The 55,947-nt window shown below is 66.1% G+C and carries 53 protein-coding genes (1 of these 53 cut by a window edge); 29 read left to right on the plus strand and 24 right to left on the minus strand.

The annotated features are described in order from the left end of the window. The 4 genes from B3Z70_RS15320 to B3Z70_RS15335 all read left to right on the plus strand — a co-directional run. The coding region (locus B3Z70_RS15320) for a hypothetical protein (protein ID WP_292045857.1) at positions 1-262 on the plus strand (262 nt) is incomplete at its 5' end. 6 nt (positions 263-268) lie between these two features. Next, on the plus strand, positions 269-613 hold the full coding sequence (locus B3Z70_RS15325) for a head-tail joining protein (protein ID WP_292045858.1): 345 nt from the start codon (positions 269-271) through the stop codon (positions 611-613). Next, the gene (locus B3Z70_RS15330; RefSeq protein ID WP_292045859.1) at positions 613-1,458 is read left to right on the plus strand and encodes a DUF6441 family protein; all 846 of its coding nucleotides are present in this window, start codon (positions 613-615) and stop codon (positions 1,456-1,458) included. The genes B3Z70_RS15325 and B3Z70_RS15330 overlap by 1 nt, the downstream gene beginning before the upstream one ends. Then, positions 1,458-1,967: a hypothetical protein gene (locus B3Z70_RS15335; RefSeq protein ID WP_292045860.1), complete on the plus strand. Its 510-nt coding sequence runs from the start codon at positions 1,458-1,460 to the stop codon at positions 1,965-1,967. The genes B3Z70_RS15330 and B3Z70_RS15335 overlap by 1 nt, the downstream gene beginning before the upstream one ends. 65 nt (positions 1,968-2,032) lie before the next feature. Here the strand turns inward: B3Z70_RS15335 and B3Z70_RS15340 are convergent, their stop codons facing one another. Then, positions 2,033-2,269, minus strand: a complete 237-nt coding sequence (locus B3Z70_RS15340; protein ID WP_292045861.1) for a hypothetical protein — start codon at positions 2,267-2,269, stop codon at positions 2,033-2,035. A 39-nt stretch (positions 2,270-2,308) separates the two neighbouring features. Here B3Z70_RS15340 and B3Z70_RS15345 point away from each other — a divergent pair, with 39 nt between their 5' ends. From B3Z70_RS15345 to B3Z70_RS15390, 10 genes are all read left to right on the plus strand, one after another. Beyond that, complete coding sequence (locus B3Z70_RS15345) at positions 2,309-3,298, plus strand: phage tail tube protein (RefSeq protein ID WP_292045862.1); 990 nt, start codon at positions 2,309-2,311, stop codon at positions 3,296-3,298. A 101-nt stretch (positions 3,299-3,399) separates the two neighbouring features. Continuing rightward, positions 3,400-4,137 (plus strand): hypothetical protein, encoded by a 738-nt coding sequence (locus tag B3Z70_RS15350; protein ID WP_292045863.1) that lies wholly within the window; start codon positions 3,400-3,402, stop codon positions 4,135-4,137. Between the two features lie 4 nt (positions 4,138-4,141). After that, positions 4,142-6,622: a hypothetical protein gene (locus tag B3Z70_RS15355; protein ID WP_292045864.1), complete on the plus strand. Its 2,481-nt coding sequence runs from the start codon at positions 4,142-4,144 to the stop codon at positions 6,620-6,622. Beyond that, complete coding sequence (locus tag B3Z70_RS15360; protein WP_292045865.1) at positions 6,622-7,539, plus strand: hypothetical protein; 918 nt, start codon at positions 6,622-6,624, stop codon at positions 7,537-7,539. The genes B3Z70_RS15355 and B3Z70_RS15360 overlap by 1 nt, the downstream gene beginning before the upstream one ends. Then, complete coding sequence (locus B3Z70_RS15365) at positions 7,536-8,006, plus strand: hypothetical protein (protein WP_292045866.1); 471 nt, start codon at positions 7,536-7,538, stop codon at positions 8,004-8,006. Before B3Z70_RS15360 ends, B3Z70_RS15365 begins: the two co-directional genes overlap by 4 nt. Before the next feature lie 2 nt (positions 8,007-8,008). After that, entirely contained in the window at positions 8,009-8,461 is a 453-nt protein-coding gene (locus B3Z70_RS15370; protein WP_292045867.1) for a hypothetical protein, read from the plus strand. Positions 8,462-8,489: 28 nt separating this feature from the next. Continuing rightward, positions 8,490-14,963, plus strand: a complete 6,474-nt coding sequence (gene gpJ / locus B3Z70_RS15375; RefSeq protein WP_292045868.1) for a TipJ family phage tail tip protein — start codon at positions 8,490-8,492, stop codon at positions 14,961-14,963. 215 nt (positions 14,964-15,178) lie between these two features. Further along, on the plus strand, positions 15,179-15,496 hold the full coding sequence (locus B3Z70_RS15380; protein WP_292045869.1) for a hypothetical protein: 318 nt from the start codon (positions 15,179-15,181) through the stop codon (positions 15,494-15,496). 57 nt (positions 15,497-15,553) lie between these two features. Further along, positions 15,554-15,895: a hypothetical protein gene (locus B3Z70_RS15385; RefSeq protein ID WP_292045870.1), complete on the plus strand. Its 342-nt coding sequence runs from the start codon at positions 15,554-15,556 to the stop codon at positions 15,893-15,895. Continuing rightward, positions 15,892-16,407: a hypothetical protein gene (locus B3Z70_RS15390; RefSeq protein ID WP_292045871.1), complete on the plus strand. Its 516-nt coding sequence runs from the start codon at positions 15,892-15,894 to the stop codon at positions 16,405-16,407. The genes B3Z70_RS15385 and B3Z70_RS15390 overlap by 4 nt, the downstream gene beginning before the upstream one ends. 16 nt (positions 16,408-16,423) lie before the next feature. On the opposite strand, the gene B3Z70_RS15395 is transcribed toward B3Z70_RS15390, so the two are convergent. After that, positions 16,424-16,582 (minus strand): hypothetical protein, encoded by a 159-nt coding sequence (locus B3Z70_RS15395; protein WP_292045872.1) that lies wholly within the window; start codon positions 16,580-16,582, stop codon positions 16,424-16,426. Positions 16,583-16,648: 66 nt separating this feature from the next. On the opposite strand from B3Z70_RS15395, the gene B3Z70_RS15400 reads away from it, so the two are divergent. Then, positions 16,649-17,182, plus strand: a complete 534-nt coding sequence (locus B3Z70_RS15400; protein WP_292045873.1) for a glycoside hydrolase family 108 protein — start codon at positions 16,649-16,651, stop codon at positions 17,180-17,182. A gap of 249 nt (positions 17,183-17,431) precedes the next feature. After that, positions 17,432-17,734, plus strand: coding sequence for a hypothetical protein (locus B3Z70_RS15405; RefSeq protein WP_292045874.1), 303 nt, complete (start codon positions 17,432-17,434; stop codon positions 17,732-17,734). Between the two features lie 141 nt (positions 17,735-17,875). Here B3Z70_RS15405 and B3Z70_RS15410 read toward each other — a convergent pair whose 3' ends face one another. The 6 genes from B3Z70_RS15410 to B3Z70_RS15435 all read right to left on the minus strand — a co-directional run bounded on the left by B3Z70_RS15410 (position 17,876) and on the right by B3Z70_RS15435 (position 20,707). Then, entirely contained in the window at positions 17,876-19,123 is a 1,248-nt protein-coding gene (locus B3Z70_RS15410; protein WP_292045875.1) for a Fic family protein, read from the minus strand. Between the two features lie 205 nt (positions 19,124-19,328). After that, complete coding sequence (locus B3Z70_RS15415) at positions 19,329-19,565, minus strand: hypothetical protein (protein ID WP_292045876.1); 237 nt, start codon at positions 19,563-19,565, stop codon at positions 19,329-19,331. Between the two features lie 129 nt (positions 19,566-19,694). After that, a complete protein-coding gene (locus tag B3Z70_RS15420; protein ID WP_292045877.1) occupies positions 19,695-19,967 on the minus strand; it encodes a hypothetical protein in 273 nt (90 codons plus the stop codon). Between the two features lie 25 nt (positions 19,968-19,992). Next, positions 19,993-20,229 (minus strand): hypothetical protein, encoded by a 237-nt coding sequence (locus tag B3Z70_RS15425; protein WP_292045878.1) that lies wholly within the window; start codon positions 20,227-20,229, stop codon positions 19,993-19,995. After that, on the minus strand, positions 20,205-20,471 hold the full coding sequence (locus B3Z70_RS15430) for a hypothetical protein (protein ID WP_292045879.1): 267 nt from the start codon (positions 20,469-20,471) through the stop codon (positions 20,205-20,207). The genes B3Z70_RS15425 and B3Z70_RS15430 overlap by 25 nt, the downstream gene beginning before the upstream one ends. Further along, complete coding sequence (locus B3Z70_RS15435) at positions 20,468-20,707, minus strand: hypothetical protein (protein WP_292045880.1); 240 nt, start codon at positions 20,705-20,707, stop codon at positions 20,468-20,470. Before B3Z70_RS15435 ends, B3Z70_RS15430 begins: the two co-directional genes overlap by 4 nt. 171 nt (positions 20,708-20,878) lie before the next feature. Between B3Z70_RS15435 and B3Z70_RS15440 the strand changes: the two genes are divergently transcribed. After that, a complete protein-coding gene (locus B3Z70_RS15440; RefSeq protein ID WP_292045881.1) occupies positions 20,879-21,739 on the plus strand; it encodes a DNA adenine methylase in 861 nt (286 codons plus the stop codon). 480 nt (positions 21,740-22,219) lie between these two features. Here B3Z70_RS15440 and B3Z70_RS15445 read toward each other — a convergent pair whose 3' ends face one another. Next, the gene (locus B3Z70_RS15445) at positions 22,220-23,782 is read right to left on the minus strand and encodes a hypothetical protein (RefSeq protein WP_292022196.1); all 1,563 of its coding nucleotides are present in this window, start codon (positions 23,780-23,782) and stop codon (positions 22,220-22,222) included. A gap of 23 nt (positions 23,783-23,805) precedes the next feature. Here B3Z70_RS15445 and B3Z70_RS15450 point away from each other — a divergent pair, with 23 nt between their 5' ends. Next, positions 23,806-24,552, plus strand: coding sequence for a helix-turn-helix domain-containing protein (locus B3Z70_RS15450; RefSeq protein WP_292045882.1), 747 nt, complete (start codon positions 23,806-23,808; stop codon positions 24,550-24,552). Between the two features lie 107 nt (positions 24,553-24,659). Here the strand turns inward: B3Z70_RS15450 and B3Z70_RS15455 are convergent, their stop codons facing one another. Further along, positions 24,660-24,962, minus strand: coding sequence for a nucleotidyltransferase family protein (locus tag B3Z70_RS15455; protein ID WP_292022193.1), 303 nt, complete (start codon positions 24,960-24,962; stop codon positions 24,660-24,662). A 262-nt stretch (positions 24,963-25,224) separates the two neighbouring features. On the opposite strand from B3Z70_RS15455, the gene B3Z70_RS15460 reads away from it, so the two are divergent. Further along, on the plus strand, positions 25,225-29,055 hold the full coding sequence (locus tag B3Z70_RS15460; protein ID WP_292022192.1) for a hypothetical protein: 3,831 nt from the start codon (positions 25,225-25,227) through the stop codon (positions 29,053-29,055). Between the two features lie 300 nt (positions 29,056-29,355). Here B3Z70_RS15460 and B3Z70_RS15465 read toward each other — a convergent pair whose 3' ends face one another. After that, entirely contained in the window at positions 29,356-29,529 is a 174-nt protein-coding gene (locus B3Z70_RS15465) for a DUF1328 domain-containing protein (RefSeq protein ID WP_248120315.1), read from the minus strand. A gap of 174 nt (positions 29,530-29,703) precedes the next feature. Between B3Z70_RS15465 and B3Z70_RS15470 the strand changes: the two genes are divergently transcribed. The 5 genes from B3Z70_RS15470 to B3Z70_RS15490 all read left to right on the plus strand — a co-directional run bounded on the left by B3Z70_RS15470 (position 29,704) and on the right by B3Z70_RS15490 (position 35,322). Next, the gene (locus B3Z70_RS15470) at positions 29,704-30,201 is read left to right on the plus strand and encodes a GAF domain-containing protein (protein WP_292022218.1); all 498 of its coding nucleotides are present in this window, start codon (positions 29,704-29,706) and stop codon (positions 30,199-30,201) included. A 46-nt stretch (positions 30,202-30,247) separates the two neighbouring features. Next, the gene (locus tag B3Z70_RS15475; RefSeq protein ID WP_292022189.1) at positions 30,248-30,925 is read left to right on the plus strand and encodes an SDR family NAD(P)-dependent oxidoreductase; all 678 of its coding nucleotides are present in this window, start codon (positions 30,248-30,250) and stop codon (positions 30,923-30,925) included. Next, positions 30,925-31,758 (plus strand): HpcH/HpaI aldolase/citrate lyase family protein, encoded by an 834-nt coding sequence (locus B3Z70_RS15480; RefSeq protein WP_292045883.1) that lies wholly within the window; start codon positions 30,925-30,927, stop codon positions 31,756-31,758. Before B3Z70_RS15475 ends, B3Z70_RS15480 begins: the two co-directional genes overlap by 1 nt. A 240-nt stretch (positions 31,759-31,998) precedes the next feature. Continuing rightward, a complete protein-coding gene (locus tag B3Z70_RS15485; RefSeq protein WP_292021781.1) occupies positions 31,999-34,053 on the plus strand; it encodes a capsular polysaccharide biosynthesis protein in 2,055 nt (684 codons plus the stop codon). Between the two features lie 117 nt (positions 34,054-34,170). Continuing rightward, positions 34,171-35,322: a beta-ketoacyl-ACP synthase III gene (locus B3Z70_RS15490; RefSeq protein WP_292021783.1), complete on the plus strand. Its 1,152-nt coding sequence runs from the start codon at positions 34,171-34,173 to the stop codon at positions 35,320-35,322. A 197-nt stretch (positions 35,323-35,519) separates the two neighbouring features. Here the strand turns inward: B3Z70_RS15490 and B3Z70_RS15495 are convergent, their stop codons facing one another. Together B3Z70_RS15495 and B3Z70_RS15500 are read right to left on the minus strand one after the other, a co-directional pair. Next, positions 35,520-35,981 carry a DoxX family protein gene (locus tag B3Z70_RS15495; RefSeq protein WP_292021785.1) on the minus strand — a complete coding sequence of 154 codons (462 nt, stop codon included), beginning with the start codon at positions 35,979-35,981 and terminating at the stop codon, positions 35,520-35,522. A 40-nt stretch (positions 35,982-36,021) separates the two neighbouring features. Then, positions 36,022-37,215 carry a M48 family metallopeptidase gene (locus B3Z70_RS15500; protein ID WP_292021787.1) on the minus strand — a complete coding sequence of 398 codons (1,194 nt, stop codon included), beginning with the start codon at positions 37,213-37,215 and terminating at the stop codon, positions 36,022-36,024. Positions 37,216-37,360: 145 nt separating this feature from the next. On the opposite strand from B3Z70_RS15500, the gene B3Z70_RS15505 reads away from it, so the two are divergent. After that, complete coding sequence (locus tag B3Z70_RS15505) at positions 37,361-37,621, plus strand: hypothetical protein (RefSeq protein WP_292045884.1); 261 nt, start codon at positions 37,361-37,363, stop codon at positions 37,619-37,621. 72 nt (positions 37,622-37,693) lie between these two features. Here B3Z70_RS15505 and B3Z70_RS15510 read toward each other — a convergent pair whose 3' ends face one another. Together B3Z70_RS15510 and ppdK are read right to left on the minus strand one after the other, a co-directional pair. Beyond that, positions 37,694-38,221, minus strand: a complete 528-nt coding sequence (locus B3Z70_RS15510; protein WP_292021792.1) for a porin family protein — start codon at positions 38,219-38,221, stop codon at positions 37,694-37,696. A gap of 264 nt (positions 38,222-38,485) precedes the next feature. Beyond that, the gene (gene ppdK / locus B3Z70_RS15515; RefSeq protein WP_292021793.1) at positions 38,486-41,164 is read right to left on the minus strand and encodes a pyruvate, phosphate dikinase; all 2,679 of its coding nucleotides are present in this window, start codon (positions 41,162-41,164) and stop codon (positions 38,486-38,488) included. 226 nt (positions 41,165-41,390) lie between these two features. Between ppdK and B3Z70_RS15520 the strand changes: the two genes are divergently transcribed. Then, positions 41,391-41,744, plus strand: a complete 354-nt coding sequence (locus tag B3Z70_RS15520; protein ID WP_292021795.1) for an endonuclease domain-containing protein — start codon at positions 41,391-41,393, stop codon at positions 41,742-41,744. 129 nt (positions 41,745-41,873) lie between these two features. On the opposite strand, the gene glyS is transcribed toward B3Z70_RS15520, so the two are convergent. The 6 genes from glyS to B3Z70_RS15550 form a co-directional block, all read right to left on the minus strand. Further along, positions 41,874-44,201 (minus strand): glycine--tRNA ligase subunit beta, encoded by a 2,328-nt coding sequence (glyS, locus tag B3Z70_RS15525; protein WP_292021797.1) that lies wholly within the window; start codon positions 44,199-44,201, stop codon positions 41,874-41,876. Beyond that, positions 44,201-45,094, minus strand: a complete 894-nt coding sequence (locus B3Z70_RS15530) for a glycine--tRNA ligase subunit alpha (RefSeq protein WP_292021799.1) — start codon at positions 45,092-45,094, stop codon at positions 44,201-44,203. The genes glyS and B3Z70_RS15530 overlap by 1 nt, the downstream gene beginning before the upstream one ends. Positions 45,095-45,203: 109 nt before the next feature. Further along, the gene (locus B3Z70_RS15535) at positions 45,204-46,046 is read right to left on the minus strand and encodes a fasciclin domain-containing protein (protein ID WP_292045885.1); all 843 of its coding nucleotides are present in this window, start codon (positions 46,044-46,046) and stop codon (positions 45,204-45,206) included. A gap of 209 nt (positions 46,047-46,255) precedes the next feature. Next, positions 46,256-47,128 (minus strand): 4-(cytidine 5'-diphospho)-2-C-methyl-D-erythritol kinase, encoded by an 873-nt coding sequence (locus tag B3Z70_RS15540; RefSeq protein WP_292022636.1) that lies wholly within the window; start codon positions 47,126-47,128, stop codon positions 46,256-46,258. A gap of 62 nt (positions 47,129-47,190) precedes the next feature. Next, positions 47,191-49,071 carry a tetratricopeptide repeat protein gene (locus tag B3Z70_RS15545; RefSeq protein ID WP_292045887.1) on the minus strand — a complete coding sequence of 627 codons (1,881 nt, stop codon included), beginning with the start codon at positions 49,069-49,071 and terminating at the stop codon, positions 47,191-47,193. 102 nt (positions 49,072-49,173) lie between these two features. Continuing rightward, positions 49,174-50,829: an electron transfer flavoprotein-ubiquinone oxidoreductase gene (locus B3Z70_RS15550; protein WP_292019980.1), complete on the minus strand. Its 1,656-nt coding sequence runs from the start codon at positions 50,827-50,829 to the stop codon at positions 49,174-49,176. A 195-nt stretch (positions 50,830-51,024) separates the two neighbouring features. Between B3Z70_RS15550 and B3Z70_RS15555 the strand changes: the two genes are divergently transcribed. Both B3Z70_RS15555 and B3Z70_RS15560 read left to right on the plus strand, forming a co-directional pair. Continuing rightward, on the plus strand, positions 51,025-51,837 hold the full coding sequence (locus B3Z70_RS15555; protein ID WP_292045888.1) for a uracil-DNA glycosylase: 813 nt from the start codon (positions 51,025-51,027) through the stop codon (positions 51,835-51,837). Positions 51,838-51,931: 94 nt separating this feature from the next. Beyond that, the gene (locus B3Z70_RS15560; RefSeq protein ID WP_292023151.1) at positions 51,932-53,623 is read left to right on the plus strand and encodes a lytic transglycosylase domain-containing protein; all 1,692 of its coding nucleotides are present in this window, start codon (positions 51,932-51,934) and stop codon (positions 53,621-53,623) included. A gap of 4 nt (positions 53,624-53,627) precedes the next feature. Here B3Z70_RS15560 and B3Z70_RS15565 read toward each other — a convergent pair whose 3' ends face one another. The 3 genes from B3Z70_RS15565 to B3Z70_RS15575 form a co-directional block, all read right to left on the minus strand. Further along, positions 53,628-53,768 (minus strand): hypothetical protein, encoded by a 141-nt coding sequence (locus B3Z70_RS15565; RefSeq protein WP_292023149.1) that lies wholly within the window; start codon positions 53,766-53,768, stop codon positions 53,628-53,630. 103 nt (positions 53,769-53,871) lie between these two features. Next, positions 53,872-54,510: a glutathione S-transferase gene (locus tag B3Z70_RS15570; protein WP_292023147.1), complete on the minus strand. Its 639-nt coding sequence runs from the start codon at positions 54,508-54,510 to the stop codon at positions 53,872-53,874. Between the two features lie 10 nt (positions 54,511-54,520). Beyond that, on the minus strand, positions 54,521-54,841 hold the full coding sequence (locus B3Z70_RS15575) for a DMT family transporter (RefSeq protein WP_292023145.1): 321 nt from the start codon (positions 54,839-54,841) through the stop codon (positions 54,521-54,523). A gap of 168 nt (positions 54,842-55,009) precedes the next feature. Here B3Z70_RS15575 and purB point away from each other — a divergent pair, with 168 nt between their 5' ends. Then, on the plus strand, positions 55,010-55,947 hold the 5' portion of the coding sequence (gene purB, locus B3Z70_RS15580; protein WP_292023143.1) for an adenylosuccinate lyase. The gene runs 364 nt beyond the window's last position; 938 of the gene's 1,302 nt are visible here — the first part of the coding sequence; its start codon is at positions 55,010-55,012; the stop codon falls past the right edge of the window.

Raw genomic sequence — 55,947 nt, forward strand, 5'->3', positions numbered from 1 at the left:
GGCGGCGGCCGATAAGGCGGCAAAGCCTCCTCGCGCACGTCGTGGCCCGCCTGCGGATGGCGGCGAGGAAGAACGCGTTGACGCGATCCTGTCGACCTCGAAGCTGCTGGGCGCCGGCGGAGAACGTCTGCGCAGGGGGATGGCCGTTTCCGTGCCCAAGCGGCGCGCCTTTGCCCTGGAGCGGTCCGGAAAAATCCGCTTCGGTTCGACCGAAGAAGTCGAGCGCGCAGCGACGCGGCTTGGCTCGGCTCGCATTGGTTGATCAGCCATGGCGGGTTTCGGCGATTTGATGGCCGATCTCGACGCTACTGTCTTTGCTGAACTGTCCGATGACGCGGCGGCGATCTGGTCTCGCCCAAGCGTGTTTGCGACGACGGTGGCGGCGATGTTCGATCGCGTCGAGCAGGCGGGTTCGATCGGCGGGATGTCCATGATCGACTTAGCCGATGTCGTGCGGATCTCGGTCGCCGAAGCTGAAATCCGCCGGCCTGGCCAGCCGCCACGGTCGGGCGATGTTTTCGTTGTAGGCGGCGTTCAGGCGGTCGTGCATGGAGAGCCGTGGCGCGACGCTCAGCAGAACGGCCGCGACTGGCTCTGTCCAGTTAGTCGCTGATGGCCAGTCTTTCGGGCCGTTCGGCCTGGGGCCTGGCGACGGCCGACAGCGGGGCGTCGCGTCCGTCGCGGATCGGTCGCTACAGCGAGGGCGGCGCGGCGGTTAAGCTGACGGTCGAGGACGCCTCGGCCGGCGATCTGGGCCTTGCTCTACAAGGCAAGCTTCAGGCCTCCATCGATGACCAGCTGAAGGCGCTGCACGGCGCCTACTGGCGAGCGATGAACCGGGTGGTCGAGGCCGGCAAGGGTCGGCTGAGGGCGGACATCATCGCCGGTGGCTTCCACAACGCCCGCTCTCTGGCGAACACATGGCGCGGCAACGCCTATCCCCGGGACAAGAACAGCCTCGATGTCGCCGGCTGGATCTACACCCGCGCGGGGATGCTGATCTCGGTGTTCGAAGAGGCGACCGTCATCAAGGTCGCCGGCAACGCCCAGTTCCTGGCCATCCCCCTGGGACCGGCGAAGGCGATCGTCCGTCGCCTTCAGAAACAGAAGAAGAAGGGCCTGATCGGCCGCAACGCCTGGGGTCGGTTTGAGAAGGACGATTCCTACGTCGAGCAGGTGGCGCGGGCCATGGGCGTGGATCTGGTCCCAATCATCGCGCCGGATCGCCAGACGGGTGTGCTGGTGGCGGCGGACAAGCGGGCGCTGACCCCGACGGGACGCAAGGCCAAGGGTCTGTCCAAGCCGCCGACCCCGCTGTTCGCCCTCGCCAAGACCGCGACCTTACGCAAGCGGATCAAAGGGCAGGCGCTGCTCGACGAGATCATGAAGAACTTCGCCAGCGACTTCGTCCACGCCTTGATGGGCGAGCTGGCGGTGGATCAAAGAGAGGGCGGCTGATGACCAATCGCGAGGCTCTCCTTCAAGCCCTCGTGGCGTTGACGGCTGGTGAACCCTCATTGCCGCCGGCGGCTCTTGATGAGCCGGAGCCGTCGCATTGGCTAACCCGCATGGGCGCTGCGCCGATCGCGGGGGAACTGCTGCACGCCTTGGCCGTCCAGGACGCCACGCCAGAAACGCTGGCCTTCGTCAGGGGCGCTGAGATCGATGAGGCTGGCGAAGAACTCGAGTTCACTCCGATCATCGCCTACGCCGTCCAGGCCAAGCCGGGCGTTGGCGACACATTGGAAGCCCTGCGCGCCGCCCGCCGTCAGGCTCGCGACGAAGGCGTCCGGCTGATCGCCGATCTGATTGCTCAGAACCGCACGCTTGGCGTCGAGGCTGAAGTCTATGCCGAGGTGATGCCGCCCGCTCGCGATGACGACGTGGCGTTCGTCAACGCCTTGCCGTCAGCCACCGCCCTGATCCCGATCCGCATCCTCTACACCGGCCGCGACGCGGCTTCCTGAAGGAGACTTCGATGCCAAAAGACATCGACAACGTCGCCGCCGACAAACCCGGTTCGTCAGCGGCGTCAGCGCCCCCATCCCCGCGCGACCCTCTCGACCACGATGGTGATGGTCGCAAAGGCGGCGTCGCGCCCGTCCCGGCTGTCCAGCACTTGGCCGTAATCAAGGATGATGCCGAACGACGCCTCGTCCACGGTCAGGTGATCGCGGTTTCTGACGCCGACGCCAAGGTGTTGCTGGCGACCGACCATGTCCGGGTCGCCACCGACGTCGAGGTCGAGCTGGCCCAGCCCTTCGTCCATTCCTGGACGGCCTGACCTTCCTCTAACGGAGCCTCCGTCATGACGACTTCGAACGATCCGCGCGGCCGTCTGGCCGAACTTTACAGCGCCTCTCAGACGGCCCTGACCACGCCGGCCGCCGCGCCGGGGCAGACCTTCTTCCGTCGTCACTTTTACGACTGGACGCCCTCGCCTCAGGAAGAGCCCCAGGACGACGAACTGATGGGCGGCGGATTCGCCAACTCGATCGACGCCCGGCCTGCTGCCCCGGACATCCATCGCGCCTCGCTTCGCGTGGCCTGGCCGCTGGATCTGGCGCAGATCGGCTTTGTCCTGACCGAGCTGCTTGGCCTGCCGGCGACGACGGGCGCTGGCCCCTATGTTCACACCTTCGACAGCGCGACGACGGTCGTGCCCAGTCGGACATTCGAGCGGAAGTTGGCGGCCGGTCAGTTCGACGGCGCGACCGGCGCTGTCGCCCGCTCGCTGCAGTTCCCCATCGGATCGGATCGGGGCTACACCCGCGTCACCGCCGACTATTTCGCGCGGGAGGCGCTTGAACAGTACGGGGCCTCGATCGCGGGCGCACCGGAGACCCCGACCATCAACAGCCGCGTTCCGCGCGCGGTCGGCACGATTAAGCGCGGCGGCACCCAGCTTGCCGCCGTCATCTCGGGCGACGCCACCATTGCGAACGTCCTGGGCGAAGACAGCTACGCCGGGTCCAAGTTCGTCGATGACGTCGCATTGGAAGGTCGGACGGCGGCCATCAACATCACCGGCCGCTTCAAGGGCGCCGCCATGCGCGATCTCGGCAGGGTTCCGGTTGGCGGTGTTGTCCAGGACGCCTCCGATTTCGATCTGGAATGGGTGTTGTCGCCGTCACTGAAACTGGCCCTGACGATCCGCAATGTCCGCTTCGCCCGCGTCGGCATCGGCGCCAGCGGCCCCGGTCGTCTGGACGTGCCCCTGCGCGGTCGCGCCGAGATCGGAGCCAACGCCTCAATGGTTACGGCAGTGCTGACCAACACAACGCCGAGCTACACCTGATGCGGCCGAAACACGACGCCTGGTCGCCGGCTGAGCCTGAATGGACGCCGCTGGCGCCCGGTGTCAGATGGCTCCTGCGACGGCCTGACGGCGCGGACAGGATGATCGTCACGGCGGATGTCTCCCAGGCCATGTCTCGCATCTATCAGGGCCGCGCCGAGTTGGAGGCGCTGGGACTGGACGGCGCGATGGCTGGCGGCGATCACGTGCTCAGCCTGGACCAGCTTGTCGGCTACAGCTCCTTGCTGACGGCGAGCCGCTACGCCCGTCTTTGCCTGATCGACTGGGAGGGGATCGACCATCCTCAGACGGCTGAAAAGCTGGATCCGACCGACCCCTCGGCCATTCACGACGCCCTGGTGTTCGGCGCGCCGGGCGGTGGGGCGCCTTTGCTCGCCCCGTTCCTGGCTTGGATTGACCAGCCGCGCCGCCCCATGGGCGCGGAGACCGTCCGGCTGCGCGCCCTGGCCAAGGATCACTGGAGCGGCGGGGCTGAGCGCTGCCGGGCCTGCGCCGACGAATCCGACCTCTGCGCCAAGGGTGGATCGATCGAGGGCGGACTCTGTCCCCGTCTGAAGAATGCCCCCCTGACGCCGGAGGGCGTGGCGGCTTGGGATATCGCCAGCGGCGCCGCCGGCTTGTGGGAGCGGGCGGGCATGGCCGGCGCCGTCGCCGGTCTGCGCTATCGCGACGCCCTGCTCGTGTTCGAAGGTCAAGGCGGCGGCGATCAGCTGGACTTCGGCGCCGCCTTCACGGCGTTCCGCGCGATCGAGGCCGGCCGCCTCGAGGCCGAGGCCGAGGCCGAACAGGCCAAGGCTGACGCCGAAGTGAAAGACTGAACCGATGGCGGACGGCGGCGGCATCAATCTGCGGCTTTCGCTGAAGGGCGCCGAAGAGGTCCGCTCTGAGCTGGCCAGCATCGGTCCGGCCGGCAGTCGCATGGCGCGTGAGCTTGACCGCGCGATGCGTCAGCCGACGGGCGGGATCAAGGCCCTGGACACCGGCGTCCGCGAGGCCCGCTCCGGTTTGGAAGGATTCGCGTCTCGCGCCGGTCCGGTGGGTTCCGTGCTGCAATCCATGGGCGGCTGGGGCATGGCGGCGGCGGCGGCCTTCGCGGCGGTCGCCGTCGGGGCGGCCTCGGCGGTCCGCGTCGCCAATGAGGCGACCCAGGCCGCCGCCGCCTTGACGGATTCGGCGGAGCGCATCGGGGTCGGCACCGAGGCCTTGCAGCAATGGCGCTATGTCGCCGACGAGGCCGGGGTGCCCGTCCAAGCCTTGGAGGGCGACCTCGAGCGACTGAACGGCGTCCTGGGCAAGTTCAAGGCCGGCATCGGCGACGCCAAGCTGAAGCCCTGGTTCGAAAAGCTTCAGATCAGCAAGGGCGATCTGGACAGCATCCAGACGGCCGATCAGCTGATGCTGATGATTGCAGGTCGCCTCGAGCTGATCACCGACCGTTCTGAACAGGTTGCGGCGATGAGGGCTTTCGGCATCGAGGCATCCTTGCCGGCTCTGCGTCTTGGCGAGCAGGGCCTTCGGGATCTGCTTAGCGCCTCGAAGGATTTAGGTGTCGTCTTGGATTCTGAGACTGTCGCCAAGTTGGACGCGGCAGATCGAAAGGCGGAACTTGCTGGTCAGCAGCTGAAGGTTCTCGCGTACTCTGCGGTCGAGCCGTTAGCGACGGCGCTGGCCAACGCGGGCGCTTGGCTTGGAAATTTCTCGGTCGAGATGGATCGCGTCCAAAACAAGGGGCCGGGGTGGGCGGCTTCGTTCCAAAGCTGGATGCGGTTTCTGCCGTTCAACAACAACGCCATGTTCTCCGACGCATGGGCCGCCGGTATGACGCGGGGTGCGCAACGCCAATCAGGGATCGATGCCGGCACGACTGGCGTCGATGTCGATGACCCGGCGGCACAGCGACAGGCGCATGCCGTGCGTCAATGGTTAGCAGGCGGGCGCGACAGACCAAAACCTCCGCCCACACCAAAAGGTGGGGCTAAGGTTGATGGGGCAGCACAAGAAGCAGAACGCCGCCAGAAGGAAATCGAACGCCTCTATGAGCAGCTCGACCGCGAGGTGTCATCGTCTCGGCGGGATGTGACGCGGGAACGTTGGGCGGGCGATGCGCCGGAAGATCGTGCTCAGCTCGCCAAGAGTCTGGCAGCGTTGGATCGCAAGGAACGCGACGCGAAGATCGAGGCGTTACGTAAGGAGCTGGAGATCAAGGGCGCGCTTGATGAGCGGCGGCGTCTTCTGCTGAAGAATATCGAGGACATGAACGCGGAGGCGGATGCGGCGGAGGACCGTCGCATCATCCGCGACATGACTTTGGCGCAGCAGCAGTCTGCGCTTGAAGCCGAACGAGCCTACTCGGAGATCCAAAGCGAAATTCTATCACTCGCCTCTTCCAGCGCCCGGACGTCGGATGAGCGCCGGGCCATCGAGTTGGACTTGTTGGACATCGCCCAGCGCCGCCAGAAGGCGGAACTTGAAGTGGCGATCGCTGCCGAAGAGGACGCCGTGAAACGGGCTGGTCTGGTCGCTGCGCTTGATCGTCTTCCTGCGCTCCATGCCGCCCAGCGTGATCGGGTCATTCGTGACAACGCCGGCCCCTATGCGGCTTGGCGCGAGCATCAAATGACAGGGCCTCAGACCCAGGAGTGGCTTCAGGGGGAGGCCCTGGACGCCTTGGACGGCATGAACAAGGGTCTGATGGACGCCTGGAAGAATGCAGATGGCGCGGGTGACGCATTGATGCGGATGGGGCGCGCCGGGATCGATGCCCTGGGGCGCATCAAGGACGCGCTGTTGGAGGTCGCGATCCAGCAGATGTTCATCCAGCCCCTGACGAACGCCCTGTTCGGGGGCGGCAAGGCCAGCGGCGGCGGCTTCATCGGAAACCTGATGAACAACATCATGGGATCGGCTGGACTTGGCGGTTCGGGCAAGACGCCGATCAAGGCGGGCAAGGCGCGCGGCGGTCTGAACCCATCACGCGGTCTGGTCCCGGTCGGGGAATACGGCCTGGAGCTGATGGACATGCCGGCCGGCGCGCGGATTTACGACACCGAGCGGACGGAGCGGATGCTGCGCGACGCGACGTCGGCGGGCGGTCGGGGCGGCGCCGTGCTGCAGCCGACCTTCAACATGCCCGTGACGGTCGTGAACAACGGCTCGGAGAAACTGCAGGCGACGACGCGGCTGTCGCCGGAGGGCATCGACGTTATCCTTGAGCCGCTCGTTCGCAAGGCCGTCGGCAAGATGGGCGCAGACGGTTCTCTGGCGAAGTCATACAGCCAGACCCCTAGAGGCAAGGATCGCTGATGGCCAACGGTCTGTGGAACGCCGGTTTCCTCCAGGGCGCAGCGCACTGGGTCTCGGCCGGCGCGCTGTCCGTCGACGAACAAGCGCGGGGCGCACCCGGCCGGGCCGTCCTGAGGGCGTCCAAGGTCGTGCCGACGTCAGGGGCGCCGGTCGAAATCCAGCCTGCGGCGTCGGATCGCGTGCCGGTGGAGGCAGGGCAGACGGTGGAACTGTCGGCGGCGGCCTTGGGTCTGCTGGGGACGGTGGAGACGCCGGCCGCGCCGAAAGCCTTCGTCATCTTCTACAATGGCGCGGGCGGCGTGATCGAGAAACGGCCCCTGACCGTCCGCGCGCCTGAGATCGCTGGTCATGCCCCCGGCCGCGCAGGCGTTCGCGGCAGCTTCTACACGGTTCAGCAGCGCGAGGTCGCCCCGGCGGCGACAGCGCGGGCCAGCTTCTGGATCGAGGCGCAGTCCTCGGCTGCGAACCAGACCGTCGTGATCCTGGCGCTGAAGCCGATGCTGGCGGTCGTCGAACCCAGCCGGACGGCGCCCCTGCTTTGGACGCCAGGCCGCCACGACGACCCGGACCTCGCCTTTCTGGCCTGGCCCGACATCCTCAAGCCTTTCCGCAACGGCGCCGGCGGCGAACCCCAGCCCGGCAGGGTCGAGTATCAGGCCGGCGCGGGCCGGCCGAAATCCCGCCGCACCGCCCTTGATCCGGTGCGGAAGTTCGTCGGGCAAATCCGCTGCGACGGCGTCGAGCGGTCAGAGCTGGAAAAGTTCTGGCGCGAAGGGCCGGGCGACTTCTGGATGGTCGAACCCGACACCGACCGACTGTGCGTCGCCAGCTGGGCTGCCGACGGCGCGCCTGTGATGACCGAGCAGCGCGGGCCCACCTGTATCATGCAGGTCGGTCTTTGGATGGAGACGGCATGACCGACGTCACCGAGGACATGATCGAAGCCGCCTGGCGGCGCGAGGAAGACCCGGTCGCGCAGCTGATCGTCATCCGTTCCGACGCGGACCCCACGCCGATTTCCGTCACGGACTGGCCCGAGGGGATAACGTCCAACGGGGTCGACTATCCCCACTTCCCGTTCGAACTGGTCTGGCACGGCGCCAGCAAGGAAGATCCTTTCGGCAAGGGCAAACTGACCATCGGCAATGTGGACCGGCGCGTCGAGGAGGCGTGCGACGCCGCCTTGACGCCGCCCGAGATCGACCTCTCGCTTGTCTGCGTCGAGGCGCCCGATGTCGTGGAACAGGCGGTGCTGGGTGCCAAGGTGCCGAATGTCGAGGGCGACGCGATGCAGGTCAGCGCCGTGATCCGGCCTCGGGACTTCAGCGAAGAGCCGGCGTGCGCGGTGAAATACGTCCCATCCACTGTGCCGGGCATGTTCTGACCATGCAGATGGTCGTCCCGTCCGACCTCGAAGAGAGGGCGGCGGGCCTGATCGGCCGCCCCTTCCTGCCGAAGGGCGACACGCCGGACGGTTGGGACTGCCGGGGGCTGGCGCGCTGGTGCCTGAGGGAATGGTGTGACGTCGCCGTTCCCGACTATCTCGACCTCTACGCCGCCGGCATCGTTTCGCCAGGCGGTCGCCGCGAGCGCGCGCGGCTGCTTGCTGAAGGATTGGGCGCAACGTGGCGTCCTGTCGAAGCCCAGGCCGGTGCGGTCGCCCTGCTCTCCTGGCTGGGTCAATCGGGACACGTCGGCTTCATGCTGTCCCAGACCCGCATCCTCCACGCCGACATCCGGGTCGGCACGGCGACGTTCGATCTGACTGATCCGGCCGCCGCCTACAGGCTGAAGGGCGCCTTCGTCCCGGCCTTCGTCACAGACATTCGCCACGCCTGACGGCGCGGCCAGACTTTCGTGAGGTCTCATGGCTGACGGCAGCGTTCCTATCGTGCTGTCACCGGAGCCGTTCGCGCGCACGACGACCTACGTCGAGGCGCCGGCCGGCTGCACGGTGCGGACCATGCTGGCCTCGGCCGTCAGCCGGGGACACCTGAAGCTCGACGACCTCGCGCGGACCAATGTCTATGTCGACGGCGTCCGGCTGGACCGCGAGGACGCCCTGACGATGGTCCTGCACGAGGGCCAGGTGATCAACGTCGTGGTCGAACCGCTGGGCGGCGGCAGCGGCGGCAAGAAGGAAATCGGTCAGATCCTGCTGACCATCGCGGTGATCGCGGTGAGCATGTGGGTCGGCGGCCCGGCGGGGCCGTTGCAGGCCTGGCCCATGCTGGCGCGGCAGGTCGCGGCCGCCGCCATCCTGACGGCCGGGCAGATGGCGGTCGCCGCGATCTTCAAGCCCGAGACCAACGTCACCAAGACGAACGACCGCTACGCCCTGTCCTCGGCGTCCAACCAGTATCGGCAATGGGGCGCCATGCCCCTGGCGCTGGGCGAGGTGGTCGTGGCGCCCGACCTCGCGGTCAAGACCTTCACCCAGGCGCATGGCGAGGATCAGTGGATCTACGGCATCCTCGGACTCCACTATGGCCCCTGCACGGCGACAGACCTAAAGATCGGCGACACGCTGGTCAGTTCGATGGGCGCCAACGATGTGCGGGTCGCCTACCACCTGACCCCTGGCCCCCGCACCTTCAGCATCGTAGCCAACGATACCGACCAGCTGGACCTGCAGGAGGAGCTTGCCGCGACCGTATCGGGCGCGACGCCTGTGGTGCGCGCCGGCTCGGCCGAAGGCGAACGGTTCGAGTTCGACTTCTTCATGCCGCAGGGCCTGTATTTCGCGAAGGACGACGGGCGGAAGATCGCCGCGTCCGTGACCGTGACGATCCGCTATCGACCGATCGATCAGAACGGCGTCCCGACGGGCGGCGGCGCTTGGCAGAGCGGCCTGACAGTTCCTTTGACCTCGGCGTCCAGCGACCCCTGGCGCTTCACCCAATCGATCAGCCTGCCGCTGGGCCGTTACGAGTTCGAAGTCGTTCGCTCCAGGCTGGAAGACACGAACGCCAAGCGCAAGACTGACATCGGTTGGACGGCGATCCGGGCCATCGCCTTCCGCAAACCCGTGGCGGACGAAACCCTCTCGCTGATCGAGTTCGCCGTCAGGGCTTCGGCTCTCAATCAGGGCAGCCTCGCGCCCCTGACCTGCTGCATCATCCCGATCTGCGAGACCTGGACCGGCAACGCCTGGGGCGCGCCGGTGCCGACCTCCAACCCGGCCGCCGTGACGCGCTGGCTGATGACGGGTCCGGCCCCCGCCTTGCCCCTGTCCTCGGCGCAGGCGGACGTGGGTCTGCGGACCTGGGCCGCCCTGTGCGACCAGTATGACTGGAAGGCCCATCTCTATCTGACCGAGGACCGGAAGCAGGACGCCGTCTTGCAACTGCTCGGGATGAACGGCCGCGCCAGTCTGTTCTGGGACGGAACCCAGCTGGTGGCGTCCCCCTGGACGGAAAAGCCCGCGCCACGTCAGTTGTTCGCCGGGTCGAACCTGAAGGATCACCGCTGGGAGATCGTCTTCCCCGATCCGGTCCACGCCCTGCGCGTCGAGTTCCAGAACATCGAACAGGGTGGCGAGGCGGACGAGGTCTATGTCTATGCCGATGGATATGGCGAGACGGCCGACGCTGCGAACGGCATCGAGGCGGCGACGCTGGTCGAAGCCTTGCGCCTGGAAGGCCAGCAGACTCTTGAGCGCGCCTATCGCGACGGTCGTTGGAACCTCGCGGCCCGCATCCACCAGCGCCGCGTCGACAGCTGGTCGACAGACATCGAGCATATCGTCTGCCGCTTCGGCGACCGGGTTCGCCTGGCGTGGGATCGTGTCGGCACGGCGAACGCCACGGTGCGGAACCGCATCTGGTCCGGCGGCCTGGTCTCTGGCCTGCGCCTGAGCCAGCCGGTCCGCATGGAGCCGGGCCGGACCTATGCGCTGGATATTCGGCTGCCGGGCCAGGTGCTGACCGGCGTTCCGGTGGTGAATCCTGCGACGTCCATGCCGGTCGTGACGCGAACGATCAGCTTCGTCGATCTGCGGAACGCCAACGTCAGCCCGCGCGGCGGCGACCTGATCGCCTTCGGGGAGCCTGAGCGCATCAGCGAGGACGTCGAGGTCATAGGCATCACGCCCGGCCCTGATCTGACCGCCACCCTGGTCGGCATCCGCTATGTCGCGCCGCTGCTGATGGCGGCCGAGACAGGACCAATCCCGCCGCTGAAGAGCCGCCTGACGCGCGAGCGCGCCATGGACCCGCCTATGCCGACCCTGCTGGGTTGGCAGGCGGATGCAGAGGGCGTGCGCATCGGGTTCTCGATGCCTCCATGGCGCGGATCGCCTGTCACAGGCTTCACCCTGCGCTGGCGCCAGACACCGGGGGCTGGCCAGTCGGCCGCCTGGGTGTCGTTGCCGGACCTTCCCGCCAATGCGATGACGGCGGTCCTGCCGCCCCTCCGAGAGCTTCCTGCCGAGGCGACCAACGCGACCAGCGCTCAGGTGCAGATCGTCGTCATGACGGCCGATGGTCGCGCGTCCGCCCCATTGCAGGTGACGGTTTCGGAACAGGCGATCCAGCAGCCGCCGGCTGGAGACTGGACCGTTGCCGAACTGACGGAAGGGCCTGACGGATCGCGGCAGTCCGGCTTCCTGGTCATCGGCCTGGTCGGTTCGATCAACCCACACCGGGTTACGGTCGAGTATGGCGCCTCGGCGACTGGCCCCTGGGACGCTGCCTTCGACGGGCCTCCGGTCAATGGCGTCGTCCGTGCGCCAATCTTGGGAATGCAGCCGGGCGGCCATTGCTGGATCGGCATCACCTATTGGACGCCGCAGGGTGTGGCGCCCAGCGGTCGCCGCATCCTGGGGCCATATACCGCACCTGGTCTGATCGCTGGCGACCTGTCGCCGGAGAGCCCGGTGCGGATCGCGGTGACGGAGATCACAGATAGGCTGGTCGGCGTCGAGGGGATTTCTGCGGCGAACGCGGCGGCGGTGGCGGACCTTCAGGAGGTCTATGGCGATACGGCCAGTTCGGCCCAGAATGCCGCCGTCGCCGCCGAAAAGGCGAGCCAGGCGATCCTGGCCCAGGCCGGAGCGGTCACGGCCGAACAGGGCGCTCTGTCCGCGAAGTCCGACTCCGTTGCGGCGGCCGGGGCGAGCGCGTCCTCGGCCTCTCAGGCGGGCGGGTTCAAGACGGCCGCCGAGGCCGCATCCGCCGCTGCGACGGAACAGAAGCTGCAGGCCCAGGCCGCGCGCGATGAAGCGGGAGCGAATGCCGCCGCGTCGGCGCAGTCGGCCGCGAACGCCAGCGCGTCGGAGACCCAAGCGGGCTTACAGGCAGCAGCGTCACAATCCGCGAAGAATGCGGCCGAGGCTGCGCGTGGGCAGGCCGAGACCTACAGAAACGAGACCGCGACGGCGCGTGATACGGCGCAGGGTGCAGCGGCGATGGCGACAGCCCAGGCGGGCCTTTCCGCCTCGTCGGCCGGCGCATCGCAGGCGGCCGCCAACTCGCCTCTGGCCACTTCGCCCGCGCTGTCGCCGGACGCCTTCCTGGTCAACTCATGGGCGACGCTGAACGGGCAGCCCAACCTGCGCCAGGTCTTCGCGGACAATCCGGGCAAGATTTACCCGATCAACTCGACCGTCGAGGTCAACAACTTCGGCGTCGGCGTGCATCTCAACACGGCGAAGGCGGTTGCACGGCCCGAAGGCCATCGTTTCCGGTATTCGGCCCGCATCCGGCGCATGGCCGAAGGCGGCGATGCGTCGCAGAACCGCGTGACGCTTTATGCGTGGTTCTGGAACGCCGATGGCGTCGAGATCGGCGGCGCGGAACTGATGGACGTCAACCCTGGAACAGCCCAGGGCACACGATTGCTATCGGCCGAGTATCTGCCTCCGTCCGGCACAGCCTGGACCCGGACGATGCTGCGAATCTGGTCGATGGTCGGCGTCACGGCGGCTCTCTCGATAGAGACCGAGGATGTCGAAGCGGAAAAGACGGCGACAGCCGCCGCCGCCGCATCGGTCGCGTCTGCCGGAATGGCGAGCACAAAGGCCGACGAAGCGGGCGTCAGCGCTGCGGCCGCCAATGCGGCGAAGGTCGCGGCCGAGGTGGCGCGTGACGGGTCGAGCGGCTCGGCTGCAGCCTCAGCGACCAGCGCTTCTCAGGCTCTGGCCTACCGTAATCAGGCGGGTGAGTTCGCCTCGTCGTCGAGCGGGTCTGCAAACGCGGCGGGAACGGCGGCCGGCCAGGCCCAGGCCTATCGCGACCAATCGGCGAGTTCGGCCGCGACTGCGAATGCGGCGTCCGTCAGTTCTGGGGTCAGCGCCACGACTGCGCAGCGTGCGGCGGAGAGCACCTTGCCCTCGACGTTCGAAGAGAACGGCCGCTATTTCGGCACCGTCACCGGGCCTGGGTTGGCCCTCGGCGACATAAACTATCAGGTCTTTTTCCCGACCATCGCCGGCATTGGGAAGGTGGTTAACCGTGACGGGTTTGCGGAATATGGCACGAAGGGCGTCATCGCCCTGAAGCCTGGACGGAAACACCGGGTCCGCTCGCGCGGTCGGATCGTCCAGAACGGCCCGAACGACACGCATCAGTGGGTGCTTGGCTTCCAGATCTATGACGCCAACGGCACGATTCTGAACCAATGGTGGACCGAGTTCAGCAACATCAAACGTCATGCTGATGGATGGTATGACATCGGTGGATCGGAGCCGACGACCGAACAGTTGCAGGCGCATGCGCCGGGCGCCACCTATATTCGGCCCTACGTCCTTCAAGGTTGGGGCGCCTCGGTCTATCCGGGTTCCATCTCCGAGGTTGCCTTCCTCCGCTATGAGGATGTGACCGAAAGCGCCGCCGCCGCCAACTCGGCCGCCGCCGCTCTCTCTTCCCAGGCCGGCGCCGACGCCGCCGCATCTCGTGCTTCGATCAGCGCCAATCTGGCGGCCTCGGTCGGGGCCAACGCCAGCGTCGTGAACAACAGTCGGTTCCTGAACTGGCCTGCCGGTCAGCCGCGCCCGGCAGGGTGGGATGACTGGGCGAACGCCAACGGCACGCCGAACCTCGGCCCGGTGGATGGATGGAACGGCCGACGTCCTGTCCGGATGCAGTATGTGTCCAGCATGCAGGACCTGGGCATGAAGCAGGTCATCAGCGGCTTCAGGGGCGCGGGTGCCTACAATCTGGAAGTGGAGATCGCCATCCCGTGGGGCGGCCCGACCGGGACCGGCTTCCAGGGCGCGGGCGTCCTGATCCAGTGCATGGACGCCAACTTCAACTATCTCGGCGACGGCGGCGTGCTCCGTTTCTTCCAAGACCCCGACACCGGCGGGTATGTCGCGGGCAGCGGGTCGGGCGACGGCAAAATCTATCGCTTCAGCAAGCGGGTCGATTTGCTGCCGAACACGGCGAGCGTGCAGCTTTACCTGATGAGCCGTTGGAAAGACGGCTTCCTGCCTCAGGGCGCAAACGAGAACAAGACGCTGGACTGGTACAGCTGCGACCTCTCGCCCGTGACGGAGGGAGATCGCGCGGTTCCGGCGCTGGCGGCTCAACTCAACGTCACTGCCGCCGTTGCGGCCGATGCACAAAGCCGACTGGCCAGCGTGATATTCGAAATCATCGGTGCATCGGGAGGCGACCCCTTCCAGCTCCTGTTCAGGACGATAGGGTCCAGCTCCTACGGTCGCCTGGTCGCGTCTGCTCTCGAATTCTGCAACGTCGTCGGCGGACAGGTCGTCACCGCCATGAAGCTGATCGGCGGGGAAGTCTTCTTCATGCGCCCGATCTATGTCGATGTGGGTCAAGCCCGACTGATCGTTGGACCAGGAAATGGTTGGGTCCTTTGGTTCGGGCCGTCCAGCAACTCCGCAGCCCAGGCGACCCGCACGAACGGCGTGTTCTGCATGGGGACGGACGGCAAGGTCTACTACGGCACGGCTGAACTGGGGGGCGCCAGCAAAGCCAACGGGGTGAAAAGGTTTGCGTCGAGCGCTGGCGGCTCTGCCGCTATCTCCACGCCCTTCGAGAACACTCAGGCCGGCAGCTTGATCACCTGCACCGGGAGCATCGACGGCGGCTCGCTAACGACCGCCAACGCCACGGTCTACGGGAGTGTCTCGATCTACGAGCAGACATCAGGTGCGGAGCGTCTGTTGTTCTCTCGGCCCATCGAAATGTCTTCGGGCGAGTTGCAGCTTCCCAATGGCAGCTACGCCATCGAAACGGGCGGCAGTTGGTCAGGCCAGCAGTTCGGCGAGTTGAGCGGGTCCGTGTCCTACCGCGTCGCCTTCACGAGATCAGGACCGAACCAGTTCGTAAACGGCGCGACGATCTCAGCCGCCGTCGTCGTAACCCCTGCAGCTTAAGGATAATCCAATGCCCAACGCCATCCTCACCAAGCATGACGGCACGATCACCAGCATCCCGGCCGCCCGGATCGGTGCCAAGCTATGAAACTCTGAGTGACGACAGGCTGCGGCTCTACTGGCAGCCCCCGAAGGGCGATCCGGTCCCTCTTGACGTCAACAACACCCCCGAAAACCTCGCGCGTCTCGACGCCGATATCGAAGGAGCCTGAACCATGGCCAAGACCCCTACGCCCGAAGAAATCGAAGCCGCCCGCCAATTGGTGGCGCAGGCGGACGCCGCCGCCGCTGCTGCACGCAAGGCGGCGATCTTGGCGACCCTGAAGCCCTTCACCGACGCCGGGCTTGGCTTGACGTCAGAGGGCGGCGCGGTCGCGGGGCTGATCAGCGTCATGCGCGCCAACTACGCCACCCTGAGCGAAATCGACCCCAGCCTGCCGAACCTCGTCTTCAGCACCGCTCAGGTTCTTCAGACGCTCGATGATCGGGTGCGGAGCCTGTCGGCGATGAACGCCGCGACGCCGCAGCTCTGACCTGACCAAAGCCGCCCACACGGCTGTTCCACCACGGCCTGACTATTGGAGGGGCGGATGTTCGACCCGCGTGAACTGCCCTGGTTCTGGGGCCTGTGTGGCGGCCTGATCGCTGGCGGCCTGGGCATGATCCCGGCCTATGGGTCCAAGGGCGCTACGCGCGAGGCCAGGGTGCGCGCCTGGTTGTCGCTGGCCATCGGCGTCTTCGCCGGGCCGGTGGCGGCCGAGGCGGCGACCTCGACCATCGTCGCCCTGGTTAAGGTTCTGGACTTCCGCGTCGCGGCGCTGGCCATCGGCTGGATGGCCGCCAACGATCCGCGCGGCTTCTTCAATCTGGTGGGGCGCATCATCAAGGCCGGCCTTCGGGCCGCCGTCGAAAGCAAGGAGGCGTCGTCATGACGCATCACGCATGGGTCGTTTTGACGGGAATGCTGTTCCTGTCGGCAGGTGGGGTGATGACAGTGGTGTTTCGGTTGCTCGGGCCCACCTACCACACCCGGATCTCGGGCAGCTTGTTCCTGCGATCCGTCGTCTTCCTGATCGCCGTCTTCCTGATGGTGAGAGGGGCGACGACCGTGTTCCCCGGCCGGCTGATCAAGGTCGAGCATATGTCGCCCCTGCTGCCGTTGGGCGCCCTGTGTTCGCTGGCTTTCGCCCTCATCGTTCTGGACTTCGTGCAGCGCGACCGCAGCCCGCCGCCCTGGAGCGTGTCGGTGATCCGGCTGTTCACCCTGGCGCGCCGGGAGCGATGGGCGACGGCGGCGGCGATGGCCCTGCCACCGGCGGGCCTGCTGGATCGGCCGGTGTCGGATCAACCGCAGACCCGCATCCGGGTCGCCATCATCGGCACCGCCCTGATCCTGATTGCCGCCGCTGCTCTGACCATCGCCTACAACGGGTTGGCGGGGTGACGAACCTGGGTCTCTTCTAGCCCGCGATCATCCGGGTCAGCCAATAGACCCCGCCAGCGATCAACGCCCACAGGGCGAAGCCGGCGCCGACCATGACGACCAGCCGGACGCGCGGCGACCAGCGCTTCACTGGCGCGCCCCATAGCGGGCTTCCGTTATCGTGCTTCATCGGCATGGCCGCGACCTAAGCACATGCGAACGCCGTTCGCATCCCGCCCCCCCCACAATCTGGAGACTGACCATGACCGAACAGGAGCGGTTTGACCGCAGCCTGCACGCTGTGCTGCGCCATGAAGGCGGCTATGTGGACCACCCACGCGATCCAGGCGGTGCGACGAACCTCGGGATCACCTTGGGGACAGCCAAGGCGTATCGCCTCGATCTCGACGGCGACGGCGACGTGGACAAGGACGATGTGCGGCTTCTGACGCCGAAGACGGCCGCGCCCGTATATCGCCAGGGCTATTGGCTGAAGGCGGCCTGCGACAAGCTGCCCGCCGGTGTCGATTACATGATCTTCGACCTGGCGGTGAACAGCGGCGTGGACCGCGCGAAACGCTACCTGCAGCGGGCGGCCGGCGTCACGGAAGACGGACAGATTGGGCCAAAGACCTTGGCGGCCGTGGGCAGGCTCGACCCGTCGCGCCTCGTCGAGCGGCTGTCGGAAATCCGTGAAGCCTTCTACCGATCGCTGCCCACGTTCAGCACGTTCGGGAAGGGCTGGATGCGGCGCCTGAACGAGGTGGAGGCCAAGGCGCTGGAGTGGGCCAGGTGACCGCCCTCGCCTTCCTCCGCTCCATCCCCCGCATGCTCGCCCCGACCGGCTGGATGATCGTCGCCATCATCGCCGCCTTCGTCCTGACCGGCGCCTACTGCTCATACAGAGGCGCACAGGGCGAACGAGACCGTCAGGCGGTCCAGACCCAGAAGACCGAGGCAAGGGCATCCAGCGCGCGGGAAACCGCCGCTGGCGAGCGCCAGGCCGAAACCACCACCATCCGCAACCGGCAAGAGGAGAGAGACCATGCCGCTGAAGCGATTCCTGACGCCCGCCCTGATGACCGCGATCTTAGGCGCCGCTGTCGCCAGTTGCGCGAAGCCGGTCGCCGCCTTCCCGCCTGCGACGGACTTGATCGTCCAGCCCAAACCGGTCCCGCCTGACGACGTGCTGACCAGCCGGATCGCAGGCGAGCGCTACGACAACGCCGTTGAAGCCTGGGGCGAGGAAGGCTGGGCCACGGTCGGTCGGCTGTGCCGGTTCTTCGACGCCATGGGGATGGAGCGGTTGAGGTGTCCGCCGCCAGACGCGCCGCCTCGGCCGGGCTAGGCGATTTCTTTGCAGATCGTGCAAACAAATCCCGATTTGCAGAATCTGCAAATCAGCGTCGAGCCAACGGGCTCCGCCATCGAGGCCCGCTCTCTTCGGAGGGCGGGCCTTTCTTCTCGCCCGCTCTGCCGTTTTCAGAAGCTAGAGCGCGATCTCACTTACGCCATCGCCAGCATCGCTGTAGTCGCGCTCCAAGAATGATAACGATTTTGCCTTCGGTAGTGTTTTTGTCCCCTCGAAAAACGCAGTCTCTGTAATTTCGGTAGGCCACTCCAAACGGACATCCATTGAAACGTCCGATGCTCCTTCACGTCGCATAAGCTTGATCGCCTTCAGGGTCTGAAGCGCCACGATATCTCTTATGTAGGCAGACTGCGGGCCGGACACATCAGAATAATTATGGCTCATGTGGTCAAATCCTTCCCACACAAATACCTCACCCCTGTCCAAAAGGTAGTTCAAAATCATCATCTGCCGTTTAGCGATGACCCGTCTTCGAGAGCTGGAAAGCCTGTTGAAGAGGTGAGTTGAAACATCACGAAACAGAGACTTACGGATGTTTCGATTTATTTCGTTCAGCAATCTACGGGCCTGGAATGCCACACCGCGCAGACCAAAGCTCAAGAACTCGGTGATATCACCCTCTTTACTGGCGACGCTGGCAAGCGATCGTAGATATTCGGGCTTCTCATCGTAATAGTAGTTCGACAGCGCAATGAACAATCCGTCACGCAGGCCAGCGCGCTGCAACAGCAGCGCCTCGACGGCGCGAGCCGTTCTGCCATTTCCGTCCAGGAATGGGTGCATGGCTCCGATATAGTAATGGAAGGCCAGCGCGCGGATTAGAAGGTCATGCTCTGTGAACTCCCTACTCAGAGCGTCGACAAGAGATGAAAACTCTCGGGAAACAACAGCGCCGCCATCCGCCCCCCTATGCCGAGGCCGTCCGAACGTGACATTTTGTCCGTCACGACGAAGAACTCCTGGCTCGCAATGGTCATCATCGCAACCAGTTACAATGCGACGGTGGATTTCGAGGATCAGGTCGACATCAATTGGTCGGCGAGGGTCCAGCTGGGATATCCAGCGATAGGTTTGCACAGCCGCGCGCGCTTGCCGCTGAGAACGTGTCATTCCGCTCTCATCTGCATCGTCATTAAGTGCGGTGTTCAACTCATTTTCAGTGAAGTCCGCACCTTCGATTTTCGAAGTACCGGCGACCTCGTGCTTCAGCTGAACCTCTTGCAGCTTGTCAGCCCATGCGCGTTGATACGGAACGGTCGTCAGCGACAATACGGCAGCCTTCGCCTCCGTTAACGGCCCGATTAGGGCGGCCACATCATACTTGAGCCAACGATCTGGTGTGCAGTATCGGACGATATCGGTCATGCGGCGTTTTATCAAGCAACCCGCCGCATTAAAAGACAAATCTCGTTTCAAAAATTCGTCTTCTATTCCAACAGATTAAGCCTGTAGTCGCCGGTTTCGTTTCCAAGTCATTTGACCTTTGTTTTAGCCTTGCACCTCCCATTCTGAATGCCCAATCCGGCAACCCCGCCGCCACTGCTTTGACCAGTTCATGCATACGACCACATCAGTCGATCAGCCCGCGCCGCTGCATGTCGATGATGATGGGGTCGGTCAGGGATGCGATGACTTCCATATCGTAGGCGTCCTCGGCCTCGATCTCATCCGCGAAAGTGCGCGGCTGGTTCTGTCGCAACGTCGAGAGCCGCCAGGACGACTGGACGACCTGCTGTCGCGCCAGATGCTCTATGCGCTGCAGTTTGACGCCCGCGCGCGATCTGATGAGGGTCTTTCGTGTCGCCATGGCCCAATCCTCCCGAAGCGGAACCTGACACGGCGTTACGCGATTGTGGAGTCGAGGCCGAACGCGAGGCGGCCCATATTTGTGTTGCGCTTGGGCCGTCATCCTTCGGGGTGGCGGCCTTTCGTGGTTTCAGGCTCGGGCCTGGGGCTCCCGATAGGGTTCGCCTCGGTCGCCGGCCTCCTCGCGCGTCAGGACCGCTGTCGTCGCGTCGGCGCTGATCGCGACCTTGATGTCCCGGATGCGAATGCCGTCGGCGATGGTCTTCGGCTTTGCGCTTTCTGCGTAGAGGCGCTCGATCCATTCGTCCGACTGGATCGTGATAAGCCCCGGCTTGGGGCGGTCGTCGTAGCCAGCATCGGCCTGCATAGCGTCGATCGCGGCGTGGAGTTCATCTGGCGTCATGAGGCGGGCCTATAGGTCGAGTCGGTCAGAAGTCCTGGAGCCATTCGGTTTCGGCTGCCGTGCCGAGCCGTGTGCGGTCGCTTATCCAGACGTCCAGGCCGCGATAGTTCAGGCCGCCGTTGTTGCGGGTCTTTAGATCGCGACCGGCCGCCTGGATCACGAACCACGTCCAATACGCCACGATCAGGACCTTCGGCGACGGCGCCCCGTCTATCAGGGCGTCGATCTCATCCAGGGTCAGGTCCGGGGCGCCGGCGGCCATCGCCATTTCTCGCGCAGCTGAGAACTCATTCCTGAAAAGCCGACGATGATGAGCGTCGGTCGCCTCGCCCCGCATTTGCGACAGACCATCTTCTGTCGCAAATCGGAGAGCCGGGTCAGTTGCTGCGCCTTCGGGAGAAGGCGCCACGCCAGCTGCACCTCATTTCCACATTCGCAGCGCATCGACAGCTGATCGCCCGATTCGACGTCGTCGATCGTCGTGTCATCGGTGTAACGGGTCATAGGGTTCGGAAGCGACCCGCGTTCAGCATTCGAGCCTGCTGCACCAGCCGCGCGTTCTTCTCCACCGAGACGTAGGCGACGTTCGATCCGGGCGCCAAGACCTCGGGCAAACAGGGATGTGGCCTGGGGTGGACCTTGCCCGGCAGCGGTGCGGTGCGCGCGGCAAGCTCGGCCTCGAGCTGCATCAGTTCCGACAAAGGCATCGGTCGTGGCGAACCCGGTTTGTCGATCGGCATACCCTTCCTCCTCTTCATTTCGTCCCCTGTCCGGGGCGGGATCGGCGCGTTGCAGCGCGTCGATCTGCGGGCCTTACCCCGCACGACCAGGACCGATCGGCCGTCCGGCTGATCGCCGCCCCCGCTCACGCGAGCCGGGGACTCCTACTCGTGCAAAAGGCGACTCCGCAAATGAATTGTTCTCGAAATGTTCTCATCTTTGATCAGCGCCCCGTCGCGCCCTGCGAGCCGCCAACGGCATGGCTGGGCGGCAAGCGGCATCTGGCCCGTCGGATCTGCGGCGTGCTGGCCGCCACGCCCCACGACGCCTACTGCGAGCCGTTCATCGGCATGGGCGGTGTCTTCCTGCGCCGGCGGGTCCGCCCCGCCGTGGAGGTCATCAACGACCTGAGCGGCGACGTCGTGACCCTGTTCCGCGTGGCCCAGCGCTTCCCGGACGCCCTCATCCGCGAACTGGCGTGGCGGCCGGCGGCGCGGGCGGAGTTTGAGCGGATCCGCGAGACGCCCGATGGCGATCTGCTGGACATCGAGCGGGCGGCCCGGTTCCTCTACCTTCAGACGCTGGGCTTCGGCGGAAAGGTCGCCGGGCGGTCCTACGGTGTCAGTCCGACCAGCCCCCACAACTTCGACCTGACGAGGATCGAGCCGCGCCTGCGCCAGCTGCACGACCGCATGGCCGGCGTCGTGATCGAGAACCTGGACTGGCTGGCCTTCATCAGCCGCTACGATCGCGCCGGCAGCCTGTTCTATCTGGACCCGCCGTATTGGGGCGGCGAGGGCGACTACGGCGCCGGCATGTTCTCGCGCGAGGACTTCCAACGGATGGCCGACAAGCTGCGGACGATCGAGGGGCGGTTCCTGCTGTCGATCAACGACCGGCCGGAGATCCGCGAGATGTTCGCCTGGGCCGACATCGAGGCCGTGAAGACGGTCTATTCGATCCAAGGCGGAAATGCGCCTGGCGCGGCCGAGCTGCTTATCGCTAAGGGCGTCGAACTTGCACCGGCCGCTCCACAGGCCATGCTCATCTGAGTAGGTCGGCGTGCACAATAGCCCCCTCTCTTGCCGCCGTTTAGGTTTGACACCAACCGCTGTCGTCCAGCGGCGGCAGGCTTTCCCGAACAGGGGTTTGACAGCCTAAGTCGTTGCTATGGCTCGGAAGCGCACGCCCTCCGGGCCTACCACCCCCCTGTCGGGACCACTTAGAAGTGGCTCAAAACCATCTAAGAGTGGCTCAGCGGCTGGTTCAGCTTTCCAATGACCGGCTGCTTTTCCGGTTTTGATTCTTAGCAGACAGTGAGCGCGTCTGCTCACGGGTCTTGGCGTCGTTGAGGCCGTTAAGGAGAGAAGGTCTGCTTGTGATTCTCGGCGGTCGTCATTAGGGCATTAGATGGAAGCACGAGAGCTTATAGCCGGAGCCAACCTGGCTAAGTTGACGCTCGACGAGTTCGACAACACTCAGCTTCGATCGAGTGGGATCACTGAGCCAATTTTTGCATCTACGAGACTCGATCAGTGTCGCTCGTAAGCAGAGATTTGAGTTCTCATGTCCCCCGGCTCCCGCGCCAGATAGATATCGAACAAATCCAACAACTCGGCCTCTCGCCTGCTATCGCCATCGACCGCACGGTATAGCCTGACCAGCATGCGCCCCAAATGGTGCAGCGTCATCCAGTGGCCTTGGCGCTCGCCTCCTTTCCAGCCGTCCATCAGTTCGACAACGCGCATGGCAGCGGCAAAGGCCACGTCCGGATATCGGTCAATGCGCTCTTCTAGCGACCGCATGAGCCAGTCAGATTCGTCGGCAAATGATCGTGACTGGATATGTTCCAGCACCAAAGCGGAACGGTCGGTAGGCCCATCAAGTATCGCGTCCCAACTGGTGTGGGCGGCCTCACGGCGAACTTGGGGGTCTTCGTCATCCATCAATGGCAACAACCATGCCGTCGCTCGGTCTCCCACCTCTTGGAGATTTGCCAGATACCGCCGATTGCTTGTCTCGTCTCTCAATCGCGCGAAAATCTGTCGAACCTGGGTTCGACGGAAAAGTCGTTGTTCGTCGCTAAGCAAAAGCTCGCGAACAGTCCGCCCGGACGCGATGAAGTGAACGGAGAACACATGGTCGAAGAAGGATTCGTGGGCGAACTGAATCTGTCCGCCGGCGGCTGTAATTAGAGATGCGGAACTCAGCGCATCCCTAGCGCCAGCATATGGGCTCAAAACGCTGACGGGTGCCGTCAGCTCTTGATGGTCGCTCATGCTTTGCGCGATCGCGCCAAGAGCTTCTTGAGGCGTCCACTGGAGGCCAGCGTCTCGAAACTCTCGCGCCCGAACTTCAATTAGCTGGTCGAATAGCCGACTTCCGGAAATCTCGCCTTCAACGACTTCTCCTAGACGATACAGATCAACGAAGACTCGCAAGTTGATCGGCACGGAAAGCAGCCGCTGTTCGCGATCGGTAAACGTTCGATCGGCTAAGCCTAGCGGTCGGAGCACAGGCCTTACGCCTGCCTCCCAATCCAACGGCTTTAGGGTAACTGTTTGGGCATAGGGCGATGAAATGAACTGCTTCAGGCGGCTGTCGTGCTCCAAGTCGTAAGAGCGACACGCGATAACCACCTTCATTTTGGGATAAAATCCGCTGTCGGCAATCATCTGAAATAGCTGATCCCGCATGCGGCCAGATCGACCCGACGCCTCGCTCACTGCGTCCACCTGATCAACGACGAGGAGCGTTTCTTTTAAACCGTGCCGGTTACCAAGTAGGCCAACCGGGCTTTCCGGTCGATCGAGCAATGCGGCGCCGACATCCTCAATACGGGAGGCAGCTAAAAATCGATCGATACGCAATGCTAATGTTGGCCACCCATGCGCCCGGGCAACTTGGATAGCGCGAGCTAAGGCCACGCTCTTACCGCTGCCCGCCCCTCCGGCGACAACCAAAAGGTTCGTTGCACCGGACATAGCGGCTTCAACGGTTTGATCGATTTCCTCAGTTGGGATCAGCTCTCCGGCAACTGGAGGCAAAAGCGATGACAGATATCCAGTCGCTACAAAGCGCGTGTGCAGCCGCAACTTCTTATCGTCGCTTTCAGACGATGACCGATCTTCCCGCGATCGCTGTCGAGCAGCTTGTCGCTTTGGGGCTGCTCGAGCATCGAGTGGACCCCGCCGTCCAGGTTTTGAGAGGCGATAGATTGCTCAGCGCCACATCCGTCAAAGCGTTTCTGACCCGATTTGACAACGTGCCGCAGAGATACAACGCCCCAGGTTGGATCCGACTTCAAGACGCGTTTATGGGTGTGGGCGGTCGGGAGAAACCTTGGGGGCCTGTGCTCGCTTCGTGGCTGAGCGGAAGCCTTCCCGGCGGCCTAGTAAATGTGGGGGACTTCGGCGCACCTACCTTAGCAATATACACAGGAGTGGCACGAACCATTGTGATGGGTGGCTCCTCCTCAACGCCTTGGTTCAGCTTCGAATCCAGCGATTACAACGGCCTTTCCCGCGATTGGTTGTCGCCCGGCGAAACCGCAGCGCATCTCAACTGCTCCGCTGTGGAGATGAGCTACCTGCGGGATAACGGTCACCTTTTACCAATCAAGGGCGAGGAACGAACTCTCTATAAGCGAAGTGATGTTGAAGAGTTTGGACGGGTGTGGATGAGCAGCCGAGAAGCCGCGATGCGCATGGGAGCGTCGGCCAAATATATGTGGCGGGAAATCGAATCTTACGACTTGAAGTCACAGCTCGGCCGCGGCTTCTACAGCCGCGATGAGTTAGAACCGATCGTTGATGAGGAAGTGAGACTCAGGAGGCTCAAAGCCATCAGCGCGAGCCTTTCGTGACCCGAACGAAACATCGTGAAGTCCTATCAGCTGATCGCTTCAACGCTGTTGGGCACGTCGGAGATCAGTGCCGCAAGGCGACGGCTCTCGAAGATTGGGCAGCCAAATCAGAAGATGCGGATCATGTCTTGAGCGGCTGAAGCGCCGATGGACGGATGCAGGTAGGCCCGTTCCACGAAATCGACTTTTCGGTCCAAGGCTGACGAAAGTTCTCGCTGCAGACGCGATTGGTCGATCAGCGAGAACTTCAACTCAAACTCAGGCTGCACATCGAAAGCGATGTCGATGTCAGATTGGTCGGTCGCTTCATTTCGGGCGAATGAACCGAACAAGTACAGATGCTCGACACCCTCGAGCACTAACTTCCGCTCCAACGCTCGCAACACCAAGATCACGTTTTCTCGGTTCATCTGCGCGCCCCGGGACGATGGTGCGGGAGTTCGCGTGAGCCGTCAAACAAACACCCCAGCATCGTCAACAATCGCTCACGAGGCGGCGAGGTGCGCTTCTGACTCTTAGCAGTCGTTCGCGCCGTCAGCTCTTTGTGAGCATCGAGCTGCTTCAGGGTTAGCGCCAGCCTCCCCGCATGATAGCAATCTGATCCGGCGAAGTCTGCCGAGCGCGACCTCTGCCGAGCGCGACGGCGCGAAGCCAGTCGAGTGATGGTGAAGTATGTTCGATATCGAGCCCAAAGACATCGCTGATTTCGACGGTGAGAAGACCGTGGCCCTCCTCCGGCGTCTGCTCTACGCCGAGGCGCAGAACGCGGGCATCGAACCCTTCAATGTGGCCGCTCCGATGCAGATTACCTTGGCCGACGAGGGGGAGGACGGGAGCGTTGTCTGGAAGGGCGGAAAAGCGAAGACCGCCTACTTCCCCCACCGTGACATCATCTTCCAATGCAAGGCTTCCGACAACGGCGATAGCGCCTGGATGAAGGAGACCTGGACCAAGAAGAGCGCGAGGGGCAGGACGACGCCGCGGGTCCTCAACGGGGCTCTGACCGCCGGTCTCGCGAGAGGCGCTGCCTATATCGGCGTGACAACGGATGGCTTGGTGAACCCAAAGCCGTCGGATCGGATCAAGGCAATTGAGGCGGGTATCACGCAGGCGGGCCACAATCCTCGCCTGTTGCATTCCATCAAGCTCTACGACGGCAACCTCCTCGCGAAATGGGCCAGCAGCCACGAAGCCGTGGCGCTGTGGATCAAGGAACAGCAGGCGGGCATGACGCTCAGCAGCTTCTCGTCGCTCGACCGGTGGCGGGCGCGAGAAGGGAGCGACGCGCCCGGCTATGTGGCAGGCGACTCCGCACGGTTTCGGATCGGAGCTTCGTCAAGCGACGGGCTGACCTTCGAGCAGTTCTCGGGCCGTTTGGTCTCGCATCTGCGTGATCCGTCCGGGAGGAGCGTGCGCATCATCGGCTCGTCAGGCGTAGGCAAGTCGCGCGGCGCGTTTGAAGGTCTCGAGAGGATCGGGCTGGGGAAGGACCGGACATCGTCGTCCGTGATCTTCTGTGACCGCAGGGAGGTAGGCCACAAGCTCTGGGACGTCAGCAATGCCCTCGCGAACAGGGGCACGCCGATCATTCTATTCGTTGACGAATGTCCGCGCGCCGATGCGCATAAGCTGCACGACATCGCATCTAAGGCAGGGTCGGAACTCCGCATCATCACCGTCGATACAAATCCTAGGGCGTTGACGCTGTCAGGATGCCTCGAGGTGCGGGTGGAGGCGACGGATCAGAACGTGATCGACGGCATTCTCGCCGGCTTGCTACCCGGATCCGAGCCCGACGACCGTCGGTTCATCGCCGATCTCTGCGCTGGGTTTCCGAGCATCGCCGTATTAGCGGCTCGAGCGCACGGGAAGGACGGAATTTTCAAGTCAGTCGAGGACGTCGCCACCCGGATTCTCAAAGGCGCGGGCCTGACGGATCCGGACAGAGTCCGGGCCTTGGCCTGTCTGTCCATGTTCGACAGCCTGGCACCCGAGCGGACGGCTCCAGCTTTCGATGCTGTTGCTAAGAAGCTCGGGCGTCTCAACGGAGACGCCATGTATGAACACCTGATCGATGCCGTGGAGCCCGGACTGGTCGGCAGGTATGGCGACGTCTTGGCTGCCCAACCGCGACCGATCGCCAACTACTTGGCCCTACAGCGGCTTGAGCGGCTTCGTCCCTCGGTCGTCCGGGATTTCCTTGACACGGCACCCGACGCGCAACGCACGGCGATGCTATCCCGGGTGCGCCACCTGTCGCGCTCTGGTGCCTTGAGAGAGCTCGTCCCGCTCATTTTCGGCACCGGTGGGTCGCTCTCCGATCCCGCGAAGGTGCTGACGACACGAGGTGCGGCCTTCATTGACGCTTTCGTCCACGTTGCGCCGGGATATGTGTCAGGGGTGATCCACAACGCGGTCGGGGCCACGGCCATCGCCGACCTCGGGACCGCCAGCGGATCGCTCGACGGGATTGTCCATGCCCTGCGTCGCTTGGTCTTCAGGAAGTCGACCTTCGCAGACGGACTGAGAGATTTGCTGCGGCTGGCTGCGGCCGAGACCTGCGCGGCCGGCCCGGCGACGGAAACTGTGCGCCAGCTCTTCCAGCTTCACCTAAGCGGAACCGAGACTTCGTCCGCCATCCGATTTCAGGTCCTGGACGAGGCCGTCAAAGATGGAGATCCCGATTTGCGCCGGGTCGCCCTCGCGGCGCTCGACGCCGCGCTCGACTTCTCCCATCCGATGAGGATTGGCGGCTACGAAGAGCTCGGCGACGAACTGCCCGCGAAGGACTGGCGACCGAAATCCAATGAAGAGGCTTTGGGTCACCTAAAGGCCGCGCTGACTCGGCTGTCGAAGCTTCGTGCAGAGCATCCGGATTTCGCGGAGGCCGCCGAACAGGCGGTGGCGAGCCATATGCGCCAGCTGATGATTCCCGGATTGTTTGAGGCCGTCACCGCCTTCGTTAGGGAGGTGAGAACCGACCGCGGGTTCTGGCCGGAGGCCGTGAAGGGCGTCGGGGACTGGCTCTATTTCGACCGGGAAGATCCCAAGTCCGACTTAGCGCTGGCGGTAAGGCGTCTTTACGACGACCTCCTTCCGGTCGATCCGGTCGAACGCACCCTGCTGTTCTGCCAGTTTTGGCCAGCGGAAATCAGAGATCCGGACCTTATCTATACGTCGGATCGGGCCTCCAACGACTTCCAGTACGCTGCTCGGCAGGCGGCCCTCATGGCACCGGTGGTGGCAGCAAATAGCGACCTCCTAGATCGCGCGATCAACCTGTTGGCCAGCCAACCGGTACGCAACGCCTCGTCCTTCACCGACGCCTTGGCACCGTTGCTCAACAATCCGAAAGCCGTCTTCGAACAGGCATTAACAAGGTCAGACGCCAGCGATGGTGCAGGAGCGTCTTTCGTTCAGGCGCTTCTTCGCAGCCTCGACAACAGGGATGCTGAGCTGGGCGTGGAACTCGTCGCGATGGCTGAAGCCTCGGCGACCTTCGCCGGCCGCGACATGTTGATCTTCGCCGCCGTCAGGTTGACGGAGAGCCGTCTCACCACCGTCGCGGAACGGATCGCGTCAGGTTCGATCGGGCCGGAAGCAGCCGTCCCGCTGTCGTACGGTCAAGGCATGGACCCGTTCCCCGTCGGCGTCATCCGGCCGGTGCTCGACGCGCTCATCGGCCGTGCGTCCGAAGGAGGTGTCTGGGCAGCCATCGAGATGTTGTCGATGTACACCCATGGTCGCACGGAGTTTGATGACGACGTCTATCAGGTGATCAAGGAGGTCCTGACGACTCCGTTCGGACAGACCCGCGAGGGAGGGACGATGTCAGCCCACTCCTACGGGACGCTGGTGTCCCTCCTCTCGCGGGCAGGGGAGATCGATGACGAGTTCGCCGGTGCCTTCGCCAAGCAGATCGTCATCCACGCCCAAAGCAAGGCTTCCTACAGGTCGACCGCCGGGGAAGCCTTGCAGGAAGCCCTCGAAACCATCCTGAAGGACGCGCCCGAGGCCACGTGGGTGCCCATCGCGGCCTTCTATGACGTCGCGACCCAAGCTGAACGGGCCCGCCTCGACGAGGTAATTTCCAAGAAGCGGTATTTCGCCAACCCGGTCGACGTTTTCAAAGAAGGCGCCCTCTACGCCGTGCCCTGCGCCACCCTCACGGGCTGGGCGGCGGCGGATCCAGAAAAACGGATCGCCTTCCTCGTGAGCTTCTACCCCCTCCTCGACCTCTCGCAAACGCTCCCGGCTTGGCATCCCGCCCTCCTCGGGCTGGCTAGCCAGTTTGGTGAGACGAAGGCGTTCCAGAACGCTCTCCGCAGAAGAATCTCGCCATCCTCTTGGGCTGGATCGCTCAGCGCTTATCTGGAACCCTTCTTTGAACCACTCGCTGCATGGGCCGACCATCCCTCACTCGGCTTCTGGTCCCACGAGACCCGGGATATCCTTGATCGTCGGCTAAAGGCGGACGCAGACTTGGAAGCCTCATGGCGCTGAGCCCCTTCGGATCGGGGGTGAGTGATGGCTTGTGAGCGGACCTCGCGACATCAGTCGAGCGAAGATTGGCTTTCGGGGCGCGGCCCAATGTCCGCTCCTGGCGCTAATGCGCCCTACCCTCGTGCAGATGTGCAGTAGGCGGCTGAGGCGCCGTTAAGTGGTCAGCTATGTGGTGGCTGTAGGAATCACACGCTTTTTCAGGCAGCGTTTGAGCCAGTCTTAAGTGGTCCCGACACCCCCTCAAACGAAAACGGCGGCCCCGGAGGGCCGCCGCGTCGGTGTTGGAGGAAGCCTGAGAGATCAGGTGACCTTCTTGGCGACGGTGACGCCGAGCACCAGGAAGACCGCGAAGACGATCAGGGCGACCACGAACAAGAGTTTGGCGATGCCGGCGGCGGCGCCCGCGATGCCGCCGAAGCCCAGAAGGCCCGCCACGACGGCGATCACTGCGAAAATCAAAGCCCATTTCAACATTGCGTTCTCCTTTGGCTGCAGAACGACAGCCGTGGGACGGAGTTCCGGCGGCGCTCGCAGATGGCGGACAAATTGTCGCGGGGACGGACGGCGACAATGGGCGGCGCGCGTCCCCTCCCCTTCGGCAGGCCGCCGCCCTATATGGCGGGCCTGATCGTCTTCGGAGTTTTCCCCATGGCCTATGTCGCCCGCACCGACCGCCCCGCCGACAAGGCGGCGCGCTATCATGAGGTCGAGGCGGAAATCCTGGCCGTGCTGGATGGCGAGCCCAATGTGACGGCGCGGATGGCGACGGTCGCCTCGATGCTGGCGGATGCGTTCGACCACTATTTCTGGACCGGCTTCTATGTCGTGGCGCCGGACAAGGCCGACGAACTGGTGGTCGGGCCGTATCAGGGGACGCTGGGGTGTCTGCGCATCGCCTTCGGGCGCGGGGTGTGCGGCGCGGCCGCGGCGACGGGCCGGACGCAGTTGGTCGAGGATGTTCATGCCTTCCCCGGCCACATCGCCTGCGACAGCCGCTCGGCCAGCGAGATCGTGGTGCCGGTGCGGGATGCGTCGGGCGCCCTGATCGCGGTGTTGGACGTGGACGCGACGACCCCGGCCGCCTTCGACGCCGAGGATCAGGTCGCGCTGGAGCGTCTGATGGCGCGGGTGTTCGCGGCCGGTTGATCGCATGATGGGCGGCTCTATGGTTCCCGGCGACAGGGAGGATGCGATGAGCCAGCGGACGATGGCGATCACGGGCGGACACGGCGTCCTGGGGCAAGCGGTGCTGGAGGCGGCGCTGAACGCCGGCTGGCAGGTCGCCGTCATCGACCATGCGGCGGGCCACGCCGTGCCGAACGGCGTGCTGGAGGTCGGCGGGATCGACCTGACCGACGCGGATCAGGCGCAGCGGGCCGTCGATACGGTGATCGCGCGGTTCGGACGGCTGGACGCCCTGCTGAACATCGCCGGCGGCTTCGTCTGGCAGACGACCGACGACGACGCCCCGGCCTGGGACCGGATGCACGCGCTGAACGTGACCACGGCGCTGAACGCCAGCCGGGCGGCTCTGTCGGCGCTGAAGGCCTCGCCAGAGGGGCGGATCGTCAATGTCGGATCGGCCGCCGCCCTGAAGGCCGGGGCCGGCATGGGGGCCTATGGCGCGGCCAAGGCCGGGGTCCACGCCCTGACACAGGCCCTGGCCGAAGAGCTGAAGACCACATCCGTCACCGTCAACGCCGTCCTGCCCTCCATCATCGACACGCCCGCCAACCGAAAGGACATGCCCGACGCCGACCCGGCGACCTGGGTCGCGCCGGCCGATCTGGCGGCGGTGATCCTGTTTTTGGCCTCGCCCGAAAGCCGCGCCATGACCGGCGCCCTGATCCCCGTGACGGCCCGAATCTGATGCGAAGCGAGCGGGTTCGCAGCGTCCTTTATCTGCCGGCCTCGAATCCGCGGGCCATCGAGAAGGCGCGGACGCTGGATTGCGACGTCGCCGTGCTGGACCTGGAAGATGCGGTGGCGCCCGAGGCCAAGGCGGCCGCGCGCGACGCCGCCGTGGAGGCGGTTCGGGGCGGCGGGTTCGGGCCGCGCCTGGGCGTGCGGATCAACGGGCTGGACACCGACTGGGGGCTGGACGACCTGGCGGCGATGAAGGCGGCGGGGGCGTCGCTGGTCGTCGCGCCGAAGGTGGAGACGCCCGAGGCGGTTCACGCCCTGTCCGCCGGCCTGACCAAGGGCTGCGCCCTGTGGGCCATGATCGAGACGCCGCGCGCCCTGCTGGCCCTGGCCGACATTGCATCCGCAGACGGGGCGCTGGACGGGCTGATGCTGGGGGTCAACGACCTGGCCAAGGCGCTGGGAACGGGGGCGTCGCCGGATCGCGAGCCGTTCAAGCCCTGGCTGGCGATGCTGGTCGCCGCCGCGCGGAGCAACGGACTGTTGGCCATCGACGGGGTGTTCAACCGGATCGACGACGCGGATGGCCTGGCGGCGGAGGCGGTGCAGGGGCGGCTGTACGGGTTCGACGGCAAGAGCCTGATCCACCCGTCGCAGATCGCTGGAGCCAACGCCGCCTTCTCGCCGTCCGAGGCCGAGATCGCCCGCGCCCGAGCGGTGGTCGCCGCCTTCGCGGAGCCGCAGGCCGAGGGTCAGGGCGCGATCCGCGTGGACGGCGCCATGGTCGAGCGGCTGCATCTGGAGCAGGCCAAGGCCTTGCTGACGCGGGCGCAAGGCTGAACACCGTCTCCTCCCCACTTGTGGGGAGGGGATCGCCCCCGGGTCTCGCCAAAGGCGAGCCCGAGGACAGGCGACGCGGTGGAGGGGCTCTTGAGCGCTCGTGATGCGGTGAGAGCCCCTCCGTCTCTTCGCTGCGCTTCGAGCCACCTCCCCATGAAATGGGGAGGAGACAATGGGATCGGACCTAGCGGGTGGGAGGCAACCGCCCTAAACCTCGCGTCGAACCTCAGCGGACCCGCCTTGCCCCTCCCCTCTGACACATCTGCAAGAATCCCGGCCTGGGTCTGCGCGCCCGGCGTGCTGAAGGTCCCGTTTCTCGACGTCTTCCTGGCCGACTACGACCTGCGGCGACTGCCGGGAGACGATGTGCAGGCCGTGCTGGGCTGGGGCATGAAGCCGACGGCGGCGGCGGGGCGACGGTGGGCGCAGAAGAACGGACGGCCCTATGTGGCGCTGGAGGACGGGTTTCTGCGCTCGGTCGGCATCGGCGAGGCGGGCGCGACCAGCCTGAGCCTGATCGTCGACGATCTAGGCGTCTATTACGATGCGACACGACCCAGCCGGTTGGAGCATCTGATCGCCAGCGCCGACGACTGGTGCGACGCCGCAATGGTCGCACGGGCGCGGGGGCTGATCGACCGGATCGTGTCGTCAGGCGTGTCCAAGACCAATATGGGCGGGCCGCTGGAGGCCGGCTTGCTGAAGCCCGGCCGGCGCGTGCTGATCGTGGACCAGACGTTCGGGGACGCCTCCATCGCCTGTGGGCTGGCGACGGCGCAGAGCTTTGACGACATGATCGCCGCCGCCCGGCGCGACGAGCCGGACGCCCAGCTGATCGTCAAACGCCACCCGGCGGTGGCGGCGGGTCGAAAGCGCGGCTGCGTCACCGACCTGGCCGGCGTGACCCTAGTCGATACGGACGTGCGGCCCGCAGAGCTTCTTGCGGCGGTGGATGCGGTCTATTGCGTGACCTCGGCGCTGGGGTTCGAGGCCCTGTTGCGGGGGCTGCCGGTGCGGTGTTTCGGGGCGCCCTTCTATTCCGGGTGGGGCCTGACGACCGATGCGGTCCAAACGAGGCGGCGCGGCGCGGCGCGGTCCATCGAACAGGTCGCCGCCGCCGCCCTGATCGCCTACAGCCGCTATGTCGATCCGGTGACGGGCCAGCGATGCGAGGCCGAACAGGCGCTAGAGCGGTTGATCGCCCTGCGCGACCGGGCCGACCGGCTGGCGGGGTCGTGGTCGGCGGTGGGGTTCGCGCCGGCCAAGCGGCCGCCGGTGCGCCGTCTGCTGAACTCGCCCAAGGCGTCGATGCGTTATTTCATGTCGCCGTCGCGCGCCGCCGCCCACGCTAAAGCGACCGACGGCCGGCTGATCTGGTGGGCGGGCAAGGAGAGCGAGGCGACGCGGCAGGCTGCGGCTTCGTTTGACGGCCCAACGGTGCGGATGGAAGACGGCTTCATCCGTTCGCGCGGCCTGGGGTCCGATTTCGTCGGCGCCCTGTCGGTCGCCCTGGACGATCAGGGGGTCTATTACGACCCGTCGCGGCCGTCGCGGCTGGAGACCCTGATCGAGACATCGGACCTGTCGCCTGTTCAGTTGGCGCGGGCGGCCGCCCTGCGGATGCGCGTGGTCGATGCGGGCCTGTCGAAATACAACCTGAGGGGTCAGGCGCCGACCGGCTGGCCAGTCGATCGCGACATCCTGCTGGTCGTCGGTCAGGTCGAGAACGACAAGTCGATCCTGCTGGGCTGCGCATCCGATCTGAACACCAACTCGGCCCTGGTCGAGGCGGCGCGGCGCGATCATCCGGACGCCTTTCTGGTCTATCGCAATCACCCCGACGTGCTGGCCGGCAACCGGCCGGGGCGGCTGGACGCCGGGGCCATGGCCTCGGTCGATGCGGTGGGCGACGGGCTGGATATCGTCGACTGTCTGAACGCCTGTCGGCGGGTGGCGACCCTGACCTCGCTGACCGGGTTCGAGGCGCTGATGCGGGGCAAGGCGGTGTCGGTCTATGGGCGGCCCTTCTATGCGGGATGGGGGCTGACCGACGACCGGCTGACGTTCGAGCGCCGCCGTCGCCGCGCCGGCGTCGATCACCTGGTCCACGCCGCCCTGATCGCCTATCCCCTCTATGTCACGCCCGAGGGCTGGCCGTGCGAGGCCGAGGATCTGGTGGACCGGCTGATCGCCGCGCGCGACCAACCACACCCCAAGGCGCCCCGCGGCCAGGTGCAACGCTGGGCCGCCGGCATCATCGCCAGTCTCGACCGCAGGCCGCCGCCGTCCTATTGATGCGTTCGAATAGGAAACGGACCTTCCTCAAGCAGCGAGGCCCCGCGGGCCGAGCGATAGGAACAAATCTCCTCAAGCAGCGAGACGCCGGGCGTCGAGCGATAGGAACAGAATAAAGTGACCCACGCCGTCATCGCCGCCACCGGCCTCTTCACTCCCGAGCAGTCGGTGTCCAACGCCGAACTGGTCGACAGCTACAACGCCTGGGCCGACGGCTGGAACGCCCGTCACGCCGCCCAGATCGAGGCCGGCGAGCTTGAGGCCAAGGCCCACTCCTCGCCCGAGTTCATCGAAAAGGCGTCGGGCATCAAGAGCCGTTTCGTGCTGGACAAGGCCGGCATCATCGACCCCGAGCGGATGGCCCCGAACCTGGCCGAACGGTCGAACGACGAGCTGTCCATTCTGGCGGAAATGGCGGTCAAGGCCGCGCGTCAGGCGATCGCGGCCTGGGGCAAGCCGGCGTCGGAGATCGGCGCCGTCCTGTGCGCCGCCTCGAACATGCAGCGCGCCTATCCCGCCATCGCCATCGAGGTCCAGCAGGCGCTGGGGATCGAAGGCTTCGCCTTTGACATGAATGTGGCCTGCAGTTCGGCGACCTTCGGCATCAAGACGGCGGCGGACTTCATCGCCAGCGGCTCGGTCAAGGCGGTGCTGATGGTCAACCCGGAAGTCTGTTCGGCCCACCTGAACTTCACAGACCGGGACAGCCATTTCATCTTCGGCGACGTGGCGACGGCGGTGATCGTGGAATCGTCCGAAACGGCGGGCCCCGGCGGCTGGGACGTGCTGGGCACGCGGCTGAAGACGACGTTCTCGAACAACATCCGCAACAATTTCGGCTTCTTGAACCGCAATGCGCGCGACACCGCGCATCTGGATACGCCGACCGCCGACGACAGCGTGCAGAACGACAAGCTGTTCATCCAGCAGGGCCGCAAGGTCTTCCGCGACGTGGTGCCGATGGTGTCGGACATGATCGTGGATCACGCGGGCGAACTGGGCGTCGATCCGCATGAGTTGAAGCGGCTGTGGCTGCACCAGGCCAACATCAACATGAACACGATGATCGGCAAGAAGGTGCTGGGGCGCGAGCCTTCGGCGGACGAGAACGTCATCATTCTGGACGACTACGCCAACACCTCCTCGGCCGGGTCGATCATCGCCTTCCACCTGCACAACGACGGGTTCGAGGCGGGCGAGACGGGCCTGATCTGCAGCTTCGGCGCCGGCTATTCGGCCGGGACCGTCTTTGTCAGAAAGCGCGCGTAATGGCTGGGTTCAATCGACATTCGAGAAGATAGGTCTCTCAATTCGTCATTCCGGGGCTGAGCGCAGCGAAGAACCCGGAACCCAGGGCCACATGCGTGTTGCTGGCCCCATTTAACGCCTAAGGCGCTTCTCCTGGGTTCCGGGTTCGTCCTACGGACGCCCCGGAATGACGTCAGCAGGCCGAATGTCGATTGAACCTAAAGCCGGGGCAGGAAGAGAACGAAGTCCAGGCTCCACAGCCCCAGCCCGTTGGCGATCAACCAGACCAGGATCACCATCAGAAGCGTCTCGGGCAGGTCGAAATAGCTCGACAGGCGAAAGCCCAGACTGGCCCCCTTCACCGATTTGGACGCCACCGTGACCAGCGCAACGGCGCAGATGACCAGCAGGACCAGGGCCGCCACGCTGCTGAACAGGCCCATGATCAAGAGGGCGCCGAAGGCGAACTCGCACACCGAGACAAATTTGGCTGTCTGGCGCGGCGCGGCCACGCCGGCCTCGACCATCGTCTTCTGCATCTTCTCGGCCTGGGCCGGGGTGAACAGCTTGTAGAAGCCGGACAGGAAGAACATCCCCCCGACGACCACCCGCGCGATCAGAGGCGCGATATCCATCAGCGCCGGAACGCCCAGGCCGAAGCCGCGATACAGGTCGATCATGGGGATAAGGGCTCCGCTGTATGGCGGAGCGTTCAATGCCTCAGGGCCGGGTCGGTTGCCCCTTGGGATGGGCCGCCTTCCATTCCATGGCGCTGCGGATGCGGTTCTCCACGCTGGGGTGATCGTAGAAGAGGAACTCCTCGACCGCCGAGGGCGACGGCGCGCGGTATTCGGCGGTCTTGATCAGGGCCTTGGACAGGCCGTCGGGTTCGTTGGCGTGAACCAGCGAGAAGCGGTCCGCGTCCGCCTCCATCGTGCGGGTCATGGTCGCCGAGATCGGCGTGGCCAGGACGCCCAGGAAGGCCAGGACAAGCGCCAGGATCGGCAGGCCGGCGGGATCGGAAATGTCGCCCACCGACCGCGCGCCCAGCAGACGCCGCACGGTCGGGTAAAGTCGATCCGTCAGCCAGAAGCCCAGGGCGCTCAGCACGATCAGGATGCCGACCGTCCACAACAGGTGGGCGTGGGCGTAGTGGCCCATTTCGTGTCCGACAACGCCGCGCACCTCGGCCAGGTCCGCGCCCTTCTTGAACATGGTGTCGCTCATGGCCACGCGCGCCGAGCCGAACAGGCCCGAGACATTGGCGGTGTAGCGGTCGGACTGTTTGGAGCCGTCGTAGATGAAGATCTTGTCCGACGGCGTGCCCGTCTGTTTCGCCAGGGCCACCACCGCGTCGCGCACCGGCCCGTTCGGGGCGGGCGTATAGGTGTTGAAGATCGGCTCGATCACCAAGGGCGACACGATCAGACCGACGATGATGAAGGCGGCGGTGACGACCGAGGCCCACGCCCACCAGAACCGCCGCGCCCGCCGGATCAGGGCGTAGATGGCCACCAGCAGGGCCGCCCCGATCACCACGGAAATGGCGGCGCCGATGGCCGCCTCGCCCAGCCATCCGCCGAACGGCTGGCTGGTCAGGCCATACTGTTTTTCCCGCCACCAGCTTTCATAGATCGACCACGGCAGGGTCAGCGCCCAGCTCAGCGCCAAATAGACCAGGGCGACGGCGAAACTGGCCAGCAGGGGCCGGGGCTCGCTTCGCTCGATCCGGCGCCGGATCGCGACCAAAAGGTCTGTGCGCACGATGATCCAGGCGACCAGGGCCGACACCAGGAAGCTCCACAGGATCAGCCAGTGCGATCCATGGGTATAGGCGACGGCCCGCGCCGTTTCCTGCGGCGACAATGTCGCCAGCCACTGGGCCGTCGCGGCGGCCGGATCGAAATTCGTCATGGCGTTCTCCCTTGAGAGAACCAAAGCGCGCGACCCGCGTTATGTCAGGTTAATTCGCATCCATGCTGATTCTCGCGCGGCGACGCTTGAAACTGTCACAAGTTTTTGTCACCCATTCGCCTGTCGAGAACAGGGGATATCCCAGATGGCTCACACGACGCCTAAGCAGGTGCTGGAAAGCTTGGCCAAGGACATCGCCGCCGTGCTGAAAAGCATGGGGGGTTCGGCGCATCAGAACATGGTCGTCGATTGCATCGCCGCCATGAAGCGCCAGCGCGGCGAAGCGGTCAATCCGCCCGACCTGCGCAACAAGATCATCGAAGCCTTCGAACAATATCGCGACTGGTTCGTGCGTCCGTTCGGCGAGGGTTCGCAACGCTGGGCCCTGGCCGGCGACTTCGCCTGACATCACGGCCTTGAACGCGAAAGGCGCGCTCCTTGCGGAGCGCGCCTTCGTCGTTTCGGCTGACCCTAGGGATCAGAAGCGACGGATGTAGCTGACCGAATAGGCGTCTGCCTTACCCGCATCGTCGCGGTAGTCGCGGCGGGTCCAGTCGGCGCGCACGCCGTTCACGCCGTCCAGGTAGTAGTTGGCGCCCGCGCCGTAGTTCCAGCTGTCGCCGCCGACGTCGGTGTCGGCGCCCGGGAACTTCTGCTTCAGCTCGGTGTGGCCGTAGCCGCCGCGCGCGAACAGTTCCAGCTTGTCGGAGACCGGCACCTTGCCGACCACGTAACCGGCGGCGTCCCACTCGTGCTTGATCTCGCCATCGACGCCGGCGACGGTGAAGTCGTCATGCTTGACGCCGACCGAAGCTTCGGTCTCGACAGCCAGGTAACGGTTGAGGTTCACGCCTAGGCGACCCGTGACGGCGCCGGTCGTTGCATTGTCACCTTCAAGATGAGTGTAGCCCAAAGAGCCGTAACCACGCGGTTCGGGATTGGCCTGAGCAAATGCCGGCGCGGCGATTGCGGAAACGGCGACGGCGGCGAGAAGAATGTTACGCATTGTTTCTTATGAACTCCTAGATGTGATGACCGGACCGATCATCGGCCCCATCCAGCGAGAGCTTAAATAGGTCACGACTTCATCTGTTCCAGGGGATGAGAAACACTGCGAATGCCTGTGGACGCCGAGACACATACATCGTTCCGTCAAGGTTGGCAGTTTTGTGACACAAAAAAGGGCAGCCTCCGCAGAGACCGCCCTTGGATATCTCACACCCCGTCATCCTCGGGTCGAGCCCGAGGATGACGGAAAGAAGTCGCTAACCTAGCGATCCTTCTCGCGCTCGATGTTCAACGCCGCCTGCGCCGCCGCCAGGCGCGCGATCGGCACGCGGTAGGGCGAGCAGGAGACGTAATCCAGCCCGGCCTTCTCGCAGAAGGCGATGGAGGACGGGTCGCCGCCATGTTCGCCGCAGATGCCCAGCTTCACCTCGGGCCGCACGGCGCGACCGCGCTCGGCGGCGATCTCGATCAGGCCGCCCACGCCGTCCTGATCCAGACGCACGAATGGGTCCGTCTCGAAGATGCCCTTGTCCAGATAGGCCTGCAGGAACCGGCCCGAGTCGTCGCGGCTGATGCCGAACGTGGTCTGGGTCAGGTCGTTTGTGCCGAAGCTGAAGAACTGGGCGTATTCGGCCAGGTCCCCTGCGCGAATGGCGGCGCGCGGCAGTTCGATCATGGTGCCGACCAGATAGTCCACGCTGTCGCCCGCCTCTTCGAACACGGCCTTGGCGGTGCGGTCGGTCAGTTCGCGCAGATATTTCATCTCCAGACCCAGGGCGACCAGCGGGTGCATGATCTCCGGGATCGGCGCCCGACCCGATGTTTGCTTGACCTCCAGCGCGGCCTCCAGCACGGCCCGGACCTGCATCTCGTAGATTTCGGGATAGGCGACGCCCAGGCGGCAACCGCGATGGCCCAGCATGGGGTTGGTCTCGTGCAGTTCCTTGGCGCGGCGCTTCAGCTTGTCGGCGTCGATGCCCGAAGAGGCGGCCAGGGCGTCGATGTCCTCGTCCGTGTGCGGGATGAACTCGTGCAGCGGCGGGTCCAGCAGGCGCACCGTCACCGGCAGGCCGGCCATGATCTCGAACAGCTCCACGAAGTCGGACTTCTGGAACGGCGCGATCTTGGCCAGGGCCGTGCGGCGGCCCTTTTCGTCGTCGGCTAGGATCATTTCGCGGACCGCAGCGATGCGGCTGTCGTCGAAGAACATATGTTCGGTGCGACACAGGCCGATGCCCTCGGCGCCGAAACCGCGCGCGGTCTTGGCGTCCAGCGGGGTCTCGGCGTTGGCGCGGACCTTCAGGCGACGCACCTTGTCGGCCCAGCCCATCAGGGTCTGGAAGTCGCCGGTCAGCTCCGGCTCGATCATCGGCACGGCGCCGTCCAGCACCTCGCCCTTGGAGCCGTCGATGGTGATGATCTCGCCGGCCTTGAAGGTGCGGCCCCTCGCGGTGAAGACGCCCTTGGCCTCGTCGATATGGATTTCGCCGGCGCCGGAAACGCAGGCGCGTCCCATGCCGCGCGCCACGACGGCGGCGTGGCTGGTCATGCCGCCGCGTGCGGTGACGATGCCGCGCGCCGCGTGCATGCCGTGGATGTCCTCCGGGCTGGTCTCCTCGCGCACCAGGATCACCGCCTCGCCGAGACCCGACATCCGTTCGGCCTCGTCGGCGTCGAAGACGATCTTGCCGGTCGCCGCGCCGGGCGAGGCCGGCAGGCCGGCGGCGACCACGGTGCGGGCGGCGTCCGGGTCCAGCGTCGGGTGCAGCAGCTGGTCCAGAGCCGACGGCTCGACCCGGCTGATGGCCTCTTCCTGAGAGATCACGCCCTCGGCGGCCAGATCGACCGCCACCTTCAGCGCCGACTTGGCCGTGCGTTTGCCGTTGCGGGTCTGCAGCATCCACAGACGGCCCTGTTCGACCGTGAACTCGATGTCCTGCATGTCGCGGTAGTGGCTCTCCAGCGTGTTCACCACCGTGACGAACTGGCCGAAGACTTCCGGCATGGCCTCTTCCATCGAGGGAGCGGTTTCGCCCATCTCCTCGCGGCCGATCTTGGTCAGGGACTGGGGCGTGCGGATGCCGGCGACCACGTCTTCACCTTGCGCGTTGATCAGGAACTCGCCGTACAGGCGCGCCTCGCCGGTCGAGGGATTGCGGGTGAAGGCTACGCCGGTCGCGGACGTCTCGCCCATGTTTCCGAACACCATCGACTGGACGCTGACGGCCGTGCCCCAGCTTTCGGGGATGTCGTGCATCCGACGATAGAATTTGGCCCGGTCGTTCATCCAACTGGCGAAGACGGCGCCCACGGCGCCCCACAGCTGGTCCTTGGGGTCCTGCGGGAAGGCGTGACCCAGCTCGCGCTCTACCACGGCCTTGTAGTCCACGACCACCTTCTGCCAGTCTTCGGCGGTCAGGTCGGTGTCGACGGTGACGCCCAGACGATCCTTGTGCTGGTCCAGCACCTCTTCGAAATCGTCATGGCTGAGGCCCAGCACGACGTTCGAATACATGGTGATGAAGCGGCGATAGCTGTCGAAGGCGAAGCGACGGTCGCCCGACAGCTTGGCCAGGCCCTCGACCGTCTGGTCGTTCAGACCCAGGTTCAGCACCGTGTCCATCATGCCCGGCATGGACGCCCGCGCGCCCGAACGGACCGAGACCAGCAGCGGATTCTCGACATCGCCGAACGTCTTGCCGACGATCCCCTCGACCTTCTCCAGCGCAGTCTGGACCTGGGCCTCCAGATCGGCGGGATAGGTTTCGCCATTGGCGTAATAGTGGGTGCAGACCTCGGTGGTGACGGTGAAGCCCGGCGGCACCGGCAGGCCCAGCGACGACATCTCCGCCAGATTGGCGCCCTTGCCGCCCAGAAGGTTCTTCATCGACGCATCGCCGTCGGCGGAGCCTCCGCCGAAGCCGTACACCCACTTGGTCATCTTGTAGTCCCTGAGCTTTGTCGGATCGTTCGGCGGGTTCGCCCCGCTCGCACATGCAGCATGATCTAGCGCGGGCGATCCGGCTTGACCATGGCGGATGTAACAATGCGTGACCGGGAGGACGGTTTCTTGACGCCCGCGTCTCCTCCCCATGAATGGGGAGGGGGACCGCCCCCGGGTCTCGCCAAAGGCGAGCCCGAGGACAGGCTAAGCGGTGGAGGGGTTCTTGACGCACGAAGGCTCCGTATCGCGCGCCCGCGTTCTTCGTCGCGCCCTGACGCCGCCCGAAGCCCGACTGTGGGTCTACCTGCGCCGCCGCGCGCTGGATGGCATGAAGTTCCGCCGCCAGCATCCGGTCGGCGTCTATGTGCTGGACTTCTATTGCGCCGAGGCGATGTTGGCGGTCGAAGTGGATGGCGAAAGCCATGAGGGCCGGGGCGAGCACGATGCGCGAAGGACGCGCTGGCTCGCGACCCAGGGCATTGCGGTCATCCGCGTGTCGGCGGAACAGGTGCGGGTGGACTTAGGCGACGTGCTGGATTTCATCGCCGCGACCGCAAGAGACCGAATTCGCGGCTAAGAGCCCCTCCACCGCTACGCGGTCCCCCTCCCCACAAGTGGGGAGGAGACGATGTGGCGAAGTCTCGTCTCCTCCCCATGAAATGGGGAGGTGGCTCGGAGCGCAGCGGAGAGACGGAGGGGTTCTCCCCTACCCCGCGATCTGACCGAAGTCGGCGACCTGGCCCATCACGTCGCGGACCTGGCCCAGCAGCTTCAGGCGGTTGTCGCGTTCGGCGGGGACGTCAGAGTTGACCAGCACATCCTCGAAAAAGCGGTCCACCGGCGCCCGCAGAGCGGCAAGCGCCGTCATGGCGGCGGCGAAGTCCTCGGTCTCCAGCGCGGCCTCGACGGCGGTGCGGGCGGCGCCGACAGCGAAGGCCAGGACGGTCTCGGCCTCGGGCTGGTTCGGCAGGCCGGTCTGGACCATGCCGGTCGGCACAGGCCCCTTCTTCTCTTCGGCGCGCAGGATGTTGGAGGCGCGCTTGTAGCCCGCCAGCAGATTGGCGCCGTCGTCCGTGGCCAGGAAGGCGGCCAGAGCCTCCACCCGACGCACTATGCGGAAGAGGTCGTCGTCGCCCAAAGCAAAGACGGCGGCGACGAGGTCGTGGCGCTGGCCTCGGTCGCGGAGGAGGACAGTCAGGCGGTCGGCGAAGAAGGCGAGAAGGCCCGCTTCGACGCTGAACCACCGATCCCAGAACGAGTCTTCCCCCGACAACTTCACCGATCGAGGGCCAACGCCTCCGAGTTCGACGCCTAGCTCACGTCCAAGCTGGAAGACCTTCCATGAGTCGTCCTCAAGACGGCGCTCAGAGACTTGCCCGGCCAGCATACGGTAGGACGTCATCAACAAATTGTCCTGGCGACCGCCTAGCGGTAGCCGCACCCCGTTCTCCAGCACCAGCCGGATCACACCCAGCGCCGCCCGCCTCAGCGCAAACGGATCCTTCGACCCCGTGGGCTTTTCGTCGATGGCGAAGAAGCCGACCAGGGTGTCCAGCTTGTCGGCCAGGGCGACGGCGACCGTGACAGGGGCGGTCGGAACCGTGTCGGCGGGGCCTTGCGGCTTGTAGTGGTCGCGGACGGCGTCGGCGATGCGGTCCCTTCTCCCCTCGGGGGAGAAGGTGGGCTGCGAAGCCGCTCGGATGAGGGGGCTGCCGGATGCGGACTCTGCGGTCGAGGGCGAAGAGGCGGAAACAGCCCCCTCATCCGTCTCGCTGCGCGAGCCACCTTCTCCCCCGAGGGGAGAAGGGGAAATCCGGGCGTAATAGCCGCCCATGATCCCCTGCAGTTCGGGGAACTCGCTGACCATGCCCGACAGCAGATCGGCCTTGGACAGGCGGGCGGCGGTTTCAGCCTCGTCAGGATCGGCGCCGACCAGCGGGGCGATCTCGCGGGCAAGCGCCGCGATGCGCTCGACGCGCTCGGCCAGCGTGCCCAGTTTGGCATGGAAGGTGACGCCGGACAATTTGGCGTTCCTGGCCTCGAAGCCGACCTTCTGGTCCTCGTCCCAGAAGAAGCGGGCGTCGTTCAGGCGGGCGCTCAGCACGCGGCTGTTGCCGGCGGCCAGGGCCTTGCCGCCGTCGGTCGCCTCGACATTGGCGACGACCAGGAAGTTCGGCGCCAGGCCATCCTTGGACGGATCGCGAACGGCGAAATACTTCTGGTGCACCTTCATCGACAGTTGGATCACTTCCGGCGGCAGGGCCAGGAACTGCGGGTCCATGTCGCCCAGGATCGGGGTCGGCCATTCGGCCAGGCCCGCCACCTCGTCCAGCAGGCCGTCGTCATCGACCAAAACGAGACCGCGCGCGGCGCAGGCGGCCTTGGCCTGTTCCAGAATACGCAGTTTGCGGTCGGCCACGTCGATCAGGACGAAGTTCTTCTCCAGCTGGGCGCGATAGTCGGCGAAGTCGCTGACCCGCAAGGGTGCGCCCGAACCCAGGAACCTATGGCCCTCCGTGACCGCATCGGAGGCGATGCCGTCGATCTCGAACGGGACCACCGCCCCGTCGAAGACGCACAGGATGCGCTTGATCGGCCGCACCCAGCGCAGGGTTCCCACACCCCAGCGCATCGACTTGGGCCAGGGAAAGGCGCGCACGATCTGATCGACCGTCTCGGCCACCAGATCGGCGGTCGCGCGGCCCTTGGACGACAGGACGGCGAACAGCACGCCGTCGCGCTCCACCAGCTGTTCGCGGGTAAGGCCGGTCTTGCGCAGGAAGCCTTCCAGGGCCTGAGCGGGCGCCGAGGCCTTGGGCCCCTTCACCTCTTCCTCGCGGTCGGGGGTGGCCGTGGGCAGGCCGTCGACGACCAGGGTCAGACGACGCGGCCCGGCATAGGTGGTCAGAGCGTCCCAGGTCAGGCCGGCGGCCTTCAGCCGCTCGGACGCCATCCGCTCCAGGTCGCGCGCAGCGCCCTGCTGCATCCGGGCGGGGATTTCTTCGGAGAAGATTTCGAGGAGAAGCTGGGGCATCAGGCGGTTTTCCGCTCTTGTTCGACGTAAGCGAGGGCGCAGGCTTTGCAGAGTTCGCGGATGCGGCCGATGTAGCTCTGGCGTTCGGCCACGGCGATGGCGCCCCGGGCGTCCATCAGGTTGAACAGGTGGGACGCCTTCAGAACCTGGTCATAGGCGGGCAGAACCAGCGGCTGGCCCTGCGGCCCGGTCATGGCCAGAAGGCGCGAAACCTCGGCCACCATGTCCTCGAACCGGCGCTTCAGCCCATCGACGTCATAGCCGTGGAAGTTGGCCGCCGACTGCTGGCGCTCGTTCTCCAGGAAGACCTCGCCATAGGTCAGGCCCTCCTTGGTGAACTTCAGATCATAGACGTTGTCCACGCCCTGCACATACATGGCCAGACGCTCCAGCCCGTAGGTCAGCTCGCCCGAGACCACATCGATTTCGATGCCGCCGACGCCCTGGAAATAGGTGAACTGCGTCACCTCCATCCCGTCGCACCAGACCTCCCAGCCCAGACCCCAGGCGCCGACGGTGGGGTTTTCCCAGTCGTCCTCGACGAAGCGGATGTCGTGCAGTTTCGGGTCGATGCCGATGGCGGCCAGCGAGCCAAGATACAGCTCCTGAAGGTTGTCCGGGTTCGGCTTCAGGATGACCTGGTATTGGTAATAGTGCTGGAGGCGGTTCGGGTTCTCGCCATAGCGGCCGTCGCCGGGGCGGCGACTGGGCTGGACGTAGGCGGCCTTCCAAGGCTTCTGGCCCAGGGCGCGCAGCACGGTCGCCGGGTGCAGGGTCCCCGCCCCCACCTCGATGTCATAGGGTTGCAGGATGGCGCAGCCCTGATCGCCCCAATAGCGGTGAAGGGTCAGGATCAGGTCCTGAAACGCGAGCGGCTCAGTCGGGGTGGTCAAATCGGGCTCGGGAGGGGCTGCAAAAAAGACGGCGGACCATAGGGCCCGCCGTCTCTCGCTTCAACACGCTGCGCCCGCCCATTTGGCGGCGGGCGAAACCCGGCCCGTCTTATTGCGGGGTCGGAGCGGTCTGTTCATCGCCGTCCGGGGTCGGATCGACCTGGCCGTTGGTCGGATTCTGAACCGGGGGCGAGGCGGTGGTGGTCGTCGTCGCGGCCGGTTCGCCGGTCGGCGCCGTGGGGGCGGCAGCGGCGTCGGTCGCCTCGGCCGGAGCGGCGGCGTCGGCTGGGGCGGCGGCTTCTTCGTCGCCCATGGCGGCCATGGACTGGGCCGGGTTCAGCACCTTGTCGATGGGGAAGACCGCGCCGTTGGAGGCGTCAAGCTCGGCGCTGACCACGGTCGCGCCGTCCGCCTTGATGGCAGAGCCGGTGCCGTCCAGCAGGATCTGGCTGTCGGCGGCGGTCGGCACGCCGCCCTTCTTGCCCTGGATCTGATCCGGCGTCACGTCGGCGACGATGACGTGATAGAGCAGCAGCTGACGCAGCTCGGCGGCGTTGGCCGGGTCCATCAGGCGGGTGCGATCCGCCTCCGGCAGGGCGGCGAAGGCCGCATCCGTCGGGGCGAAGATCGAGATGGCCGGACGGCTGGCCAGGGTGTCGGTCAGTTGGGCGGCGTCCAGGGCGGCCAGCAGGGTGGTGAACTGACCGCTGGATTTCAGCACATCGACCACCGTCTCGGCGGCGGCGGGCGTGGCCTGGGTCGCGGCGGTTTGGGCGGGGGCGACCTCCTGCATCACCGGCGCGGCGGCGGCGGGCGCCTGATCCGGGGTCTGGGCCGGGGTTTGCGCAGGCGTCTGCGTCGGGGTTGCGGGGGCTGTGGCTTCCTGGGCGAAGGCCGGGGCGGCCATCAGGGTGACCACGGCGGTCGCGGCAAGCAGTTTTGCACGAAGCATGACGGTATCCTTTTTCTGTTTGAGGATCGTCATCGGGAGGGAGACGATCCGTTCCAGTCATCGGAACTGTCATGCCCAAGTCGGAGACCAGTGATCCGGTTCCGAGATTTCGTTACAAACCGTAACTCTTGTGATGATCACGGCAAGACCTGGGCGAATGCTGGGCCGAACATTCCATGTCGCCGGTATTCGGCCATAAGACTGCGGCGTTACTGCACAGCCAGTCGGGTCGATCGAGCCCAGGCGGTCGGGTGGGCGTCGGCCAGGAGCGCCGCCGCCGCCTCGGCCGCATCAAGGGTTGGATACAGGCCGAACACCGTCGCGCCCGAACCGGACATCCGCGTCAGGGCGACGTCGGGCGTGGCGGCGACCGCGCGCAGGGCGTCGGCGATGGCTGGCGTCAGGGCCACGGCTGGCGCCTCAAGATCGTTGCGTTGGCTCGAAAGCCAGTCGATCACGCCGCCGATGCTCCAGTCGGCAGGCGGCGCCGGGCGATCCGCCGCCGCGACGGGACCGGCGTCATAGGCCCGGTAGACGCCGCCGGTAGGCGACGGAACGCCCGGATTGAACAGGACGGCCGGCAGCGGCGGCAGGCGCGGCTCGTCGGTCAGGACATCGCCCCGCCCCTCGGCCCAGGCGGTGCGCATCCTGAGGCACATGGGGCCGTCGGCGCCGACGACGGCGGCCACCGCCTCCAGCCCCGCATCGTCGATGTCGAGCGCCAGCACGTCGCGCGCCAGCTTCAGCGCCGCGCCGGCGTCCGACGATCCGCCGCCCAGGCCCGCCGCGATGGGCAGGCGCTTGTCCAGAACGACCTTCAGCCCCGGTTCGCCCGTCCCGGACGCCTCGCCCAGTCGGCGCAGGGCGCGCAGGATCAGATTGTCGTCGGCGCCCGACAGGCCGGCGGCGAAGGGGCCGACCACATCCAGCGACAGCCGCTCGGCCGGTTCGACCGACACCCGGTCGCCCACGTCGGCAAAGGCGACCAGACTGCTGAGCGGATGATAGCCGCCCCCGTCCACGGCCCCGACATGCAGGAACAGATTGATCTTGGCCGGGGCCAGGGCGGTGCGGACAGTCATGGGCGCTGACTAACCCATGGCTTGGCGCATTTCATCCGTTCATCCCCGCGAATGATCGGAGATCAGTTGGAGACGCCGCCGGTCGAAGCCGGCTTGTCCAGCCCGTCGGCGATCTTGCGTTCGACCTCGGCGCGGCGTTCGTCGTCGGGGTCCAGCACCAGGACGCGGTTCCACAGCCAGACGGCCTCGCGCTGGCGGCCGACCTTCCAATAGGCGTCGCCTAAGTGGTCGTTGATCTCGGCGTTGGCCGGCTCCTTGTCCACGGCCTGCTCCAGAGTGTCGACGGCGACGTCGTACTGGCCCTGTTTGAACTGGGCCCAGCCCAGCGAGTCCTGAATGTTGCCGTTGTCGGGCTCTAGCGCATGGGCGCGGGCGATCATGGCGGCGCCCTCCTGAACGCGCAGCCCCTTGTCCACCCACAGATAGCCCAGATAGTTCAGCATGTCGGCGTCGTTGGGCGCGGCCTGAAGCGCGGCCCACAGTTCGGCCTCGGCCTCGGTCGTGCGGTTCAGCGCCTCATAGGCGGCGCCGCGCAGGAAGTGGACGTTGGCGCCCTGATCGGCGGTGTTCAGCACCGGCCCGTCCAGCAGGGCCAGCGCCTCGTCATGCTGTTTCAGCTGCATCAGCTGGCCGGCCAGGACCAGGGCGATCTGGCGGTTGTCGGGGCTGGCGGCGAAGGCGCGGCGCAGTTCGGTCAGGGCGTCGTCCGACTGCCCCTCCTCCTCCAGGCTGACAGCCATCTGGGCGCGGGCGGCGGCGTAGAGGGTCGGGTCCTCGGTCCCGATGCGCGACAGGGCGGCGCGGGCGGAGCTTTTCAGCCCGGCGCGGGCCAGCACCTGGGCCAGCTGATATTCGGTCTCGTCGTCGGGATAGAGGTTCTGGGCCAGACGCAGATAGACGGCGGCGAATTCGTTGCCCCGCTCGGCCGAGGCCTGGGCGGCGGCGGTGACCAGGGCCTGGGACGCGCCTTCGCGCAGATCGGGCAAGGCGGGGGGCCGCCCGCCGGCCTCGGCCCGTTGCAGGGCGCGCGCCACGCCGGGATCGACCGGCTGGACCGCCATCGCCGCGCGATACAGGGCGATCGCCTCGTCACGACGATCGCGCCGCTCCATGAACTCGCCATAGGGGCGTTTGAACAGGGCGCCGATGGTCGGCGCCTCGACCGCCGCCTTCAGCTCGACCTCGGCTGCGGCATAGTCGCGGCGGCGCTCCAGCAGGGACGCGCGGTTGATGCGGGCGAAGGCCAGGGTCAGGGGATCGCCGGCGGTCGGGGCGGGCTGAAGCGCGCGGGTCCAGTCGTTGGCGGCCGCCGCGATCCAGGGCGCGACCAACAGGCCGGCGCGGGCGTGGGGCGCGCCGATCGGCTGGGCCGCCAGGGCGGCGTTGGCGGCGCGGGCGTCGCCGTGGGCGTAATCCTGAACCAGCCGGACCAGCCGCCCGCCCTCGACGAAGGCGGGAGACGCCGTGGCGTCGGTCGGGGCCAGGGCCGCCGCCACGTCCAGATCGCCGGTCAGAAGCGCCGAGGTGAAGGCCTGTTCGCGCACGCGGGGTTGTTCCGGCGTCAGCCGCTCGGCCTGGGCCAGATAGTCGGAGCCTTGCGCCCCCTCCCCCTGCATCAGGGCCAGCTTGCCGGCCAGATACAGGCCATAGGCGCTGCGGCCCTCGGGGTTTGTCGGGATCGGCGCCCAGACGGCCGGGATGGCCGGGGCGGCGGGCGCGTCGGTGATGACGATGTGGGGATCGGGCGCGGCGTCCTGGGCCGGCGAAGTCGTCTGGCCGGGAATGGGCTGGCCTGGTTCCAGGATCACGGCCGGAGGATGGGTCTGGGGCGTCGGCGCGGCGGGCGCGGCCTCCTGCGCCGCCGCCTGTCCGGCCATGGCCAGGGCGACGACGGTCAGGGAGGCGGAAATCAGAGTCGAGCGGCGCGAACGGGAGGCGATCATGCCCCGACCCTTCACGCTTTCCCCCGCCCCCGCAAGAGGCTGGATGATTGCTCATCCACTCCGCCCATCCTGACGAAAGCCGGGATGGGCGGATAGGGGTGTTCACATGTTCGGATAGTTGGGGCCGCCGCCGCCCTCGGGCGTGGTCCAGACGATGTTCTGCGACGGGTCTTTGATGTCGCAGGTTTTGCAGTGGACGCAGTTCTGGGCGTTGATGACGAAGCGCGGGTCGGCCTTGGCCGCCTCGTCGCCATAGACGACCTCGTACACGCCCGCCGGGCAGTACAGCCGCGCCGGCTCGCCGTATTCGGGCAGGTTGACCCGGATCGGGATGGACGGGTCCAGCAGCTTCAGGTGGGCCGGCTGGTCCTCGGCGTGGTTGGTGTTGGAGATGAAGACCGACGACAGCTTATCGAACGACAGCTTGCCGTCCGGCTTGGGGTATTTGATCGGCTTGTGATGCGCCGCCAACTCGGTCGAGGCGGCGTCGGTCTTGGCGTGTTTCAACGTCGGGATCGGCGACCAGCCGCCCAGCAGGGTCCGGCACCACATGTCGAACATGCCGAACGCCCCGCCCAGGGTCGTGCCGAACTTGGACAACAGCGGCTTGGCGTTTCTGACGACCGAAAGCTCCTTATAGACCCAGCTCTTTTCGAAGGCGGTCTGGTATTCGACCAGTTCGTCGCCCGAACGCCCCGCCTGAACCGCCTCATAGGCGGCGTCGGCGGCCAGCATGCCGGTCTTCATGGCGTTGTGGCTGCCCTTGATGCGGGGCACGTTCACGAAGCCGGCCGAACAGCCGATCAGGGCGCCGCCGGGGAAGGACAGTTTCGGAATCGACTGCAGACCGCCCTCGGTGATGGCCCGCGCGCCATAGGAGATGCGCGTCCCGCCCTCCAGGTGTTTGGCGATGTCGGGGTGGTGCTTGAACCGCTGGAACTCGTCGAACGGCGACAGGAACGGGTTCTTGTAGTTCAGGTGAACGACATAGCCCACGGCCACGTAGCGGTCGCCGAAGTGATAAAGGAAGCTGCCGCCGCCGGTGTGTTCGTCCAGCGGCCAGCCCGTCGTGTGCTGAGCCAGGCCGGGCTGGTGCTGTTCGGCGGGCACCTGCCACAACTCCTTCAGACCGATGCCGTATTTCTGCGGCGACTTGCCGTCCTGAAGCTTGTGTCTGGCGATGATGGTCTTGGCCAGGGAGCCGCGCACGCCCTCGGCGATGAAGACGTATTTGCCGTGCAGTTCGATGCCCGGCTGGAAGTCGCCGGTCGGCTTGCCCTCGCGGTCGATGCCGAAGACGCCGGCGACGACGCCCTTCACCCGGCCCGTCTCTTCCTTCCAGACCACGTGGCTGGCGGCCATGCCGGGATAGACCTCGACGCCTAAAGCCTCGGCCTGTTCGCCCAGCCAGCGCGTGACATTGCCCAGCGAGGCGATGTAGCAGCCATGGTTGTGCATGAAGGGCGGCAGCAACGGCATCGGCAGCGGCGCCGACCCTTGCGGCCCCAGCAGCAGGAAGCGGTCCTTGGTGACGGGCGTTTCCAGCGGCGCGCCGCGTTCCTTCCAGTCGGGGAACAGCTCGTTCAGCGCCTTGGGGTCGATCACGGCGCCGGACAGGATGTGACCGCCGACCTCGGCCGCCTTTTCCAGCACCGCGACGCTGATGTCCTTGCCGTCCTTTTCCGCGCGCTGCTTCAGACGAATGGCCGCCGACAGGCCGGCGGGACCGCCGCCGACGATGACGACGTCGTATTCCATCACCTCGCGCTCGACGCCGTTCAGCGCCTCCAGCGGCGGCAGATTGTCGATGATGGCTTCCTGACGGGCGTTCTCGGCGCCGCCTTCGATGGCGTCTTCGGCCATGATTTCCCCTGAATCCCGGTTGTCCGTGTGGTTATGCCGCTTATCGGAAGGTGACGCGAGGGCGGTCAAGGCTTATCGGTAGCCCGAGACATGAACGCGCAACCCCATGACATCGCTGCAGTCGAAAGCCTGCTCGCCTTCTGGCGGGATGCGGGGGTGGACGCCTGCTATGGCGATGCGCCGGTCGACCACACCCATATCGCGCCGCCGCCGGCGGTGAAGGCGGTGCAGCGCGCGACCGCCTCGGTCGCCCCGGCCCTGGCCGGACACGCCGCCGAGGACGCCGCATCCGAGGCCCGGCGTCTGGCCGCGGGCGCCGCGACCTTGCAGGATCTGGCCGCCGCCGTCGCCGCCTTCGAGGGCTGTCCGTTGCGCGGCATGGGCGCGACCCAGTCGGTGTTCGCACGCGGCAATCCCAACGCCCCCGTGCTGATCGTCGGGGAAGGCCCCGGCGCGGACGAGGACCGGATCGGCCAGCCTTTCGTGGGCAAGGCCGGTCGGCTGCTGGATCGAATGCTGGCGGCGGCGGGCCTGACCGACCGGGTTTTCATCACCAACACCGTCTTCTGGCGCCCGCCCGGCAACCGAACGCCCACGCCCCAGGAGCAGGCCGTCTGCGCCCCCTTCGTGGAGCGCGCCTTCGCCCTTTTGAAGCCGCGCGCGGTGCTGCTGCTGGGCGCCGCCTCGGCGCGCGGGGTGCTTCAGGCCGAGGAAGGGATCATGAAGCTGCGCGGCCGCTGGCAGGAATGGCGGCTGGCGGAAGGCGGCGTTTCCGCCCCCGTCATCCCGACGCTGCACCCCGCGTTCCTGTTGCGTCAGCCCCAAGCCAAACGCCAGGTCTGGGCCGATCTGCTTTCGCTGGCGGTTCGCCTTGAAACGGACTCGGTTGAAGAACAAGGCTAACGGCGGCATTGTGACATGCTGACGACCATCGCCATACACGCGCCGCCTTTGTCCTGTTGACAGGCGGCCGTCGCCAACGAGGGGGCCGCCGCTTATGCACCTGTTCCGCCGCGCGTTCCTCGCGCCGACGCTGGCTGTCGCCGTCTGCGCCGTATCGTGCGCGGCCTGGGCCGAGACGCCCTATGGCGGTTCAACGGCGGATTCGAGCGCCGGTTCCGGCCGCCCCGTGGCCCTGAGTTCCGCCGACCGGATTTCCTACACTACCGCCTTCGACGCCCTGCGGCGCGGCGACATCGAGACGGCGCGAGCCTCCGCGCGCCAGGCCCAGGACCGGGTGCTGCTGGGCCAGGTCGAGTTCGAGAGCCTGTTCCACCCCGACCACGTCGCCACCTATGAAGAACTGACGGCCTGGTTGGAGACCTATTCCGACCTGCCCTGCGCCGACCGCGTCTATACGTTGGCGCTGCGTCGCCGCCCGGACGGCGCGCCCGAGCCGACGCGGCCCGGCGGCGTGATCGGCCGGACCTGGAACAGCCTGGTGACGGCGGTTTCCGGCGGCGGCGGGGTCGACGATCCGGCCAAGGCGGCGCGCGTCGCCTACAACAACGACGACCTGACCGGCGCCTCCGCGGTCGGGCGCCAGATCGGCGACTGGTGGACGGTCGGCCTGGCGGAATGGCGGCTGGGGCAGTTCCACGAAGCCTTCTCCGCCTTCGAACGGGTCGCCAACGACCCGACCGAAGACCCCTGGGTGCGCGCCGGCGCCGCCTATTGGACCGCGCGGGCGGCGTCGCAGTCCGGCCGCCAGGACCGGGTCAACGAATATCTGCATCTGGCCGGACAGTGGCCCGCCACCTTCTATGGCCAGATCGCCCTGCGTCAGTTGGGCGAGGAGCCGACCATCGAGAACATGGGGCCGCGCCCCTATGAGGCCGAGGCCCGCCTGCGCCGCGCCACCTATGTGCCCCAGAGCGCCGGCGTGGAGCCGACCGCGCTGGAGGCCTTCGTCCAGAGCGACACGCGCGCCAAGCGCACCGTCGCCTTCTACGAGGTCGGACGCCGCGCCGACGCCGAGACCGAGCTGCGATCCAACCTGCGCACCGCCGTCGGCGACGCCGCCAAGATGTGGACCGCCCTGGCCCGCGCCATCATGCCGGTGAACACCGCCGCCGAGGCCAGCCGCATCGACGCGACCCGCTATCCCATGCCGGACCTGGCGCCCGAAGGCGGCTTCGTCATCGAAAAGGCCCTGGTCTACGCCCTGGCCCGCAAGGAGACCGATTTCAACGCCACGGCCCGCTCCAGCGTCGGCGCCTATGGCCTGATGCAGGTCATGCCGACGACGGCGGCGGAGCTGAGCGGGGATCGGGGCTTCGTCAGCGATCCGACCCGCCTTTTCAACCCGGCGGTGAACCTGCGGCTGGGCCAGGCCTATATCAACCGGATGCTGGCCCTGCCGGCCTTCCAGGGCGACCTGCTGCGGGCGGTGGCCTCCTACAACGCCGGACCGGGACCGATGCTGGCGGCTGTCAGGAAGCTGGGGCCGGACGCCGATCCCCTGCTGCTGATCGAGACCATCGACGTGCCCCAGGCCCGCGACTACGTCGAGAAGGTCGTAGCCAGCTACTGGATCTATCAGCGGATGTTCGGCGGCCCGTTGAAGACGCTGGACGCCCTGGCCTCGGGCGCCCGGGCCGCGCCGATCGCCCTGGACTATGTCGCCCCGCCGCCTCAGGCCGAGCCCGTCCTGATCGCCCAGGCCAGCGCGGTCGGCGGCGAGCGATAGCCGCCTAGAAGATCGCCACCAGCAGGCTGGCCCAGAAGGCCGTCCCGATCAGCGCCGCCAGCCCGTAACCCACGACCGGATGCATGGCGCGCGGCGCGGCGCCTTTCGTATCAGGCTGGATGGTCGGCATGGCCGTGCGGGTCATCTGACAGGTCCGGGTAAAGGAAGCGCCGCCCCTTCAGGTAACGACGTCGGCTTAACGCGGCGTCTGCCGAAATGGTTCTCGGGCGATTAGGATTTCGCCGCCTCTAGGCCTGGGCCTCCCACTCCTGGAAATCAGGATGGTTCAGGAGGGCCGCCAGATAGGCGCCGCCCGTCCCGTCGTCGCCGTGGTCGGCCAGGTCGATCTGGAAATGCCGCAGTCGCGCCGCGACGGGCGTGAAGAAGGCGTCGGCGATGCTGCGCCCGCCGAACAGCCAGGGGCCGTCGCCGCCGAACCTTACCCGCATCCGGCCGAACACGGCCGACAGCCGCGCCAGGTCGCGATCCAGCGCCGGATCGGACGGCGTCTCGGCCCGCCCCTCGCCGGTCATCGGATGATCCGGCCCCATGCCGCAAACGTCGCGCAGCGCCGAAAAGCCGGAATGCATCTCAGCCGCGACGGATCGAGCCAGGGCGCGCGCCGCTGGATCGGCCGGCCACAACTCGGCCTGCGGATAGGTCTCCGCCGCCCATTCCGCGATGGCCAGGGTGTCCCAGATGACCTCGCCCCCCACCCGCAGCGCGGGCACGAAGCCGGATGGCGACAGGACCTCAAGCGCCGCCTTGTACGCGGGGGTGTCGTAACGGGCGTCGATCACGGCGAAGTCGGCGCCGGTCATCTTCAGAGTCAACCAGCCGCGCAACGACCAGGTCGAATAGGCGCGCGGCCCGATGATCAACTCCATGACGTCCCCTTCAATGGCTGGAGGCCAGCTTCAACACGACCAGGCCCGACACCACCAGGGTGACCCCGGCGATACGCAGCGGCGTCAGCGGCTCGCCCAGAATGACGGCTCCGACCGCAAAGGCGCCGACCGCTCCGATGCCGGTCCAGATCGCATAGGCCGTCCCCAGCGGCAGGGTCTTCATCGCCAAGGACAACAAACTGAATGACCCGATCATGAAGACCACCATGCCGACGGTCGGCCACAGCTTGGTATAGCCCTCGGAGGCCTTCATCAAAGAGGCCCATACAATCTCGAGAATTCCAGCGGCGAGCAGATAAACCCAGGCCATGACGATAAATCCCTGACATACGGCCGGGTCGTCCCGGCGTTGTGTCCCGAATGGGGGAGGTCGTCCTCACTGAAAGCGCGGCTAATCTGGGACATCATGGCCCAAAGTCAACCTCGTCCTCGCCGCAAACCTTGACTCGCGCGTCCTTGAGACCGACACGAACCGCCCATGATCACGCGCTATTCCCGCCCCGTCGCCGCCGCCATCTGGTCCCAGGAAACCAAGTACAAGATCTGGTTCGAGATCGAGGCTCACGCCGCCACGAAAATGGCCGAGCTGGGCGTGATTCCGAAGGAATCGGCTGACGCCATCTGGGCCAAGGGCAAGGATGCGACCTTCGACGCCGACCGCATCGACGAGATCGAACGCACCACCAAGCACGACGTCATCGCCTTCCTGACGCACGTCGCGGAAATCGTCGGCGAGGAAGCCCGCTTCCTGCACCAGGGCATGACCTCCTCGGACGTGCTGGACACCTGTTTCGCGGTGCAGTTGGCCCGGTCTTCGGACCTGCTGATCGAGGGCGTGGACCGGGTTCTGGCGGCGCTGGAGACCCGCGCCAAGGAGCATAAATACACCCCGACCGTGGGCCGCTCGCACGGCATCCACGCCGAGCCTGTGACCTTCGGCCTGAAGTTGGCCGGCTATCACGCCGAGTTCCAGCGCGCCAAACGCCGCCTGATCACCGCCAAGGACGAGATCGCCACCTGCGCCATTTCCGGCGCCGTGGGCACCTTCGCCAATGTCGATCCGGCGGTGGAGCAATATGTCGCCGACCAGATGGGTCTGCAGGTCGAGCCGGTCTCGACCCAGGTGATCCCGCGCGACCGCCACGCCGCCTTCTTCGCCGCGCTTGGCGTCGTCGCGTCGTCGGTCGAACGCCTCGCCGTCGAAATCCGCCACCTGCAACGCACCGAAGTCCTCGAAGCCGAAGAATTCTTCGACAAGGGTCAGAAGGGTTCGTCGGCCATGCCGCACAAGCGCAACCCGATCCTGACCGAGAACCTGACCGGCCTTGCCCGTCTGGTTCGTTCGGCCGTCACGCCCGCGATGGAGAACGTCGCCCTGTGGCACGAGCGCGACATCAGCCATTCGTCGGTCGAGCG

The sequence above is a fragment of the Brevundimonas sp. UBA6550 genome (genome assembly GCF_002434505.1).
In the GTDB taxonomy this organism is placed as follows: Bacteria; Pseudomonadota; Alphaproteobacteria; order Caulobacterales; family Caulobacteraceae; genus Brevundimonas.

Bases quoted from the DNA above. Each gene is read 5' to 3' on its own strand.
- B3Z70_RS15325 (WP_292045858.1), top strand. From the start codon at position 269: ATGGCGGGTTTCGGCGATTTGATGGCCGATCTCGACGCTACTGTCTTT.
- B3Z70_RS15330 (WP_292045859.1), top strand. From the start codon at position 613: ATGGCCAGTCTTTCGGGCCGTTCGGCCTGGGGCCTGGCGACGGCCGAC.
- B3Z70_RS15335 (WP_292045860.1), top strand. From the start codon at position 1,458: ATGACCAATCGCGAGGCTCTCCTTCAAGCCCTCGTGGCGTTGACGGCT.
- B3Z70_RS15340 (WP_292045861.1), bottom strand. From the start codon at position 2,269: ATGGACGAAGGGCTGGGCCAGCTCGACCTCGACGTCGGTGGCGACCCG.
- B3Z70_RS15345 (WP_292045862.1), top strand. From the start codon at position 2,309: ATGACGACTTCGAACGATCCGCGCGGCCGTCTGGCCGAACTTTACAGC.
- B3Z70_RS15350 (WP_292045863.1), top strand. From the start codon at position 3,400: ATGATCGTCACGGCGGATGTCTCCCAGGCCATGTCTCGCATCTATCAG.
- B3Z70_RS15355 (WP_292045864.1), top strand. From the start codon at position 4,142: ATGGCGGACGGCGGCGGCATCAATCTGCGGCTTTCGCTGAAGGGCGCC.
- B3Z70_RS15360 (WP_292045865.1), top strand. From the start codon at position 6,622: ATGGCCAACGGTCTGTGGAACGCCGGTTTCCTCCAGGGCGCAGCGCAC.
- B3Z70_RS15365 (WP_292045866.1), top strand. From the start codon at position 7,536: ATGACCGACGTCACCGAGGACATGATCGAAGCCGCCTGGCGGCGCGAG.
- B3Z70_RS15370 (WP_292045867.1), top strand. From the start codon at position 8,009: ATGCAGATGGTCGTCCCGTCCGACCTCGAAGAGAGGGCGGCGGGCCTG.
- gpJ (WP_292045868.1), top strand. From the start codon at position 8,490: ATGGCTGACGGCAGCGTTCCTATCGTGCTGTCACCGGAGCCGTTCGCG.
- B3Z70_RS15380 (WP_292045869.1), top strand. From the start codon at position 15,179: ATGGCCAAGACCCCTACGCCCGAAGAAATCGAAGCCGCCCGCCAATTG.
- B3Z70_RS15385 (WP_292045870.1), top strand. From the start codon at position 15,554: ATGTTCGACCCGCGTGAACTGCCCTGGTTCTGGGGCCTGTGTGGCGGC.
- B3Z70_RS15390 (WP_292045871.1), top strand. From the start codon at position 15,892: ATGACGCATCACGCATGGGTCGTTTTGACGGGAATGCTGTTCCTGTCG.
- B3Z70_RS15395 (WP_292045872.1), bottom strand. From the start codon at position 16,582: ATGCCGATGAAGCACGATAACGGAAGCCCGCTATGGGGCGCGCCAGTG.
- B3Z70_RS15400 (WP_292045873.1), top strand. From the start codon at position 16,649: ATGACCGAACAGGAGCGGTTTGACCGCAGCCTGCACGCTGTGCTGCGC.
- B3Z70_RS15405 (WP_292045874.1), top strand. From the start codon at position 17,432: ATGCCGCTGAAGCGATTCCTGACGCCCGCCCTGATGACCGCGATCTTA.
- B3Z70_RS15410 (WP_292045875.1), bottom strand. From the start codon at position 19,123: ATGACCGATATCGTCCGATACTGCACACCAGATCGTTGGCTCAAGTAT.
- B3Z70_RS15415 (WP_292045876.1), bottom strand. From the start codon at position 19,565: ATGGCGACACGAAAGACCCTCATCAGATCGCGCGCGGGCGTCAAACTG.
- B3Z70_RS15420 (WP_292045877.1), bottom strand. From the start codon at position 19,967: ATGACGCCAGATGAACTCCACGCCGCGATCGACGCTATGCAGGCCGAT.
- B3Z70_RS15425 (WP_292045878.1), bottom strand. From the start codon at position 20,229: ATGGCCGCCGGCGCCCCGGACCTGACCCTGGATGAGATCGACGCCCTG.
- B3Z70_RS15430 (WP_292045879.1), bottom strand. From the start codon at position 20,471: ATGACCCGTTACACCGATGACACGACGATCGACGACGTCGAATCGGGC.
- B3Z70_RS15435 (WP_292045880.1), bottom strand. From the start codon at position 20,707: ATGCCGATCGACAAACCGGGTTCGCCACGACCGATGCCTTTGTCGGAA.
- B3Z70_RS15440 (WP_292045881.1), top strand. From the start codon at position 20,879: ATGAATTGTTCTCGAAATGTTCTCATCTTTGATCAGCGCCCCGTCGCG.
- B3Z70_RS15450 (WP_292045882.1), top strand. From the start codon at position 23,806: ATGACCGATCTTCCCGCGATCGCTGTCGAGCAGCTTGTCGCTTTGGGG.
- B3Z70_RS15455 (WP_292022193.1), bottom strand. From the start codon at position 24,962: ATGAACCGAGAAAACGTGATCTTGGTGTTGCGAGCGTTGGAGCGGAAG.
- B3Z70_RS15460 (WP_292022192.1), top strand. From the start codon at position 25,225: ATGTTCGATATCGAGCCCAAAGACATCGCTGATTTCGACGGTGAGAAG.
- B3Z70_RS15465 (WP_248120315.1), bottom strand. From the start codon at position 29,529: ATGTTGAAATGGGCTTTGATTTTCGCAGTGATCGCCGTCGTGGCGGGC.
- B3Z70_RS15470 (WP_292022218.1), top strand. From the start codon at position 29,704: ATGGCCTATGTCGCCCGCACCGACCGCCCCGCCGACAAGGCGGCGCGC.
- B3Z70_RS15475 (WP_292022189.1), top strand. From the start codon at position 30,248: ATGAGCCAGCGGACGATGGCGATCACGGGCGGACACGGCGTCCTGGGG.
- B3Z70_RS15480 (WP_292045883.1), top strand. From the start codon at position 30,925: ATGCGAAGCGAGCGGGTTCGCAGCGTCCTTTATCTGCCGGCCTCGAAT.
- B3Z70_RS15495 (WP_292021785.1), bottom strand. From the start codon at position 35,981: ATGATCGACCTGTATCGCGGCTTCGGCCTGGGCGTTCCGGCGCTGATG.
- B3Z70_RS15500 (WP_292021787.1), bottom strand. From the start codon at position 37,215: ATGACGAATTTCGATCCGGCCGCCGCGACGGCCCAGTGGCTGGCGACA.
- B3Z70_RS15505 (WP_292045884.1), top strand. From the start codon at position 37,361: ATGGCTCACACGACGCCTAAGCAGGTGCTGGAAAGCTTGGCCAAGGAC.
- B3Z70_RS15510 (WP_292021792.1), bottom strand. From the start codon at position 38,221: ATGCGTAACATTCTTCTCGCCGCCGTCGCCGTTTCCGCAATCGCCGCG.
- ppdK (WP_292021793.1), bottom strand. From the start codon at position 41,164: ATGACCAAGTGGGTGTACGGCTTCGGCGGAGGCTCCGCCGACGGCGAT.
- glyS (WP_292021797.1), bottom strand. From the start codon at position 44,201: ATGCCCCAGCTTCTCCTCGAAATCTTCTCCGAAGAAATCCCCGCCCGG.
- B3Z70_RS15535 (WP_292045885.1), bottom strand. From the start codon at position 46,046: ATGCTTCGTGCAAAACTGCTTGCCGCGACCGCCGTGGTCACCCTGATG.
- B3Z70_RS15540 (WP_292022636.1), bottom strand. From the start codon at position 47,128: ATGACTGTCCGCACCGCCCTGGCCCCGGCCAAGATCAATCTGTTCCTG.
- B3Z70_RS15545 (WP_292045887.1), bottom strand. From the start codon at position 49,071: ATGATCGCCTCCCGTTCGCGCCGCTCGACTCTGATTTCCGCCTCCCTG.
- B3Z70_RS15550 (WP_292019980.1), bottom strand. From the start codon at position 50,829: ATGGAATACGACGTCGTCATCGTCGGCGGCGGTCCCGCCGGCCTGTCG.
- B3Z70_RS15555 (WP_292045888.1), top strand. From the start codon at position 51,025: ATGAACGCGCAACCCCATGACATCGCTGCAGTCGAAAGCCTGCTCGCC.
- B3Z70_RS15560 (WP_292023151.1), top strand. From the start codon at position 51,932: ATGCACCTGTTCCGCCGCGCGTTCCTCGCGCCGACGCTGGCTGTCGCC.
- B3Z70_RS15565 (WP_292023149.1), bottom strand. From the start codon at position 53,768: ATGACCCGCACGGCCATGCCGACCATCCAGCCTGATACGAAAGGCGCC.
- B3Z70_RS15570 (WP_292023147.1), bottom strand. From the start codon at position 54,510: ATGGAGTTGATCATCGGGCCGCGCGCCTATTCGACCTGGTCGTTGCGC.
- B3Z70_RS15575 (WP_292023145.1), bottom strand. From the start codon at position 54,841: ATGGCCTGGGTTTATCTGCTCGCCGCTGGAATTCTCGAGATTGTATGG.